General features: G+C 69.5%; 56 protein-coding genes and 1 pseudogene (1 of these 57 running past the window's edge). 41 read left to right on the top strand and 16 right to left on the bottom strand.

From position 1 onward, the window contains the following. Window positions 1-94, top strand: partial view of a CocE/NonD family hydrolase gene (locus GV790_RS03100; RefSeq protein WP_163810238.1) — the 3' portion only. Its footprint begins 1,958 nt before the window's first position; the window shows 94 of its 2,052 coding nt (coding positions 1,959-2,052); its start codon lies beyond the left edge, outside the window; it ends in the stop codon at window positions 92-94. A gap of 252 nt (window positions 95-346) precedes the next feature. Here GV790_RS03100 and GV790_RS03095 read toward each other — a convergent pair whose 3' ends face one another. Beyond that, complete coding sequence (locus GV790_RS03095; protein ID WP_163810236.1) at window positions 347-1,012, bottom strand: NADPH-dependent F420 reductase; 666 nt, start codon at window positions 1,010-1,012, stop codon at window positions 347-349. A 62-nt stretch (window positions 1,013-1,074) separates the two neighbouring features. Between GV790_RS03095 and GV790_RS03090 the strand changes: the two genes are divergently transcribed. The 3 genes from GV790_RS03090 (at window position 1,075) to GV790_RS03080 (ending at window position 3,531) form a co-directional block, all read left to right on the top strand. Then, window positions 1,075-1,467: a winged helix-turn-helix transcriptional regulator gene (locus GV790_RS03090; RefSeq protein ID WP_280213306.1), complete on the top strand. Its 393-nt coding sequence runs from the start codon at window positions 1,075-1,077 to the stop codon at window positions 1,465-1,467. Between the two features lie 142 nt (window positions 1,468-1,609). Then, window positions 1,610-2,845, top strand: coding sequence for a sensor histidine kinase (locus tag GV790_RS03085; RefSeq protein WP_163810234.1), 1,236 nt, complete (start codon window positions 1,610-1,612; stop codon window positions 2,843-2,845). Beyond that, window positions 2,842-3,531, top strand: a complete 690-nt coding sequence (locus tag GV790_RS03080; protein ID WP_014353185.1) for a response regulator transcription factor — start codon at window positions 2,842-2,844, stop codon at window positions 3,529-3,531. Before GV790_RS03085 ends, GV790_RS03080 begins: the two co-directional genes overlap by 4 nt. Before the next feature lie 185 nt (window positions 3,532-3,716). On the opposite strand, the gene GV790_RS03075 is transcribed toward GV790_RS03080, so the two are convergent. Further along, entirely contained in the window at window positions 3,717-4,544 is an 828-nt protein-coding gene (locus GV790_RS03075; RefSeq protein WP_163810537.1) for a hypothetical protein, read from the bottom strand. Window positions 4,545-4,698: 154 nt separating this feature from the next. On the opposite strand from GV790_RS03075, the gene GV790_RS03070 reads away from it, so the two are divergent. The 9 genes from GV790_RS03070 (at window position 4,699) to GV790_RS03030 (ending at window position 13,666) form a co-directional block, all read left to right on the top strand. Continuing rightward, entirely contained in the window at window positions 4,699-5,730 is a 1,032-nt protein-coding gene (locus GV790_RS03070) for a Ppx/GppA phosphatase family protein (protein WP_163810231.1), read from the top strand. After that, window positions 5,727-7,841 (top strand): hypothetical protein, encoded by a 2,115-nt coding sequence (locus tag GV790_RS31835; protein ID WP_175585788.1) that lies wholly within the window; start codon window positions 5,727-5,729, stop codon window positions 7,839-7,841. The genes GV790_RS03070 and GV790_RS31835 overlap by 4 nt, the downstream gene beginning before the upstream one ends. Window positions 7,842-7,947: 106 nt before the next feature. Continuing rightward, window positions 7,948-8,823 (top strand): sugar phosphate isomerase/epimerase family protein, encoded by an 876-nt coding sequence (locus tag GV790_RS03060; RefSeq protein ID WP_163810535.1) that lies wholly within the window; start codon window positions 7,948-7,950, stop codon window positions 8,821-8,823. Between the two features lie 92 nt (window positions 8,824-8,915). Beyond that, window positions 8,916-9,806, top strand: a complete 891-nt coding sequence (locus GV790_RS03055) for a thioesterase family protein (protein WP_163810228.1) — start codon at window positions 8,916-8,918, stop codon at window positions 9,804-9,806. Between the two features lie 74 nt (window positions 9,807-9,880). Further along, window positions 9,881-10,699 (top strand): pyrroline-5-carboxylate reductase, encoded by an 819-nt coding sequence (gene proC, locus GV790_RS03050; protein WP_163810226.1) that lies wholly within the window; start codon window positions 9,881-9,883, stop codon window positions 10,697-10,699. 145 nt (window positions 10,700-10,844) lie between these two features. Further along, window positions 10,845-11,090, top strand: coding sequence for a helix-turn-helix domain-containing protein (locus tag GV790_RS03045; protein WP_036540611.1), 246 nt, complete (start codon window positions 10,845-10,847; stop codon window positions 11,088-11,090). Between the two features lie 186 nt (window positions 11,091-11,276). Beyond that, window positions 11,277-11,378, top strand: a complete 102-nt coding sequence (locus tag GV790_RS03040; protein ID WP_003402602.1) for a 30S ribosomal protein bS22 — start codon at window positions 11,277-11,279, stop codon at window positions 11,376-11,378. Window positions 11,379-11,612: 234 nt separating this feature from the next. Beyond that, entirely contained in the window at window positions 11,613-12,659 is a 1,047-nt protein-coding gene (locus GV790_RS03035) for an NAD-dependent epimerase/dehydratase family protein (protein ID WP_081597492.1), read from the top strand. Beyond that, window positions 12,656-13,666 carry a lysophospholipid acyltransferase family protein gene (locus tag GV790_RS03030; RefSeq protein ID WP_163810224.1) on the top strand — a complete coding sequence of 337 codons (1,011 nt, stop codon included), beginning with the start codon at window positions 12,656-12,658 and terminating at the stop codon, window positions 13,664-13,666. Before GV790_RS03035 ends, GV790_RS03030 begins: the two co-directional genes overlap by 4 nt. A 52-nt stretch (window positions 13,667-13,718) precedes the next feature. On the opposite strand, the gene GV790_RS03025 is transcribed toward GV790_RS03030, so the two are convergent. Then, entirely contained in the window at window positions 13,719-14,678 is a 960-nt protein-coding gene (locus GV790_RS03025) for an HAD family hydrolase (protein ID WP_228807032.1), read from the bottom strand. 415 nt (window positions 14,679-15,093) lie between these two features. On the opposite strand from GV790_RS03025, the gene GV790_RS03020 reads away from it, so the two are divergent. The 5 genes from GV790_RS03020 to GV790_RS03000 all read left to right on the top strand — a co-directional run bounded on the left by GV790_RS03020 (window position 15,094) and on the right by GV790_RS03000 (window position 20,678). Continuing rightward, the gene (locus GV790_RS03020; RefSeq protein ID WP_163810220.1) at window positions 15,094-15,378 is read left to right on the top strand and encodes a glutaredoxin family protein; all 285 of its coding nucleotides are present in this window, start codon (window positions 15,094-15,096) and stop codon (window positions 15,376-15,378) included. Between the two features lie 261 nt (window positions 15,379-15,639). Then, the gene (locus GV790_RS03015) at window positions 15,640-16,608 is read left to right on the top strand and encodes a redox-sensing transcriptional repressor Rex (protein ID WP_163810218.1); all 969 of its coding nucleotides are present in this window, start codon (window positions 15,640-15,642) and stop codon (window positions 16,606-16,608) included. Beyond that, window positions 16,605-18,008 (top strand): glutamyl-tRNA reductase, encoded by a 1,404-nt coding sequence (locus tag GV790_RS03010; protein ID WP_163810216.1) that lies wholly within the window; start codon window positions 16,605-16,607, stop codon window positions 18,006-18,008. The genes GV790_RS03015 and GV790_RS03010 overlap by 4 nt, the downstream gene beginning before the upstream one ends. 73 nt (window positions 18,009-18,081) lie before the next feature. Then, entirely contained in the window at window positions 18,082-19,119 is a 1,038-nt protein-coding gene (gene hemC / locus GV790_RS03005; RefSeq protein ID WP_163810214.1) for a hydroxymethylbilane synthase, read from the top strand. After that, the gene (locus GV790_RS03000; protein ID WP_163810212.1) at window positions 19,116-20,678 is read left to right on the top strand and encodes a bifunctional uroporphyrinogen-III C-methyltransferase/uroporphyrinogen-III synthase; all 1,563 of its coding nucleotides are present in this window, start codon (window positions 19,116-19,118) and stop codon (window positions 20,676-20,678) included. Before hemC ends, GV790_RS03000 begins: the two co-directional genes overlap by 4 nt. Before the next feature lie 82 nt (window positions 20,679-20,760). Here GV790_RS03000 and GV790_RS02995 read toward each other — a convergent pair whose 3' ends face one another. Together GV790_RS02995 and GV790_RS02990 are read right to left on the bottom strand one after the other, a co-directional pair. Continuing rightward, window positions 20,761-23,508: a hypothetical protein gene (locus GV790_RS02995; RefSeq protein ID WP_163810210.1), complete on the bottom strand. Its 2,748-nt coding sequence runs from the start codon at window positions 23,506-23,508 to the stop codon at window positions 20,761-20,763. 190 nt (window positions 23,509-23,698) lie between these two features. Continuing rightward, on the bottom strand, window positions 23,699-23,968 hold the full coding sequence (locus GV790_RS02990) for a hypothetical protein (RefSeq protein ID WP_163810209.1): 270 nt from the start codon (window positions 23,966-23,968) through the stop codon (window positions 23,699-23,701). A gap of 198 nt (window positions 23,969-24,166) precedes the next feature. Between GV790_RS02990 and hemB the strand changes: the two genes are divergently transcribed. From hemB to GV790_RS02915, 15 genes are all read left to right on the top strand, one after another. Next, the gene (hemB, locus tag GV790_RS02985; RefSeq protein ID WP_163810207.1) at window positions 24,167-25,144 is read left to right on the top strand and encodes a porphobilinogen synthase; all 978 of its coding nucleotides are present in this window, start codon (window positions 24,167-24,169) and stop codon (window positions 25,142-25,144) included. A 2-nt stretch (window positions 25,145-25,146) separates the two neighbouring features. Then, entirely contained in the window at window positions 25,147-25,659 is a 513-nt protein-coding gene (locus GV790_RS02980; RefSeq protein WP_228806699.1) for a hypothetical protein, read from the top strand. A 313-nt stretch (window positions 25,660-25,972) separates the two neighbouring features. Further along, window positions 25,973-26,566: a hypothetical protein gene (locus tag GV790_RS02975; RefSeq protein ID WP_163810203.1), complete on the top strand. Its 594-nt coding sequence runs from the start codon at window positions 25,973-25,975 to the stop codon at window positions 26,564-26,566. Continuing rightward, entirely contained in the window at window positions 26,563-26,886 is a 324-nt protein-coding gene (locus GV790_RS02970) for a hypothetical protein (protein WP_163810200.1), read from the top strand. The genes GV790_RS02975 and GV790_RS02970 overlap by 4 nt, the downstream gene beginning before the upstream one ends. Window positions 26,887-26,890: 4 nt before the next feature. Next, a complete protein-coding gene (locus GV790_RS02965; protein WP_163810198.1) occupies window positions 26,891-27,106 on the top strand; it encodes a hypothetical protein in 216 nt (71 codons plus the stop codon). Window positions 27,107-27,191: 85 nt separating this feature from the next. Continuing rightward, a complete protein-coding gene (hemL, locus tag GV790_RS02960; protein WP_163810196.1) occupies window positions 27,192-28,529 on the top strand; it encodes a glutamate-1-semialdehyde 2,1-aminomutase in 1,338 nt (445 codons plus the stop codon). Window positions 28,530-28,759: 230 nt separating this feature from the next. After that, complete coding sequence (locus GV790_RS02955; protein ID WP_256672996.1) at window positions 28,760-29,539, top strand: histidine phosphatase family protein; 780 nt, start codon at window positions 28,760-28,762, stop codon at window positions 29,537-29,539. Beyond that, window positions 29,536-30,195, top strand: coding sequence for a TlpA disulfide reductase family protein (locus GV790_RS02950; protein WP_163810194.1), 660 nt, complete (start codon window positions 29,536-29,538; stop codon window positions 30,193-30,195). The genes GV790_RS02955 and GV790_RS02950 overlap by 4 nt, the downstream gene beginning before the upstream one ends. Before the next feature lie 31 nt (window positions 30,196-30,226). Next, complete coding sequence (locus GV790_RS02945; protein WP_163810192.1) at window positions 30,227-30,433, top strand: hypothetical protein; 207 nt, start codon at window positions 30,227-30,229, stop codon at window positions 30,431-30,433. Next, window positions 30,430-31,272, top strand: a complete 843-nt coding sequence (locus GV790_RS02940) for a cytochrome c biogenesis CcdA family protein (RefSeq protein ID WP_163810190.1) — start codon at window positions 30,430-30,432, stop codon at window positions 31,270-31,272. Before GV790_RS02945 ends, GV790_RS02940 begins: the two co-directional genes overlap by 4 nt. Then, the gene (gene resB, locus GV790_RS02935; RefSeq protein ID WP_163810187.1) at window positions 31,269-33,014 is read left to right on the top strand and encodes a cytochrome c biogenesis protein ResB; all 1,746 of its coding nucleotides are present in this window, start codon (window positions 31,269-31,271) and stop codon (window positions 33,012-33,014) included. Before GV790_RS02940 ends, resB begins: the two co-directional genes overlap by 4 nt. Then, window positions 33,014-33,988: a c-type cytochrome biogenesis protein CcsB gene (gene ccsB, locus GV790_RS02930; protein ID WP_163810185.1), complete on the top strand. Its 975-nt coding sequence runs from the start codon at window positions 33,014-33,016 to the stop codon at window positions 33,986-33,988. Before resB ends, ccsB begins: the two co-directional genes overlap by 1 nt. Window positions 33,989-34,003: 15 nt before the next feature. Beyond that, complete coding sequence (locus GV790_RS02925; protein ID WP_163810183.1) at window positions 34,004-34,645, top strand: TetR/AcrR family transcriptional regulator; 642 nt, start codon at window positions 34,004-34,006, stop codon at window positions 34,643-34,645. A gap of 83 nt (window positions 34,646-34,728) precedes the next feature. Next, window positions 34,729-36,123, top strand: a complete 1,395-nt coding sequence (locus GV790_RS02920) for a lipase family protein (protein WP_163810181.1) — start codon at window positions 34,729-34,731, stop codon at window positions 36,121-36,123. Between the two features lie 141 nt (window positions 36,124-36,264). Beyond that, complete coding sequence (locus GV790_RS02915) at window positions 36,265-36,519, top strand: hypothetical protein (protein ID WP_163810179.1); 255 nt, start codon at window positions 36,265-36,267, stop codon at window positions 36,517-36,519. An 8-nt stretch (window positions 36,520-36,527) separates the two neighbouring features. On the opposite strand, the gene GV790_RS02910 is transcribed toward GV790_RS02915, so the two are convergent. Then, window positions 36,528-36,734, bottom strand: a complete 207-nt coding sequence (locus GV790_RS02910; protein ID WP_163810177.1) for a hypothetical protein — start codon at window positions 36,732-36,734, stop codon at window positions 36,528-36,530. 118 nt (window positions 36,735-36,852) lie between these two features. Further along, window positions 36,853-37,062, bottom strand: coding sequence for a BldC family transcriptional regulator (locus GV790_RS02905; protein ID WP_036540564.1), 210 nt, complete (start codon window positions 37,060-37,062; stop codon window positions 36,853-36,855). A gap of 232 nt (window positions 37,063-37,294) precedes the next feature. Here GV790_RS02905 and GV790_RS02900 point away from each other — a divergent pair, with 232 nt between their 5' ends. Then, complete coding sequence (locus tag GV790_RS02900) at window positions 37,295-37,654, top strand: DUF4229 domain-containing protein (RefSeq protein WP_175585787.1); 360 nt, start codon at window positions 37,295-37,297, stop codon at window positions 37,652-37,654. Next, a complete protein-coding gene (locus GV790_RS02895; RefSeq protein WP_163810175.1) occupies window positions 37,651-38,736 on the top strand; it encodes a PLP-dependent cysteine synthase family protein in 1,086 nt (361 codons plus the stop codon). Before GV790_RS02900 ends, GV790_RS02895 begins: the two co-directional genes overlap by 4 nt. A gap of 27 nt (window positions 38,737-38,763) precedes the next feature. Here GV790_RS02895 and GV790_RS02890 read toward each other — a convergent pair whose 3' ends face one another. Continuing rightward, entirely contained in the window at window positions 38,764-39,453 is a 690-nt protein-coding gene (locus GV790_RS02890; protein WP_163810173.1) for a TetR/AcrR family transcriptional regulator, read from the bottom strand. Window positions 39,454-39,577: 124 nt separating this feature from the next. On the opposite strand from GV790_RS02890, the gene GV790_RS02885 reads away from it, so the two are divergent. The 4 genes from GV790_RS02885 to GV790_RS02870 all read left to right on the top strand — a co-directional run bounded on the left by GV790_RS02885 (window position 39,578) and on the right by GV790_RS02870 (window position 42,526). Continuing rightward, entirely contained in the window at window positions 39,578-41,119 is a 1,542-nt protein-coding gene (locus tag GV790_RS02885) for an acyl-CoA synthetase (RefSeq protein ID WP_163810171.1), read from the top strand. A gap of 164 nt (window positions 41,120-41,283) precedes the next feature. Continuing rightward, window positions 41,284-41,505 carry a helix-turn-helix domain-containing protein gene (locus GV790_RS02880; RefSeq protein ID WP_130917983.1) on the top strand — a complete coding sequence of 74 codons (222 nt, stop codon included), beginning with the start codon at window positions 41,284-41,286 and terminating at the stop codon, window positions 41,503-41,505. After that, window positions 41,505-42,083, top strand: coding sequence for a Clp protease N-terminal domain-containing protein (locus tag GV790_RS02875; protein ID WP_163810169.1), 579 nt, complete (start codon window positions 41,505-41,507; stop codon window positions 42,081-42,083). The genes GV790_RS02880 and GV790_RS02875 overlap by 1 nt, the downstream gene beginning before the upstream one ends. 59 nt (window positions 42,084-42,142) lie before the next feature. Further along, the gene (locus GV790_RS02870) at window positions 42,143-42,526 is read left to right on the top strand and encodes a phage holin family protein (RefSeq protein WP_163810167.1); all 384 of its coding nucleotides are present in this window, start codon (window positions 42,143-42,145) and stop codon (window positions 42,524-42,526) included. Between the two features lie 82 nt (window positions 42,527-42,608). Here GV790_RS02870 and GV790_RS02865 read toward each other — a convergent pair whose 3' ends face one another. The 4 genes from GV790_RS02865 to GV790_RS02850 form a co-directional block, all read right to left on the bottom strand. Beyond that, entirely contained in the window at window positions 42,609-43,256 is a 648-nt protein-coding gene (locus tag GV790_RS02865) for a hypothetical protein (RefSeq protein WP_163810165.1), read from the bottom strand. Then, complete coding sequence (locus tag GV790_RS02860) at window positions 43,253-45,208, bottom strand: hypothetical protein (RefSeq protein WP_163810163.1); 1,956 nt, start codon at window positions 45,206-45,208, stop codon at window positions 43,253-43,255. Before GV790_RS02860 ends, GV790_RS02865 begins: the two co-directional genes overlap by 4 nt. A gap of 1,388 nt (window positions 45,209-46,596) precedes the next feature. Further along, complete coding sequence (locus GV790_RS02855; RefSeq protein WP_163810161.1) at window positions 46,597-47,472, bottom strand: 1,4-dihydroxy-2-naphthoate polyprenyltransferase; 876 nt, start codon at window positions 47,470-47,472, stop codon at window positions 46,597-46,599. Between the two features lie 21 nt (window positions 47,473-47,493). Then, a complete protein-coding gene (locus GV790_RS02850) occupies window positions 47,494-47,961 on the bottom strand; it encodes an SRPBCC family protein (protein ID WP_163810158.1) in 468 nt (155 codons plus the stop codon). A gap of 85 nt (window positions 47,962-48,046) precedes the next feature. Here GV790_RS02850 and GV790_RS02845 point away from each other — a divergent pair, with 85 nt between their 5' ends. After that, the gene (locus tag GV790_RS02845) at window positions 48,047-51,703 is read left to right on the top strand and encodes an AfsR/SARP family transcriptional regulator (RefSeq protein WP_163810156.1); all 3,657 of its coding nucleotides are present in this window, start codon (window positions 48,047-48,049) and stop codon (window positions 51,701-51,703) included. A gap of 34 nt (window positions 51,704-51,737) precedes the next feature. Here GV790_RS02845 and GV790_RS02840 read toward each other — a convergent pair whose 3' ends face one another. Both GV790_RS02840 and GV790_RS02835 read right to left on the bottom strand, forming a co-directional pair. Next, window positions 51,738-52,556 carry an ABC transporter permease gene (locus GV790_RS02840; RefSeq protein WP_163810153.1) on the bottom strand — a complete coding sequence of 273 codons (819 nt, stop codon included), beginning with the start codon at window positions 52,554-52,556 and terminating at the stop codon, window positions 51,738-51,740. Beyond that, window positions 52,553-53,551 (bottom strand): ATP-binding cassette domain-containing protein, encoded by a 999-nt coding sequence (locus GV790_RS02835; RefSeq protein ID WP_163810151.1) that lies wholly within the window; start codon window positions 53,549-53,551, stop codon window positions 52,553-52,555. The genes GV790_RS02840 and GV790_RS02835 overlap by 4 nt, the downstream gene beginning before the upstream one ends. A 179-nt stretch (window positions 53,552-53,730) precedes the next feature. Here GV790_RS02835 and GV790_RS02830 point away from each other — a divergent pair. After that, window positions 53,731-54,302 (top strand): annotated as a pseudogene (locus GV790_RS02830) (NADPH-dependent FMN reductase). Window positions 54,303-54,387: 85 nt separating this feature from the next. On the opposite strand, the gene menE reads toward GV790_RS02830, so the two are convergent. Together menE and GV790_RS02820 are read right to left on the bottom strand one after the other, a co-directional pair. After that, complete coding sequence (gene menE, locus GV790_RS02825; RefSeq protein WP_163810149.1) at window positions 54,388-55,545, bottom strand: o-succinylbenzoate--CoA ligase; 1,158 nt, start codon at window positions 55,543-55,545, stop codon at window positions 54,388-54,390. Window positions 55,546-55,893: 348 nt separating this feature from the next. Further along, complete coding sequence (locus GV790_RS02820; RefSeq protein WP_163810147.1) at window positions 55,894-56,286, bottom strand: VOC family protein; 393 nt, start codon at window positions 56,284-56,286, stop codon at window positions 55,894-55,896. Window positions 56,287-56,386: the final 100 nt, after the last annotated feature.

Raw genomic sequence — 56,386 nt, 5'->3', positions numbered from 1 at the left:
GGTCGACACCGCGCTGAAGCCGCAGCACGTCCAGCTGGACCCGCAGCGCCCGAGCTTCGTCAACATCCCGCTGCGCGGCAACACGGGCTGGTGATGCCCGGCCCCGGCCGCCCCTGAACCAGGCGCGGCGATCACGGAGGGGAATCGCCGCGCCGAGCCGCCGGCCGAGCGGGGTCGCGTGAGTATTCGAACTCGCGCGGCCCCGCTCGCTCGTTGTCGCGGGTGAGCCGGCCGTCATCGCTTCGTCCGCCCGGTCCGGGCCGAGTCTCGCCCGACCGGCCCTGTGACGGCCGGGTCGGCCTGGCCTGTCGCTGACAGCGCGCCTGACGCCCGGTGTGGCGAGCGATCAGTCCGCGACCGCGAACGCCGCTTCGACGGGCGGGAATACGGCGCGCGCGTCATATCCGGCGAACCACAGCCCGACCGTGAAAACCGCGGTGGCTTCGAGGTAGCGCGCCCGGTGCAGACCGCCCGCCGGTGCCGGAACCAGTCCCAGATCCGCTACCAGGCCACCGACCAGGCTCACCGCGGACGGATCGTCACCGCAGATAGGCACGGCCAGTCGGCGATTCTCGAAAACCCTTGCCGGGCCGGCGAATACCTCGGCCGCACACACATTGAACGCCTTCACCACCCGCGCACCCGCGGCGGTGGCCGCGATCCGCTCGGCGACCGCATCCTCGGACAGCACGAAACCGCTGGCGCCCTTCGGGAGCGTGCTGTCCGGGGCGAAGGCGTTGGTGCAGTCGATGACCGTGCGGCCGATCAAGGCGTCCGAGGCCACCGTGAGGACGTCGTCCAGCGCGCTGACCGGGACGGCGAGCAGCACCGCCGCGCCGAAGCTCGCCGCATCGCGAATCTCGCCACTGCCCGCGCCATGGCCGATCGCGTCCGCGGCCGCGCGGGCCGCTGCGAGACTGCGAGCGCCGACGACGATCTCATGCCCGGCCGCGGCCCACCCGCCGCCGAGTGCGCGCGCCATCTGCCCGGCGCCGATGATCCCGATTCGCATGTGAACTCCTGTGCTCGAAGACCTGTCGCCCCGACGGTAGGTATTCCGATAGGCACCTCCGGGTGCCCGACGGCGGTGGCACTCTGGAGGACGTGCAGGTGGAGTTCGCCCCGTACGGCGATTTCGAATCGGACTGCCCGGCCCGCATGGGCGTGGACCTGTTCGGCAATTCGTGGCTTCCGGTCGTGGTGTACATGCTGCGCGACGGGCCGATGCGTCCGCGCGATCTGCGGGCGGCGATCGGCGGCATCAGCCAGAAGATGCTGACCCAGACCCTGCGCCGGATGGAGCGGATGACGCTGGTGGAGCGACGCAGTTATCCGACGGCGCCGCCCCGGGTCGACTATGTGCTCACCGAAGCGGGCCGAGATCTGCTCGTCCCGATCTACGCCCTGGGCGCGTGGGTCGAGACACACGGTGCCGCGGTCAACGCCGCCCTGCACGACACGCCGTAACCACGGCGTTGCCCGCTTACGCCACACTTTGGCCGAACAACAAGTGAACGCCTGGCTAACGTCGCCATAAGCACCTGTGACCTGCGTGAAACTTCGCGGACCTGGCGTCGCGGCCGCATCCGGCGACCGTACGATTCTAGATGTGAGTGTTCCCCAGGCCGTGTTGCTGGCAGTCGTCGCGGCTGTCGTCGGACTGGCGATCGGTGGACTGCTCATCCCGTATATGAACGCCAGGCAGGCCGCGCGCAGACAGGCCGAATCCGGGCTCACGATGTCGCAGGTGCTCGACCTGATCGTGCTGGCTTCGGAGAGCGGGATCGCGGTCGTCGACGAATACCGCGACGTCGTGCTGGTCAACCCGCGCGCCGAGGAACTCGGCCTGGTCCGCAACCGGCTGCTCGACGAACGCGCCTGGGCGGCCGTGGAGAAGGTGCTGGCCAGCGGCGAATCCGCGGAGTTCGACCTGACCGCCAAGAACCCGGTGCCCGGCCGCAGCCGCATCGCGGTGCGCGGCGTGGCCAGGCCGCTCTCACGCGAGGAAACCAACTTCACCGTCCTGTTCGCCGACGACGATTCCGAACAGGCGCGCATGGAAGCCACCCGCCGCGATTTCGTCGCCAACGTCAGCCACGAGCTCAAGACGCCGGTCGGCGCGATGAGCCTGCTGGCCGAGGCGCTGCTGGAATCGGCCGACGATCCCGACGCCGTGCGCCACTTCGGTGAACGCGTGCTCGGCGAATCGCGCAGGCTCGGCAAGATGGTCACCGAACTGATCGCCCTGTCCCGGCTGCAAGGCGCGGAGAAGCTGCCGCAACTGGAAGTGGTCGACGTCGACACCGTGGTGATGCAGGCGGTGGACCGCTCCCGCACCACCGCCGAAGCCGCGGGCATCACCGTCAGCACCGACCGGCCCAGCGGGCTAGAGGTGCTCGGCGACGAGACACTGCTGGTCACGGCGCTGTCGAATCTGGTGGAGAACGCCATCGCGTACTCGCCGGCCGGATCGCACGTCTCGGTGAGCCGGTCGCTGCGCGGGGATCACGTCGCCATGGCGGTCACCGATCGCGGTATCGGCATCGCCAAGGAAGATCAAGAGCGGGTGTTCGAACGCTTCTTCCGCTCGGACAAGGCGCGTTCGCGCTCGACCGGCGGCACCGGCCTCGGGCTGGCTATCGTCAAACACGTGGCCGCCAACCACAACGGTGAGATCACGCTGTGGAGCAAGTTGGGCACCGGCTCGACTTTCACCCTGCGTATACCGGCACATCACGAAACCGACGGCGAGGAAGAGGCCGGCGGCGTGGTGATGAGCAAGAAGGAAACCAGCCCGCGCCCGACGGTGCCGGGCCGAACCAATGGTGTGGAGGCACGCAGATGACGAGTGTGTTGATCGTCGAGGATGAGGAGTCGCTGGCCGACCCGCTCGCCTTCCTGCTGAAGAAGGAAGGTTTCGAGGTCACCGTCGTGGGTGACGGCCCGTCCGCGCTCGCCGAGTTCGACCGGTCCGGTGCCGACATCGTGCTGCTCGACCTGATGCTGCCCGGTATGAGCGGTACCGACGTGTGCAAGCAGCTGCGCACCCGCAGCGGCGTGCCGGTGATCATGGTGACCGCCCGCGACAGCGAAATCGACAAGGTCGTCGGCCTGGAACTGGGCGCCGACGACTACGTCACCAAGCCGTACTCGGCGCGCGAGCTCATCGCCCGCATCCGCGCCGTGCTGCGCCGCGGCGCGGGCGACGAACTCGACGGCGGCAGCGAGAACGGCGTGCTCGAGGCCGGACCGGTGCGCATGGACGTCGACCGGCACACCGTGCTGGTGAACGGCAAGCCGGTGACATTGCCGCTCAAGGAGTTCGACCTGCTCGAATACCTGCTGCGCAATTCCGGCCGGGTGCTCACCCGTGGCCAGCTCATCGACCGGGTCTGGGGCGCGGACTACGTCGGCGACACCAAAACCCTCGACGTGCACGTCAAGCGGTTGCGTTCGAAGATCGAAGCCGATCCGGCGCGGCCGGAGCACCTGGTGACCGTGCGCGGGCTCGGGTACAAGCTCGAGGCCTGATCTCGGCGGCAGCCGCGCGGACGCCCGCCTCGCACGATCGCCCGGCCCGGCTGCCCGAGGCCGGCCGGCAGGGATGAGCCGGACGTCGCCGAGTCGCGTCGTGCTGCCCTGTAGGAAAGTGCGGGCGGCAGTAAGCCGAGCGCGGTGGCGGGGCGTGCCGGGGCTCGTGACGGCGGCGGGTGGGCCTACGCGGACTGCTCGGCCGCTTCGGCCTGCTCACGTATGCGGTCGGCGTGCACCGTCGCCGGATGCACGGCGATCAGCCCGAGCCCCTCCCGGCGCTTGCAATGCCTGGCCAGCTCGTCGTAGGCCGGCTTGCCGAGCAGTTCGGTGAGCTCGGGGCCATACGACTGCCACACCGGGCGCGCGCCCACATGGGCGTCCGGTGATCCGGAGCAGTACCAGTGCAGATCGAGGCCGCCGGGACCCCAGCCGCGCCGGTCGTATTCGGTGATCACGGTGCGCAGGATCTGCACGCCGTCGGGGCGGTCCACCCAGTCCTGGGTGCGCCGGATCGGCAGTTGCCAGCACACGTCCGGCTTGACCTCGAGCGGTTCGATCCCGCGCCGCAATGCCATGGTGTGCAGCGCGCAGCCGACCCCGCCCGCGAAACCGGGACGGTTGAGGAAAATGCAGGCGCCGTCGTAGCGGCGGGTGCGCAGGGCGGGCTCGTCCTCGAGCTCGTCGAGCTCCAGATAACCCTTCTTGCTGACCTTGCCCTCGGCATTGCGGGCCTGGTCCATGAGCTGCCAATCCTCGGGTGTGAGCATTTTCACAGCCTTTTGCAGGCGTTTGCGGTCGTCGGTGTCGGCGAGGAAGGCGCCGTGCGAGCAGCAGCCGTCATCGGGGCGGTCGTCGAGGATGCCTTGACAGGCGGGCGTGCCGAAGACGCACGTCCAGCGCGACAGCAGCCAGGTGAGGTCGGCGACGATGAGATGCTCGTCGTTTGCCGGATCGACGAATTCGATCCATTCACGCGGGAAATCGAGGTCGACTTCCGGAGTCGGGTCCATCTTTCCCGCTGGTCGCGGCCGGGTCTGGCCGGATGCCGCTGCGCCTGCCGTCACACCTGTCGACGCTAACAGTTCGGTCGCCTGAGCTGAAGCTCGCATCCGTCGTCGTCGACCGCATCAGGTCCGCGCGCCCGGTCGCGAGTACCGTGTTCATGTGCGTCTCGGGGTACTCGATGTGGGAAGCAATACCGTTCACCTGTTGGTGGTGGACGCGCATCGGGGTGGCCATCCGATGCCGATGAGCTCGACGAAAGCGACGTTGCGGCTCTCGGAAAACATGGATGACGAGGGAAAACTCACCCCCGCCGGCGCGCAGCGGCTGATCGCGACGGTCAAGGAATTCGCCAGCATCGCCCAGACCTCGCGCTGCGTGGAGCTGATGCCGTTCGCCACCTCGGCCGTGCGCGATGCCACCAATTCCGACGAGGTGCTCGCGCGGGTACGCGCCGAGGCAGGCGTCGATCTGAAGGTGCTGTCCGGCGAGGACGAGGCCCGGCTGACGTTTCTCGCGGTGCGCCGCTGGTACGGCTGGAGCGCAGGCCGCATCCTGAATCTCGATATCGGTGGCGGCTCGCTGGAGATCACCAACGGCGCCGATGAAGACCCGGATGTGGCGCTGTCGCTGCAACTCGGCGCCGGCCGGCTGACCAGGGAATGGCTGCACGAGGATCCGCCGGGTAAGCGCCGGGTCGCGGTGCTGCGCGACTGGCTGGACGCGGAACTGGTGGCCCCCGCCAAACAGGTGATCGATGCGGGCGCACCGGATCTGGCCGTCGGCACCTCCAAGACCTTCCGTTCGCTGGCGCGGCTCACCGGAGCGGCGCCCTCGGGCGCGGGCCCCCGGGTTCGACGTACACTCACCAGCTCAGGTCTTCGTCAACTGATCGGTTTCATCTCCAGGATGACCGCCTCGGACCGGGCGGAGCTGGAGGGCGTGAGTGCGGACCGGTCCCAGCAACTGGTGGCCGGTGCATTGGTCGCGGAGGCGAGTATGCGGGCTCTATCGCTGGATAGCATCGAAATTTGTCCGTGGGCGCTGCGGGAGGGACTGATCCTGCGCAAACTGGATACCGATATGAACGGTGGACCCCTTGTCACAGGCACACCGGGCACGGCAGCCGGCGTCAGCGCTGCCCCGCCCGGCAGCGCCGCGTCGGCGGGCCCGATCGAAACGGTGCCTTCATGAGTGAGGAATCCAAACAGCTGTCGGTCGCCGAACTGCTGGCCCGCAACGGCCAGCAGGGAGCGGCCTCGTCGGGCGGGGGCCGGCGCCGTCGCTCCGGACGCGGGCTCTCGGTCGCCGAACTGACCGGCGATCTTCCGGTGATCGACGGCGGACGATCCGCGCACTCGGCGCCCGACGACGATGACGAGGCACCAGCGCCGGCTGCGGCCGACGGTGTCAACGGCTCGCACGGCGCCTACGGCGTGGGCACGAACGGTTCGGCCGGGTCGAACGGTGTGAACGGTTCGCACGGGGTGAACGGCTACGGGTCTGCTTCCTCGGCGACCCAATTCCTCGCTCCCACTTATGAACCGCCTGCTCCGCACGCCCCTGAGCCCGAGCCGGTGTACTCGCCGATGTCGGGCCCGATCACCCGCTTCGATCCGCTCGCCGGTGACGCCGATACCGAGCCGCGCGAACGTCGCCGCTCACGCCACAGTGCGCCGGGGTCGGAGGACGGCACCGGAGTCGAGACGCCATCGCCGGTCGTCGCCGAGGCTCTCGGTTCCGGGCGCACCGGACGTCGCCGTCGGCGCGCCGATCCCGACGACGAGTACGACGCCGAGCCCCAGGCACCCAACGGCCACGCCACCGATCCGGTGCGTCGTGGCTGGCAGCCCGCCCCCGAGGCCCCCGGTGGTCGCGACAGCTCCGTGAGTGGCCGGGCCGCCCGCCGCCGGGCCGCCGAGGCTGCCGAGGCCCAGGCCGCCGCCGAAGCGCAGGCCGCCGCCGAGGCCCAGGCCAGGGCGGCCGCCGAAGCCGAAGCCGCCGCGCAGGCCAAGGTCGCCGAAGCCAGAGCCGCCCGCGCCGACGCCAGCCCGGCCGCCGCGGCCTGGACCCCGCCGACCAACGGCTACGGCCCCACCCCGCGGGCGTCCTGGCAGCCCGTCGAGCAGGTCGGCCCGCCGGCCCCGCCCGGGCTCGCGGATCCGGGCCCGGCCACCGCCGCCTGGACGCCGCCGCCCGTCAACGGGTTCGCGCCCACGCGTACCGAGCCGGGACCGGCGATCCCGGCCTGGACCCCGCCCAAGGACAACGGCTACGCGCCGGGCCCGCAGCCCGCGCAGGACCAGGGCCCGGCGACCGCCGCCTGGTCACCCACCATCAAAGGTTTCGCACCCGGTCCCACCGCGGCGCCGGAGCCACCCGCCCGCGACACCCGCCCCGAACTGCCGCGTCGGCGCGAGGCGCAGGGCGAGAACGGCCTGCCCGCCTGGTCGGCGCGACGGCATCGTTCCGGTTCGGGCGGCCCCGAGACCGGCGGCATCCCGACGGCCGCGTGGTCGCTGGCCAACCAGGATCAGCAACTGCTCTCGGGCCAGACCGTGGCCGGCGATCTGCTGCGGGACGGCGCCGAGCGCGCCGAAGCCGGCCGCAAGGGCCGTGGCCGATCCGGGCGCGGCGCCTCCCGGCCGGAACCGGCGGAGATCGTCGAACCCGACGATCAGCGCACCGATGTCTATGCCCCGGTGGCGGCGGACGCCGATCTCGACGATGACGCCGAGGATTTCTACGACGAGGACGAACTGCTCGACGACGAACTCGATGACGAGTTCGACGACGACGAGCCAGGAGAATCATCCTGGGGGCGCCGCACCGCCGCGCTGAGCCGCACCTCGTCATTGCTGCGCCGCAAGGCCGGCGCGCTCGGCAAATCCGGTGCGCTCGGCAAGGTGACCTCGCTCGCCGGTGCCAAAGCGGCCGCACTGAGCAAGAAACCGGCCGCGGGCACCAGCGCCGCACTGGCGTCGGGCGCCGCCGCATCGGGCACGCGCGGCTCCCGTAGCGCCCGCAAGGCCGAATACGAGGCGAACAAGCGGCAGTGGATGATCCTCGGCGGTCAGAGCGCGGGCGCGGCGGTCGCGGGCATGTTGCTGTTCAAGGGTTTCGAGCGGATGTGGGAGATGCTGCCGTGGGTGGCGCTGGCGCTGGCCATGGTCGTCATCCTCGGTCTGGTGGCGCTGGTGCGCATCCTGCGTCGCACCGACGACATCCTCAGCACTGTGATCGCTGTCGTGGTCGGCATCTTTGTGACGCTCGGACCGCTAGCCTTTCTTCTCAGTACGAACTGAGTAGGGAGCGGCTGTGGGGAACATCGGGCAGGCGGACGAGACCAGGGTGGAGCCGGGCCACGCGAGCGCGGCGGGGGAGCCGGCTGCCTCGCCTGAGCGCGGCCGGATCTGTGTCGGCTTGTCCACGGCGTCGGTGTACCCGCAGAACACCGAGTCGGCGTTCCGGTATGCCGCCGAATTGGGTTATGACGGCATCGAATTGATGGTGTGGGCCGAGCCGGCCAGCCAGAGCATCGCGATCGTGCAGTCCTACGCCCGCAAGTACGCGGTCCCGGTGCTTGCGGTGCACGCACCATGCCTGCTCATCTCGCAACGGGTGTGGGGCTCCGATCCGGTCGCCAAACTCGAGCGCAGTGTCCGCACTGCCGAAGCGCTCGGTGCCGACACCGTTGTGGTGCATCCGCCGTTCCGCTGGCAGCGCCGCTACGCGGAGAACTTCGCCGCCCAGGTGGCCGAGCTGGAAGCCGACAGTTCCGTGGTGGTCGCGGTGGAGAACATGTTCCCGATGCGCGCCGATACGTTGTTCGGCCGTCGCGGTGGGGCCGCCAAGCGGCTGGAGCGCCGCGGCGGGCCGGGCTTGGCGCTGACGGCGTTCAGCCCCTCCTACGATCCGACCGATACCGGCTTCGCGCACTACACCCTCGATCTGTCGCATACCGCGACCGCAGGGGCCGATCCGCTGGCGCTGGCCGCGCGGATGGGTGCGGGCCTGGCGCATCTGCATCTGGCCGACGGACGCGGCGCGGCGCACGACGAGCATTTGGTCCCCGGCGACGGCTCCCAGCCGTGTGTGGAGGTGTGCGCGGCGCTGGTGCGGTCCGGGTTCTCCGGTCACGCCGTCGCCGAGATCAATACCCAGAACGCGCGCACCACCGCCGATCGCGCGGCCATGCTCTCCCGGACGCTCGCCTTCGCCCGTGAGCATCTCAACGGGCTCACCCCGGCGCCGGCGCCGCAGCCGCCGCGCAGCGGATCCGCCTGATCGGTCCGCGCGGTCACCCACCCGGGAATATCGACCCGCCCAGCCCGACTTGTACGCTGTACGAACGAGTTGGCCGAACGACAGGAGTGACGATGACGACGGAGCTGACCGCCGACCCCGATCAGGCCACCGCCGCCCCCTTCGGCCAGGTGTGCGCCCTCACCGAGCTCACCACCACCGACGCGGCCACCGGACGCTACGCGGGCACCATCGATCCGATCTGGACCATCGGCCCCAAGGTGCACGGCGGCACCATGGTCGCCGCCTCGGCGGCCGCCGCGACCACCTGGCTGCGCACCGTCGATCCCGAGCGCACCGCCATGGCGCCCATCGCCGCGAGCTCGGACTTCCTCGGCGCACCGGAACCCGGCGCGGTCGAGTACGAGGTGAGCGTGCGCAAGGTCGGCCGCCAGATCTGTCTGCTCGACGCCACGCTGAGCCAGGGCGGAAAGGCCATGGTGCGCACCGCCTTCACCTTCGGCCATCTCGACGACGCCGAGACCCCGCCCGCCTACGCACCGTCGCATACCGATATGCCCGTCGAACCCGGCGCCACCGCGCTCGCCTACGACCCCGACTCGCCGATGGGCCAGATCGTGCACGTCGCGCAGGGCGCCGATCTGTGCATCGACTCCGAGTGGGCGCGCTTCCTGGCCGGCGAAACGGGAGTTCCCCGGCTACGCCTGTGGATGCGCCCGCGTGCCGGTGACCAGAACGATCCGGACGTGTCGATGTACTTCGCCATGATGGCCGCCGATATGAGCCCGCCGGTGCCGGCGAACCTCGGCAGCTTCGGCTGGGCGCCGACCGTGCAGATGACCACCTACCTGCGGCGCAGGCCCGCCCCCGGCTGGCTGCGCATCATCGCCACCACGCACGAGGTGGGCGGGCGGATGTTCGACGAGGATCAGCTCGTCATCGACTCCACCGGCGCCGTCGTCGCACAGAGCCGTCAGCTGGCGTTGATGCCCGTCCCGCGCTGACAGCGGCCGCCCCCGGCCGGGCGAGTTCACGACTGTTGGCAGTGCGGACTGTCGGCCGTCTAGCCTTATGGCTCATGACCAGAATTGCTGTGATCGGTGGCGGGCGCATCGGCGAAGCGTTGATCGCGGGTTTGCTCGAATCCGGACGGGCCGTCAAGGATCTGGTGGTCGTGGAGACCCACCCGGATCGCGGCGAGATGCTCGCGGACCGGTTCGGCATCCGGATCACCGATTCGGTGACCGATGCCGCCGTCGGCGCCGACCTGCTGGTGATCGCGGTGAAACCCGGCGATGTCGACGCGGTTCTCACCGATCTGGGCAAGGCCGAACTCGGCGGCGATCGCGATCAGGTGCTGGTCTCGCTGGCCGCCGGAGTGCCGACGGCTCGGCTGGAGAACAAGTTGCCCGCCGGTTTCCCGGTGGTGCGAGTGATGCCGAATACGCCGATGCTGGTCGGGCAGGGCATGAGTGTGCTCGCGCCGGGTCGCTACGCCAAGGCCGATCAGCTCGAGCTGGTCTCCGAGGTGCTCGGCGCCGTCGGCAAGGTGGTGGTCGTGCCGGAATCTCAGATGGACGCGGTGACCGCCGTATCCGGTTCCGGGCCCGCGTACTTCTTCCTCGTGGTCGAGGCCATGGTCGACGCAGGCGTCGGGCTCGGCCTGACCCGCGATGTGGCCACCCAGCTGGTCGTGCAGACCATGATCGGTTCCGCCGCGCTGCTAGAGGAATCCGGCCAGCAGGCGGCGGATCTGCGCGCCGCGGTGACCTCGCCCGCGGGCACCACCGCGGCCGCCTTGCGCGAGCTGGAGCGCGGTGGCGTGCGTTCGGCGTTCCTGGAAGCGCTGCACGCGGCCAAGCAACGGTCGGTGGAACAGGGTGTGGCCGCCGAGTAGCCGCCGGTCGACGCGCAATATCGGCTGATTTCTCACACCCGTCGCAGCAATCCCACTGGTCCCGCTAAGCTTCAAGGAGCACGTGCGTGTCTGTTCCGCCGGTGGGGAAGCCAGCGGCGCGGACGTGCCGGAGGTCAGTGGTGCGATGATGTCTTCGAACAAGATGTCTCCAAGTGGTGGCGGTTCGCCACAGGGACAACCCGTGCTCGGCGGAGGAACCCAGTTCCTCACCGTCGCCGAGGTCGCGAATCTGATGCGGGTGTCGAAAATGACGGTGTATCGGCTGGTGCACTCGGGAGAGCTACCCGCGGTGCGCGTCGGCCGGTCGTTCCGGGTGCATGCGAAAGCGGTGCACGAATACCTCGAGACGTCCTACTTCGACGCGGGATGAGTCGATTACCGGCGCTTGTGCCCGGGCCGGTACGATGGACCCTCGGTTCGTGTTCACGCACCGGGGCTACCGCATGTTCGTTGGCCGAGGTGGCGCGAACATTGGGAGTGAGGCTTGCCGAGCGACCGGACAGTTGGCGTACGTGAGTGCGTGCGCGCCGAGTAGAGAGAACGCGAGGAACACCCTATGGGTTCTGTGATCAAGAAGCGCCGTAAGCGCATGTCGAAGAAGAAGCACCGCAAGCTGCTTCGTCGTACCCGCGTGCAGCGGCGCAAACTCGGCAAGTAAGCGCTGATGACAGCAGAAGGACCCGTCACCGATCAGGTGGCGGGTCTTTCATTTTGAAATACAAAGATTTGAAACCTGGCGTGTTTCCGGTGACTGAAGTCATCGTTAGAAGGCGGTTAAATCTCGCGGCGGAGGGTACGGCAGCAGTTAGTCTGGAACGGGAATAAATCCGAGGGGGCTCGAAGGTGGGACGGCCCGGTGCGTATGGACGTTGAGGCTAGTAGGGGCGCACGATTGCCCGACGTGGTGATGGTGACCGGCGCGGCCAGGTTCTTCGGCGGCAATGTGGTCTCCCGGCTGGCTCAGGACGAGCGGATCGCGCGCGTCATCGCCGTGGATTCGCTGACCCCGAGCCCCGAGCTGCGCCGCCGGATGGGGCGTGCCGAATTCATCCGCGCCGATATCCGTAATCCATTGATCCGCAAGGTGATCGCGGGCAACGACGTCGACACCGTCGTGCATGCCGCGGTGCTCTCGCATCCGCCGGCCGGTGGCAGTCGTGCGGCGATGAAAGACCTCAACGTGCTCGGCGCGATGCAGTTGTTCGCGGTGTGCCAGAAAGCGCCGGCGGTGCGGCGGGTGGTGCTGCGTTCGTCGTCGGCGGTCTATGGCGGAAGCGCCAAGGACCCGGCGAAGTTCACCGAGGAAATGGGTGCCCGCACCCCGCCCAGCGGCGCGTTCGCGCGCGACATGATCGAAATCGAAGGATTCGTGCGCGGGCTGGCGAGGCGTCGTCCCGATATCGCCGCGCCGATTCTGCGCTTCGCGCCCATCGTCGGGCCTAGACTGGCGGGGCGTGGCGCCCAGTTCCTGCGTTCGCCGCTGACACCGACGGTGCTCGGCCGCGACGCACGGATGCAGTTGTTGCACGAAGAAGACGCGGTCGCCGCCTTGGTGCACGCAGCGCTGGGTGCACCCGGAGGAACGTTCAACATCGCAGGCGATGGAGCCTTGGCTCTGTCACAAGCAGTTCGCCGTGCGGGCCGGGTCGCCATGCCGGTCCCGTGGGCGCTGTTCCGCACCATCGGCCGCTCCCTGATGGGTCCGGTGATGCGCGATTTCAGCGCCGAACAGCTCGACTACTTCCATTTCGGTTGTGGCCTGGACACCACTCGTATGCGCACCGAGCTCGGATTCGAGCCGCGGTGGACGACGGTACAGGCGTTCGACGACTTCATCGGGGGCGCAGCGCTGCGGCCCGTCGTCGATCCCTCGTGGATCGATGCCGCGGAACACAAACTGCTCGGCCTGGTAGGGGCCGGTACGGGAGCACATACATGAACGATGTAGCGAAAGTGATCCAGCTGCACGACCTCGCCGTGGAACCACGGCCACGGCCCACGCCACGGGAGTGGAGCACTCCGGTGCCCACCGTGACGTCGCTGACCGATCGGCTGGCCGCCGCCGCGCCGGCCGCACCGCAATCGCTGGCGGAGCTGATGCGCGGTGCGCTCGGCAAGCAGATCAGCAAGACCGCCGAATTCGCCCGCCGCAGGCTCACCGGCGACTATCAGGTCGACGAATTCGGTTTCGACGAGCATCTGCTCGAATCGGTGATCCTGCCCGCGCTGCGCCCGCTGTCGGACTTCTGGTTCCGGGTGCAGGTCAGCGGCATGGAGAACATCCCGGAGGTGGGCGGCGCGCTGATCGTGTCCAACCACGCCGGCACGGTGCCGCTGGACGGGCTGATGCTCCAGCTCGCCATCCACGACCACCACCCGAAGCAGCGCGCGCTACGCCTACTCGCGGCCGATCTGGTCTTCGAGACGCCGGTGCTCGGCGTGCTGGCCCGCAAGGCCGGGCACACCCTGGCCTGCCGTCCCGACGCCGAGCGGCTGCTGCGCACCGGTGAACTGACGGGCGTGTTCCCCGAAGGGTTCAAGGGCGTCGGCAAGAAATACGCCGACCGGTACAAGCTGCAACGCTTCGGCCGCGGCGGATTCGTGGCCGCCGCCGTGCGCACCGGTGTGCCGATCATTCCGTGCTCGATCGTCGGATCCGAGGAGATCTACCCCAAGCTGGCCGATATCAAGCCGCTGGCGCGTCTGCTCGGGCTGCCCTACTTCCCGGTGACGCCGCTGTTCCCGCACCTCGGCCTGCTCGGCGCGATGCCGCTGCCCTCGAAGTGGTACATCGAATTCGGCAAGCCCATCGCCACCACCGAATACGAGCCAGAGGCCGCCGACGATCCGATGACGATGTTCGAGGTCACCGACCAGGTTCGCGAAACCATCCAGCAGACCCTGTACAAGCTGCTCACCAAGCGGCGCAACCCGTTCACGGGGTAGCGCGGGCCGCCCTACCGGCGCTGCTGCCGGTGCGGTTCGGATCGCGACGGCGTCAGTGCAGCTCGCGCCGCCGGGTGATGGCCGCCGCCACCGCACCGCCGGCCGCCCCGAGCGCAAGCGCCGTTGGCACGCCGATCTTGGCGGCCTTGCGTCCGGTGCGGAAATCGCGGATCTCCCAGCCGCGGTTCTTGGCGACCTCACGCAGATCCGAATCCGGGTTGATCGCCACCGCGGTGCCGACCAGCGACAGCATCGGCACGTCGTTGTGGCTGTCGGAATAGGCGGTGCAGCGCTTGAGGTTGAGGCCCTCGCGGATGGCGAGGGTGCGCACCGCGTGCGCCTTGCCGAGCCCGTGCAGGATGTCGCCGACCAGGCGGCCGGTGAACTTGCCGTCCACACTCTCGGCCACCGTGCCGAGCGCGCCGGTGAGCCCGAGCCGCTTGGCGATCACCTGTGCCAGCTCCACCGGCGTCGCGGTGACCAGCCACACCTGCTGACCCGCGTCCAGATGCATCTGCGCCAGCGCCCTGGTGCCCGGCCAGATCTTGTCGGCGATGATCTCGTCGTAGATCTCCTCACCGAGTGCGGCCAGTTCGGCGGTGGAACGGCCGGCGATGAATTCGAGCGCTTTTTCCTTGCCCGAGGCCATATCGGTGCTGTTTTCTTTGCCGGTCACCCGGAATTTGACCTGTTTCCAGGCGATATCGACCAGATCCGAGGTCTTGAAGTATTTGCGAGCGGCCAGTCCGCGCGCGAAATGCACGATCGATGCGCCCTGCACCATGGTGTTGTCGACATCGAAAAACGCCGCCGCGGTGAGATCGCGCGGAACCTCCGGTCCACCGGTCTCCTCGTCGGCGGCCGAGGCCAATTCCGCGTCGTGCAGCGCCAGCGCGGCGTCGGCGCTGGCCTCACCCGCCAGGTTGGCCCGCAGTTCCTCTTCGCTCGGGCCGAACGGGCTGCGGGAGATGCGGGCGAGCTGATCGGTGAGGCCCTGGCCCAGCGGGCCCAGATTCCACCGCGCCGGAAACTCGCCGAACCGCCCCGCGATGAATCCGGTCCTCGCCACCCTCGATCGTTCCGGCACCAGTACCTCCGCCCGTCGCGCTGTGTCAGTCCGGCGGTCTCCCGGGGCCCCTACGTGGTTACGCAAGCTGCCGCCTCCGGGTCCGTCGCTCGACCGCTGTGTCGATCCGGCGGTCTCCCGGGGCCCTGCGCGTGGTGACGCAAGCTGCCGCCTCCGGGCCCGTCGCTCGACCGCTGTGTCGGTTCGCGCCTGACCGGGGCCTGCGTGGTGGCACATTCCACCGCCGCCCGGCCGTGACCTGCCAGGCGCAAGCCACGTCCAACAGTAACCGGATTCCGCCCTCATGACCCCAGGACCGTGCGCAGTCGCACTGGCGTGGCGAGGGGATTTAATAACCTTCATGACCAATCCCACAGAAAGTGCCGGATCCGGCGCGCCGCCATCGGTGACCCTGCTGACCAGGGCCGGCTGCGGAATGTGTGCCATCGCACTCGAACAGTTGCGGACCATCTGCGCCGATTACGGAGTGCAGGTCGGCACCATCGACGTCGACGAAGCCGCCGCCACCGACCCTGGCCTGCGCGCGGAATACGGCGACCGGCTTCCTGTGGTGCTGCTCAACGGTCGTGAGCACAGCTATTTCGACGTCGACGAACCGCGATTGCGAGCCGACCTGAGCCGATGATCGGCGCGCCGAGCGGCGCTGCGCTGGTCGCGGGGGAAAATGAGGCCAATTTCACCGACTTTGTGCAGGGCTTCACAAGCGGTTACGGTGGTGGCACGCGACCCGCGGGCCGAGGATTCTCGAGAGCGTTCTCGAGCAGCGTTCTCGAGTGTGCCGGCGCGCGGTGAATCAACCCGACATTCGATCCCGTCACCGGAGCAGCCCGGGACGGAGGTCACAGACGAACCGGCCTGACTTCAGGACGGGCGAGGAGCCGAGGACGTGACAGAGCACCATGAGGCGCCGGGTGGCGCCTCCAAAGCTCTGCGGTCGAGCGACGGGCCCGAAGGCGGCAGCTCGCGGAACCACGAGGCCGCCAATCGTACCCATAAGGACATTCCGCAGGCGACGGTGGCGCGGCTGGCCACCTACCTCCGAGTCCTCGCCATGTTGGCCGACGACGGTGTGCTCATCGTATCGAGTGAGGAACTCGCTGTCGCGGCGGGTGTCAATTCCGCGAAGCTGCGCAAGGACCTGTCCTTCCTCGGCCCCAACGGTGTTCGCGGCGTCGGCTACGACGTCGCCAAGCTGCGGACCAGGATCGAAGATGTGCTCGGCCTGTCCGAGGGGCACCGCGTCGTGCTGGTCGGCGCGGGAAACCTCGGTCGCGCCCTCGTCGGCTACGGCGGATTCCGGCGCCGCGGATTCACCGTTGTCGGCCTGTTCGACAACGATCCCGCGCTGATCGGGCGCACGGTGTCCGGGCTCCGGGTCCGTGACGCGGGCGAACTCGATGCGGTGATCGCCACGCTCGAGCCGACCATCGCGGTCATCGCCGTCCCCGACGATGCCGCCCAGCAGGTCTGTGATGCGCTGGTCGCGGCCGGTCTGCAGTCGATTCTGAGCTTCGCCCCCTGCGAGCTGGTGGTACCGGCCACGGTCGAGGTGCGCCGGGTCGATCTGGCCGTCGAGATGCAGATGCTGTCGTTCGAGCGGGTGCGCAATGCCGAGACCGACCGGTGGCCGGGCGACGGGCCCGCGGTCGGCGAGCGCGGCGACTCGATCCCGGTCGCCCATCCGCTCGGTTCCGGCCGCGTCGGCCGCCGGGCGGCGAATACCCATCCGCAGCCCGCGCATCCCGGCCGCGCCCATCCGGCGGCGGCCACCCAGCATCCGGCAACCCCACAGCATCCGGCAACCTCGCATTCGGCAACGGAGCCAACCAGCAAGGGATCGGTGGTCACACCATGAGTGTTCTTCTCGTCGGCATCTCCCATCGCAGTGCCCCGGTCTCGGTGCTGGAGAAGGTCGCCATCACCGACTCCGACCGGCCCAAGCTGATCGACCGGCTGCTCACCTCCAGCCACGTGTCCGAGGCGATGATCGTCTCCACCTGCAACCGCGTCGAGGTGTACGCGGTGGTCGACGCCTTCCACGGTGGTCTCGCCGAGGTGGGCGACCTGCTCACCAAGCACTCCGGGTTGCCGCTGCCGGATCTGACCAAGCACGCTTACGTCCGCTACAGCGAGGCGGCGGCCGAGCATCTGTTCGCCGTCTCCAGCGGACTCGATTCGATGGTGATCGGCGAGCAGCAGGTGCTCAGCCAGATCCGCAGCGCCTACGCCACCGCCGACGCCCAGCAGGCCGTCGGGCGCACCCTGCACGAACTGGCTCAGCATGCGCTGCGGGTCGGCAAGCGGGTGCATTCGGAGACCGGGATCGACCGGGCCGGCGCCTCGGTGGTGTCGGTCGCGCTCGACCGCGCGGGCGCCGTGCTCGGCCCGCTCACCGGACGGACCGCGGTCGTGGTCGGCGCCGGTGCGATGGGCGGGCTCGCGGTCGCGCATCTGTCGCGGGCGGGCATCGGACGCATCGTCGTCGTCAACCGCACCATGGAACGGGCACAGCGGCTCGCCGCCACCGCGGGCACGCACGGGGTCGAGGCCGAGGCGATGGAGCTGTCCCGGCTGCCCGAGGCCATGGCGGCCGCCGATGTGGTGATCACCTGCACCGGGGCGGTCGGCGCCGTGGTGAACCTGGCCGATACGCACACCGCGCTCGCCGCGCGCGACCGCGCGCATGAACGTCCGCTGGTGTTCTGCGATCTCGGCCTGCCCCGCGATGTGGAACACGCGGTGGCCGGGCTGCCTGGCGTCACCGTCATCGATATCGAGACCTTGCAGCGCGATCCCGCCGCGGGCGCGGCCGCCGACGACACGGTGGCAGCCCGCACGATCGTCGCCGACGAACTCGCCAAATACCTGGCCGGCCAGCGGATGGCCGAGGTCACCCCCACCGTTGCCGCACTGCGTCAGCGGGCCGCCGAAGTGGTGGAAGCCGAACTGATGCGGCTGGATTCGCGGCTGCCCGATCTGGCCGATCCGGAACGCGACGAGGTCGCGCGCACGGTGCGCCGGGTGGTGGACAAGCTGCTGCACGCGCCGACGGTGCGGGTCAAGCAGCTGGCCTCGACGCCGGGCGGCGACAGCTACGCCGAGGCGCTACGCGAGTTGTTCGAACTCAAACCCGGTGCGGCGCAGGCGGTTGCCGCGCCCATGGAGATCCACGCGGTCCCGGACGACAGCGAAGTCACCCTGGCCGACGATTTCACCGCCGGTCATCTCGGCGACGAAGAGGAGCAGACGGCGTGAACGGGTCGACGGCCGGAGGCGGCAGCCTGCGTGACCACGTAGGCCGTTTCGTCCACGCCCAAAAGGAGTCAGCATGAATGCATCGATGACGGCCACCACCCGGTCGGCTTCGGAGGTGCGCGCCCCGCTGCGGATCGGCACCAGAGGCAGCCTGCTCGCGCTGACCCAGGCGGGCACCGTGCGTGACGCGCTGATCGCCGCCGGTCGGCCCGCGGAACTGGTCGTGGTCAAGACACCCGGCGATCTGTCCTCGGATCCGGTGGAGAAGATCGGCGTCGGCGTCTTCACCTCGGCGTTGCGCGACGAACTCGCCGCGGGCACCGTCGATATCGCGGTGCACTCCTACAAAGACCTGCCCACCGCGCCGGACGACCGCTTCACCATCGCCGCCATCCCGCAGCGCGAGGACCCCCGCGACGCCCTCGTCGCCCGCGACGGCCTGGTGCTCGGTGAGCTGCCCGCCGGTTCGGTGGTCGGCACCTCGGCTCCGCGCCGCGGCGCGCAGCTGCGCGCGCTCGGCCTCGGCTTGCAGATCGTGCCGCTGCGCGGCAATCTCGACTCCCGGTTGCGCAAGGTCAGCGAGGGCGAACTCGACGCGATCGTCGTGGCCCGCGCCGGGCTCGCGCGCATCGGCCGCCTCGACGCGGTGACCGAGGCCCTCGAACCCGTGCAGATGCTGTCCGCACCCGCTCAGGGCGCCCTCGCCGTGGAATGCCGCAGCGACGACGCCGAACTGATCGAGCTGCTCAGCACGCTCGACGATGCCGCCACCCGGGCCGCCGTGATCGCCGAACGGGCGTTGCTGGCCGAGCTGGAGGCCGGATGTACCGCGCCGGTCGGCGCCATCGCCGAGGTGGTCGAATCCCTCGACGACGACGGTCGCATCGTCGAGGAACTCTCGCTGCGCGGCTGCGCGGCTGCCATCGACGGCTCCGACGTGCTGCGCGCGTCGGTGGTGGGTGCGCCCGCTGATGCCGCCGAATTGGGGCGGGCGCTGGCCCGCGAGCTGCTGGAGCTCGGTGCGCGCGAATTGCTCGCCGCCGAACCCGCCCCGGCAGCGGCCGCCCCCACAGACGTCACCGATCCCAGTCCAATGGAGAACAACCGATGAGTCGAGCCGCTAAGAAGCATCCCGGTCGAATCCTGTTCGTCGGGTCGGGTCCAGGAGATCCGGCGCTGCTCACCGTGCGGGCGCGCGAGGTGCTCGGCCGGGCAACGCTCGCCTTCACCGACCCCGACGTCGACAAGGGTGTGCTGGCCCTGATCGGCACCGCCGTCGAGCCGGGCCCCGACGGTGAGTCCGCCGTCGACGTGCGGCCCGCTCTCGGTGAGCCGGCCGAGGTCGCCAAGACGCTGATCGCCGAGGCGCGCGCCGGACACGACGTGGTGCGCGTGGTCGCGGGCGATCCGCTGACCACCGACGCGGTGATCGCCGAGGTCACCACCGTGACCCGCTCGCACATGGTGTTCGAGGTGCTGCCCGGTCTGCCCGGCGGGTCGGCGGTGCCGAGCTACGCCGGTATCGCACTGGGATCGGGCCACACCGAGGCCGATGTGCGCGGCGAGGTCGATTGGGCGGCGCTGGCCGCCGCGCCCGGGCCGCTGGTGCTGCACGCCACCTCCGGCCACCTGGCCGAGACCGCGAGCGCGCTGGTCGAACACGGTATGGCGCCGCAGACGCCGGTCGCGGTGACCGTACGCGGCACCACCCGCCAGCAGCGCACCATCGAAGCCACCCTGGCCACGCTCAACAGCGCCGCCTCCGAGCTGGTCGGCCCGCTGGTGGTGACCATCGGCAAGGTCGTCGCGCAGCGGTCGAAGATGTCGTGGTGGGAATCGCGGGCGCTGTACGGCTGGACCGTCCTGGTGCCGCGCACCAAGGATCAGGCCGCCGAGATGAGCGAGCGCCTGGTGACCCATGGCGCCATCCCCATGGAAGTGCCGACCATCGCCGTCGAGCCGCCGCGCAGCCCCGCGCAGATGGAACGCGCGGTCAAGGGCCTGGTCGACGGCCGCTACCAGTGGGTGGTGTTCACCTCCACCAACGCGGTGCGCGCGGTATGGGAGAAGTTCTCCGAATTCGGACTGGACGCGCGGGCGTTCTCCGGGGTGAAGATCGCCTGCGTCGGCGAGGCCACCGCGGAGAAGGTGCGCTCCTTCGGCATCAATCCGGAGCTGCTGCCCAGCGGTGAACAGTCCTCCGAGGGGCTGCTCGCCGACTTCCCGCCCTATGACGACGTGTTCGACCCGGTGAACCGGGTGCTGCTGCCGCGCGCCGATATCGCCACCGAAACCCTCGCCGAGGGCCTGCGTGACCGCGGCTGGGAAATCGACGACGTCACCGCCTACCGCACGGTGCGCGCCTCGCCGCCGCCCGCCGAAACCCGCGAGATGATCAAGACCGGCGGTTTCGACGCGGTCCTGTTCACCTCGTCCTCCACCGTCCGCAACCTGGTCGGTATCGCAGGCAAGCCGCATGCCCGCACCATCGTCGCGTGCATCGGCCCCAAGACCGCCGAGACCGCCATCGAGTTCGGCCTGCGCGTGGACGTGCAGCCCGAAACCGCCCAGGTCGGCCCGCTGGTGGAGGCGCTGGCCGAGCACGCCGCCCGGCTGCGCGCCGAGGGCCTGCTGCCCCCGCCGCGCAAGAAGAGCCGCCGCAGCCGCTAGTCCGGCCGCCGCACGGCACACCACCGTTCGACCCAGCAGCGCGATCATCGATCGCGCTGCTGGTGTGTTCGGGGTGTCCGAGTTAACCACTCCCACCACCGCAGCCCCCTCCGCCGCCGCCACCACTGGAATCGCCGCCGCTCCACCCGCCGGAACTCCCACCGCTCCAGCTGTCGCCGCCCGCACCCCAGTCGATCGGTCCCGGGACGCTGTTCGAGCGATACCAGCTGCTGTCGGCGGACGAACCGCCTCCCTCGCGCGAACGGCCCGTCCGTGAAACGCTCTGTCCCGCAGTGCCAGAGCGTGATCTATTCCGCGCCGCGTCGGTACCGCGCGAACCTCCGCGCTGCGAATCCTTCCCGAACCGGCCACCGCCCGAACTGATTCCGTGGGCGCCACTGCCGCGCGACCCGCTGCTTCGCCGTCCGGTCTCGCCGCGTGCTCGGCCGCCGCGCTGGTCGGGGGTTTTCGCGCCGCTGCCCTGCGGATCGCCGCCGCTGGCGCGCGATGTGTTCCCGGCGCTGGGTGCATCGCCGCGAGGCACGGAGCCGGCGCGTGCGTCGTCGGCGCGCCGCCAACCGCCGCCGCCAACGGTGCGTGAACTGCCGGCGAGCGGACCGCTGCTGCGAGCAGTACGGAATGTGGCCCCCTCGCCCGGGCCGCCGTCGCGCGAACTCTGCCGGCGGCCACCGCTGTTCTCGCCGCCGACGAGATCACTTGCGGCGGATGCGTCCTCGGTGGCGCGGTCGAGGGAGCCGAGGGTGCGTTCGGTGCGGCGCAGCTCGGTATACACATCGGCGAGCGAGCCCGGCAGTTCGATCATCGAACCAGTCGCCGCGCGTTGCCATTTCTCCAGGCGCTGGGCGCGTTCGGCATCGGCGCGTCTGCGCACCCGGGCGGCCGCCTCCTGCGGACGGCGGTGCAGGTGCGAGCCGACCTCCAACAGGAGCAGCCCGAGTATCAGCGTTGCGACGAACCAGCCGCCCATCCCGTAGAGGTACCAGCGCGCGGCGTCCGGATGATCCGCGAGCAGCACCCATCCCAGGATGGCCAGGGGAAGGGCGAAGAGGGTGCGCAGCACGAATCTTCCGAGCGTGCGGGCGATATCGCCGGGCGCACGCCGGGCGGATCCCTGTGGCGGGTCGACGTCGGTCGGCTCGGGTTCCACAGGGACATCAGCGATGGCCGCGCGGTTGCGACGCAGCTCCGCCCAGTAGGCCGCGGTCGGCGTGTGCCGCTCCTGCGCCGCGATGTCCGCGCGGAATCGCAGCACCCCGTCTTGCAGATCGGTCGGTGTGACGAAAGCGCGCACCCGGGTGACCGTGCGCGACTCCGGCCGCGTGCGGGCCCACAGCAGTGCACTCTTGCCCGAGACCCGGGTCTGGCCGGTGCTGCGGGGAGCACCGGTGGCCAGTACCTCGATGGTGGCCGGCCGTCCGTCGGATCGGCCCGCCGCCCGCGAGATCCGTTCGATCCAGTGCGGGCCGGCGGCGCGATGGAAGGCGTTCATCGAACTCACTTCCACCAGGTAGTGCCGGTGCCCGCGGCGCGGCGGTTCGTGCGCGGGGAAGCGCCAGGCCCGCCAGAGGCCGACGGCCACCCCGAGCTCGCGGACCGCACCGATCACGGCTCGGTCGCCGCGGTCCATCAGCAGCTCGGCCAGGTCGTCGTTTCCGGAGAGGTCGGTCAGATCGAGTCGATCCGGCATTCGCGACCAGGCCACCCGCAGCACGGCGGCAGGCACCGGCGCATACCGATGACGATGCGGGGCAGGCGCTTCCGCGCTCACCAGGCTGCGCGGCCCCGGCACCTGCCGCCCGATGATTCCGGCTCGGAACAGGGCGACACCGTCGACGAAAAGCGGTGGCGGCCCAGCGGTCCGCAGATGCTCGGTCAGTGCGGGATCCGGTGCCAATCCGTACTCGTCGAGATAGTGCGCGACCGCTTCCGGCCACACCCAGCGCCCGTCGGTGCGGATCGTCATCGGTACCGGCACGGCGGATTCCGGCTCGACCGTATCCGCCACTCCGGTCGCCCGGCAGACCGCGGGCGCGGTGCGCAGGTAACGCACCGCTGCCCTGGTGTCGGTCAGCCGCGGGTGGTTCGCGGGGAAGCGGACGGGGTGCTCGGTGAACGGGGCGGGGATGCGCGGTGCCGTATCGTCCGCGGCCCACAGCAGGCACGAGCGCGCACGGGCGCCGAGTTGATAGCGCGGGAGATCGTCACCGGTGGTGTAGACCTCGACCTGCCCGTCCGTCTGGCCCGCCGTGTGCAGCGCCGAGGCCACATCGGCGGCGACGATCCACGGCAGGCCCGCACCGCCCACCTCGACCAGGTAAACCCGCCGCGGTGTGCGCGGCCACCCCTCCGGATACGGTTGCGCGGGCCTGCGCCAGGACCGCCATACGCCGATCACCGAGCTGTGCTCGCGGGCCGCTTCGATGGCAGCGGTATCGATCTCGTCAGGCGCGTGATCGGCGCTGCCGGTGGCACCGGTCAGATCGAGCGCGCGCGGCATCGGCGCCACCGACAGTTCGGCGGAATCCGGTAGCAGCGGGGTGAATTCGAACGGGACCCGCGCGCCCGGCGCGGGTGCCACGACATCGCGCATGCCCCAGCGAGTGAACCGCGTTCCCAGGATCTCGGCCAGGGTCGTGAGTTCGGCAGGGCGTAGCGCGATCTTGCGGCGGCGCGCGATCGCCTCGACGGCGTAGGCGACCTCGCGCTGATCACCGAGGCTCAGGCTGTAGCGAAGATCGGTCAGGTACCGGTCCGGGATACGGCCGGCGAATCCGAGCAGCATGGCGTGCACGGCATCTGCGGATGTCATCGTTGATCCGAATTCGTCTGTGGGCGAGCGGTGGTGGTACCGCGCTCGTGGGCGGTGACCGATGGTAGTCAGCGCGCGGGCGCGCCGACAGGTGTTGTCCGCCGAAAACTCCGACCGGTGAGCGTAATTCGGCGCGGTGCGCCAACGGAGGCGAGCCTGCGCGGCCGATGCGGTGCAGGCCCACCGCCGCTCAGCGGTGCTGACGTAGCAGAGTGCGCACCAGCTCGCAGGTGGCATCCGAGGGTGGCCGCACGCCCGCGATCTCCGCGGCGGCCCGGATCTTGCGGTCGGTGGCATAGCCCGGCGCGTACACGCCCGAATCGAGCAGGGCGATGGCCAGCCGCATCGCCTTGCGGCGCCGGTTGTGCAGGATGTACCAGGAGCGCGGGCGCCCGGCCGGTAGCGGACGCCGTGCGGGCGCGGTGTGGACGTGGTCGATGTGAGCTGCCTTCGAAGCCATCTGACATCCCTCCCGTGGTGATCCGGGGCACGCGCGCCCCTTCGAACATGTCTTCGATTCTACCCGCGACCACCGACAAACTTCGTTGTGCGCAATGGTTTTCGGCCGCCCTACCGGCCGTTTCGGCCCATCTCGCCGGGATCGGAGTGCGTCGACGCGGCTGAACGCGGCCGGCGCCGCAGGCGTATCGTGCGGGCTATGACGGGAACGGAACGTCCGCGACGATTGCGGCGTACCCCTGCGATCCGGCGGCTGGTGGCGGAGACCTCACTCGAGCCGCGGCATCTGGTGCTGCCGATGTTCGTCGCCGACGGCATCGATGAGCCGCGCGAGATCGGATCCATGCCGGGCGTGCAGCAGCATTCGCTGGATTCGCTGCGCAAGGCCGCGGTCGAGGCCGTCTCGGCCGGTGTCGGCGGGCTGATGTTGTTCGGTGTGCCGCGTCCGGAGGACAAGGACGCCGCGGGCAGCGGGGCCACCGACCCGGACGGCATCCTCAACCGCGGCCTGCGCGCCCTGGCCGAGGAGGTCGGCTCGTCGACGGTGATCATGGCCGACACCTGCCTGGACGAATTCACCGATCACGGCCACTGCGGTGTGCTCGCCGCCGACGGCTCCGTCGACAACGACGCCACCCTCGACCGCTATGTGGAAATGGCCATCGCGCAGGCCGAGGCTGGTGCGGATCTGCTCGGTACCAGCGGCATGATGGACGGCCAGGTCGCCGCGATCCGGGGCGGTCTCGACGCCACCGGCCATCTCGATACCGGCATCCTCGCCTACGCGGCGAAATACGCCTCTGCCTTCTACGGCCCCTTCCGTGAGGCCGTCGGCTCCTCGCTCCAGGGCGATCGGCGCACCTACCAGCAGGATCCGGCCAATCGCCGCGAGTCGCTGCGCGAGGTCGAGCTGGATCTGGCCGAAGGCGCCGATCTGGTCATGGTGAAACCGGCCATGTCCTACCTGGACATCCTGCGCGAGGTGGCCGACCGCTCGACGGTGCCGGTGGCCGCCTATCAGATCTCTGGTGAATACGCGATGATCACCGCCGCCGCCGAACGCGGCTGGATCGACCGTCGCGGCGCCATCATCGAATCGCTGATCGGTATCCGCCGGGCGGGCGCGGACATCGTGCTCACCTACTGGGCGACCGAGGCGGCGCACTGGCTGTCGTGAACATGCCGAAACCGCCGGGCGCCGACCCGGCGCCCGTCATGCCCGAAGACGTCGGCACCGCGCGTCAGCTGTGGTGGGCCGCCATCGCGGTGGGCCTGGTGCAGTTGATCGCCTCGGTGATCACCGCCATCGGTCAGCGCGACAGCTTCACCGCGGACATGCTCGAACAGGCCCGGACGACCGACCCGCAGTTCAGCGAGGCGACCGCCGACCTCATGGTGACGATCGCGTTCGCGCTCGTCGTGGTGTTCGGCCTGGTGATCGCCGGGATCGGGCTGCTCGTGGTGCATCAGCTGGCTCGCGGCAAGGCCTGGGCGCGCGCGGTGCTCACCTTCGCCGGTGTGTGGCTGGTCTTCATGGCCATCGGGTCGTTGTTCGCGCTGGACGCGGTGAGCGGAATCGCCTCGCTGGTGGCCGGCGGCGCGGCCATCGTGCAGGGCGTGCTCGCGGCCGGCGCGATCTATCTGAGTCACCGTCCGGACTCGACCCGGTACTTCCAGATGAACCGGCGGTGAACGGTCGTCGGGGCCGGGGCTGAGTTTGTCGGGGCCGCGCCGACATGTATCGTGAGGGTTGTCACAGTAGGAGTGGGAACCCGAAGTGGTCGCCCCGACGTTCGGATATGGACGTCGCGACTGCTCCGGGAGATCGGAGGCAGTAATGCGAGTGGTGATCCAACAGCCACAGAGCGTTCGGCGGGATCTGCTCGTGTTGAGCCTGCTGGTGCTGTTCGGTCTGGTCACCGTCGCCGTCCTGCTGATCCCCGGCCTCCTCGGCTGATCTCCGCGCTGTCGCTGTCCCGGTCCCAGCCGTCATGAGCGGTGCTGCATGAACGATTCCGGGACCGTCCTGTTCGCCGAACCAGGCGGACGATGGCGCGCGGTCGCCTACGGGCCCGCGCTGTGCCTGCTCATCCTCATCCTGGAACTCGCCACCGGAAGTACGCCGCACTGGTTCGCCCTCGTCTTCTGCAGCGTGTTGATCGCCGGCTTCGTCGCGCTGCAAGTGGTCGCCGCGCGCAGGCACGTCAGCGTCGAACTCACTTCCGAAACCCTGCGTAACGGCACCGAGACGCTGCCGCTCGACGCCATCGACGCCGTCCTCGGCGAATCCGATGAGCAGAACTGGGACGATGAACACTGGGAGTCCGCGCGTGCGCTCGGCGAACTGTCGGGAGTGCCGCGCCGCCGCACCGGGATCGGGCTGCGGCGCACCGACGGTGACGTGGTGCAGGCGTGGGCTCGCGATCATCGCGGCCTGCGCGCCGCGTTGACGACCGCACTGGACGAGCGCAGGCCCGATCCGCGACCGCGGGCCGGCGACGGGCCCGTCGAAAACGGCGCGCAGCCCGACGCGGGACCACGCGCGGTCGCCGACCCGACGCCCGAGCGGCGTCCCGACGAGAACGGAGCCGAGCGATGAACCGACGAATCGTGCCGATGGCCGTCGATGCGCTGATCGCGGTGGTGTGTGTCGTTGCGGCCGTGCTCAGTTGGCGTCAAGGCGTGCAGACCACGGAGTTCGCGCCGATGGGTGAGGTACCCGGGTTCAGCGCCACCCGCTATTCGGGCCCGTGGCTGGTGCTGGCTTCGCTGCTGATCGCGGCGGCGGGCCTGGCGCTGATCGATGTCGTCACCCGGATCGTGCGTACCCGCCGGGCAAACGATTCCGACCGGAATGTTTTTGCGGCCCAATCCGATTCGGCTACCGTCTGGGCCCGGGGGACCACTAGCGAAGGATGACGCCATGAATCGGCTGGTAACAAGGACCTGTGCGGCCGCAGCGGTGATCGCCGCGATCGGGTTCGCCGCCGCGCCCGCGAGCGCGGCCCCCGGGCTGCCGCTCGAGCCCGCACCACCGGCGGCGGTGTTTGCGCCGGAGACCGGTTCGGCGGGCGTCTACAACAACCTCATGTGCTGGCTGCACACCATCTCCGCCTCCGTGCCCTGCATGTACACCTGAGCGCGGCCCGATCGGGCTGCGGTGTGGGTCACTCCACTACACCCTGTCGTCGACGCGATCGGGTAGGGCTGCCAGACTGGAACGCGTGAGTTCTTCTCCGCGCGTGACCAGGGCAACGGTGCCGGTTTCCGCTCAGCTCTTCGAACGGGCCACCGAGGTGATTCCCGGTGGTGTCAACTCGCCGGTGCGGGCCTTCCACTCGGTCGGCGGCACACCCCGCTTCATCGCCTCCGCCAACGGCTGCACACTCACCGACGCCGACGGCAACGACTACGTCGATCTGGTGTGCTCCTGGGGCCCGATGATTCTCGGGCACGCCCATCCCGCCGTCGTCGAGGCGGTGCAGAAGGCGGCGACCGGCGGCCTGTCCTTCGGTGCGCCGACCGAGGCCGAGATCGAACTCGCCGAACACATCGCCGGGCGGGTCGCGCCGGTGGACCGGGTCCGGCTGGTGAACTCCGGCACCGAGGCCACCATGAGCGCGGTCCGGCTGGCCCGCGGCTACACCGGCCGCACCAAGATCATCAAGTTCGCCGGCTGCTACCACGGCCACGTGGACGCGCTGCTGGCCGACGCGGGCTCGGGTGTCGCCACCCTGGGCCTGCCCACTTCGCCAGGGGTGACCGGCGCTCAGGCCGCCGACACCATCGTGCTGCCCTACAACGACCTCGAGGCCGTCGCCGCCGCGTTCGCCGCGAACCCCGGCGAGATCGCCTGCGTGATCACCGAGGCGGCGGCCGGCAACATGGGTGCGGTCGCCCCGCTGCCCGGTTTCAACGCGGGCCTGCGCAAGCTGACCATCGAGCACGGCGCGCTGCTGATCATGGACGAGGTGATGACCGGTTTCCGGGTGAGCCCCTCCGGCTGGTTCGGGCTCGACGGCGTCGCGGGGGATCTATACACCTTCGGCAAGGTGATGAGTGGTGGCCTGCCCGCGGCGGCGTTCGGCGGCCGCGCCGAGATCATGAATCATCTGGCCCCGCTCGGTCCCGTCTATCAGGCCGGCACCCTGTCCGGTAACCCGGTGGCGGTCGCCGCCGGCCTGGCGACGCTGCGGGCCGCCGACGACGAGGTGTACGCCACGCTCGATCGCAACTCCGAACGTCTCGGCATCCTGTTCGCCGAGGCACTGGGTGAGGCAGGGGTCGAGCACCAGGTTCAGTTCGCAGGCAATATGGTGAGCGTGTTCTTCGCCGACTCCCCGGTCATCGACTACGCCACCGCCAAGGCGAGCCAGACCTGGCGTTATCCCGCCTTTTTCCACGCCCTGCTGGAGGGCGGGGTCTACGCGCCGCCGAGCGCGTTCGAAGCGTGGTTCGTGTCCGCGGCGCTCGACGAGGACGCTTTCGCCCGTATCGCCGCCGCCCTGCCCGCCGCCGCACACGCGGCCGCGGCCGCCACACCCGAAGGAACCCGCGCGTGAGCCAGCCCGATTCCGAGCGCGAACCCACCGACAACACCGCTGACGCGGCGTCGGCCGTCGAAGCCGCCACGGCCAAGGCCGCCGCGGCCAAGGCGGTCGCCGAGACCGCAGCCGCCGATGCCGTGGTCGCGAAGGCGGTCGCCGAGACCGCCGCTGCCGTCGCCGCCGCGGAATCCGATCCCGCTGTCATCGCCGAGGCCGTCGCCCAGACCACCGCCGCCGAGACCGCGATGGCCGAGGCCGTGGTCGCCGAGGCCGCTGCCGAGACCGCCGCGGCCGAAGCCGCGGCCGCGGCGGCCGCCGCCGAATCCGCCGTCGACGACCAGGACGATGCCGCGCCGGTGGCCGCCACCCAGCCGCGCATCCACGACGGCGGCGCCGCCGTCGAGACCATCGTGCATGTGCTGCGCCACGGCGAAGTGCACAACCCGAAGGGCATCCTCTACGGCAGGCTGCCCGGATTCGGGCTGTCGGTGTCGGGCCGGGCGCAGGCCGGTGCGGTGGCACGGGCGCTGGCCGATCACGACATCGCCGCCGTCATCGCCTCGCCGCTGCAGCGTGCCCAGGAGACCGCCGAGCCGATCGCGGCGCAGCACGGGCTGATCGTGCGCACCGACGAGAACCTGATCGAGGCCGGCAACACCTTCGAGGGCCTGCGCGTATCCGTCGGTGACGGCGCGCTGCGCAAGCCGCGGCACTGGTGGAAGTTGCGCGACCCGTTCACCCCGTCCTGGGGTGAGCCCTACCTGCAGATCGCGCACCGCATGCTGGCCGCGGTGAACAAGGCTCGCGCCGAGGCCACCGGCCGGGAAGCGGTGCTGGTCTCGCATCAGCTGCCGGTGTGGACGCTGCGTCGTTTCCTCCAGGGGCAGCGGCTCTGGCACGATCCGCGCCAGCGCCAGTGCTCGCTGGCGTCGCTGACCTCGCTGGTCTATCAGGGCGACACCCTCGTCGACATCGTCTACTCCGAGCCCGCGGGCGGTTCGGATCCCACGGTGCACGGGGCATGAGAAGGAAGGTGTCGTCACGGCGGGCCCGGCTGATGCCGGTCCTGCTGGCCTGCGTGGCGCTGGTCGCCGCGGCGGTGACCGGCTGCGCGACCGGTGACGACGCGGTGGCTTCCGGCGGCACCTTCGAATTCGTCTCGCCCGGCGGTAAGACCGAGATCTTCTACAACCCGCCCAGCTCACGCGGCACCATCGGGAAGCTGTCCGGCCCCGACCTGATGAACGAGGGCGCCGATATCGCGCTCTCCGATTTCACCGGGCAGGTCGTCGTGCTGAATCTGTGGGGCCAGTGGTGCGGGCCCTGCCGCGCGGAGGCACCCGCGTTGGAGCAGGTCTACGAGCAGACCAAGGATTCCGGGGTCGCCTTCCTCGGCATCAATGTCCGCGATCCACAGCGCGACAAGGCGCAGGATTTCGTCGTCGACAACAAGATCGGCTATCCGTCGATCTACGACCCGTCCATGCGCACCCTGCTCGCGCTCGGCGGGAACTTCCCCACCAGCGTCATCCCGACGACGCTGGTCCTCGATCGTCAGCACCGGGTCGCCGCCATCTTCCTGCGCGCGGTGCTGGCCGAAGATCTACAACCTGTCGTCGAGAGCATCGCTCGCGAGGAACCTGCCGGGGGGACCGTCAGTCAAGCGCCGGAGGGGCGATGAACACCCTCCGGGAAGCCACACAGGAGAGACGATGAAACCGGTCCGCAGCCGGACGGCGGTGCGCCGCCGCTACCCGTCGACCCGTCCGCCCCGCGGTGTGCGCGCGGAGGTGATGGTTCGCTCCTCGCTCGGCCACTGGGTGCTCGAATATCGCACCGCCCCCGCCTCCGCGGCGCTCACCCGTCCCGATGACGACCACGAGGCCGCCGACACGGCGGCCGATCCGGAGCAGCAGTGACGGTTCTGGCCGGGGTGGGTGATTCGTTCCAGCAGACAGCGGCCACCGGGCCGCTGCTGCTGGCACTCGGCGCCTGCCTGCTCGCCGGACTGGTCTCGTTCGCCTCGCCGTGCGTGGTGCCGCTGGTGCCGGGGTATCTGTCGTACCTGGCCGGGCTGGTCGGGGCGGAGGCGCCCCCCGCGACGGTGGCCGAGGCGAAGGGCGCGTCCGGGTCGTCGGTCGCGCTGGCGCAGCGCGCCCCTGTCCGGGCGGCTCGGATGCGGGTCGCGGGCGCGGCCGGATTGTTCGTCGCCGGATTCACCGTGGTGTTCGTCTTGGCGACGGCCACCGTGTTCGGCGTCATCCAGACCTTGAACGTCAATCGCGAGTTGCTGATGCGGCTCGGCGGTGTCGTCACCATCCTGATGGGCCTGGTGTTCATCGGCCTGGTTCCCGCTTTGCAGCGCGACACCAGGATGGAACCGCGCAGACTGACCAGCATCGCCGGCGCCCCGCTGCTCGGCGGTGTGTTCGCCCTCGGCTGGACCCCGTGTCTCGGTCCGACGCTGTCGGGCGTGATGGCCGTGGCGGCGGGCACCGAGGGCACCACCGCGGCCCGTGGCGTCGCGTTGATCGTGGCGTACTGCCTGGGGCTCGGGCTGCCGTTCGTGATCCTGGCGTTCGGGTCGGCCAGCGCGTTGCGCGGCGTCGGCTGGCTGCGGCGCAACTCCAGGACCATCCAGGTGATCGGCGGATTGCTGCTGGTCGCCGTCGGCATCGCGCTGGTCACCGGCGCCTGGGATCAGTTCGTGGCATGGGTGCGCGACGGGTTCGTTTCCGAGGTGACCCTGCCGATATGACCGTGATCGACCGTCCCGACGCTCCGGCGCGACCGCCGCGCCAATCGCTACCAGGTCGGGTACTGGCCTTCGTGCGCAATACCTGGCGCGGACTCACCAGCATGCGCACCGCGCTGGTGCTGCTGTTCCTGCTGGCGCTGGCCGCCATCCCCGGCGCGCTACTGCCGCAACGGGAACTCAACGAGTCGAAGGTCGCCCAGTACATCGCCGACCGGCCGACGCTCGGCCCCTGGATGGACCGCTTCCAACTGTTCGATGTGTTCTCCAGTTCGTGGTTCACCGCGATCTACGTGCTGCTGTTCATCTCGCTGGTCGGGTGCATCCTGCCCCGCGCGGTCGACCACTACCGCGCGCTGCGCACCCCGCCGGTCCGGGTGCCCCGCAACCTGAAGCGGTTGCCGCACCACTACTCCGCGACGGTCGACGGCACCCCCGACGACGTGATCGCCACCGCGACCGGCCAACTGCGCCGCTGGCGCACCGTAGTCCGGCGCCCGGGCGCGAGCGACGGGCCCGAAGGCGGCAGCTCGCGTAACCACGAAGGGCACCGGGAGCGCCGAGCCGAACACGGTGACCGCGACGGCGAGGTGACGCTCTCGGCGGAGAAGGGGTACTCGCGCGAGCTCGGCAACCTGGTCTTCCATCTGGCGCTGGTCGGGCTGCTGGTGTCGATCGCGGTGGGCAAGCTGTTCGGCTACGAGGGCAGCGTCATCGTCATCGCGAACAACGGTCCCGGTTTCTGCAGTACGTCACCCGCGGCGTTCGACTCGTTCCGGACCGGTTCGGCCAACGACGGCACCGGCATGACGCCGATCTGCGTGCGGGTCAAGGATTTCCACGCCGACTACCTCGACAACGGCCAGGCCGAGATGTTCCGCTCCAACATCGCCTATCAGGCCGGCGAGGACTTCGCGACCGATACCTGGCGGGAGACCGAGATCCGGGTGAATCACCCGCTGCGTGTCGCCGGCGACCGCATCTACCTGCAGGGCCACGGTTACGCGCCGACGTTCACGGTGAAGTTCCCGAACGGCGAGACCCGCACCGAAACCGTGCAGTGGCGCCCCGACGACGCCACCACCTTCCTGTCCAGTGGTGTCCTGCGCTTCGATCCGCCCGGCGGGCTGTACCCGACCGAGCAGGAGCGCCGCGACAACCAGATCGCGATCGAGGGCCTGTTCGCGCCGACCGCCAACCTGCACGGCACGCTGCTCACCTCGTCGTATCCGGAGATGAACGATCCGGCCGTCGCCGTCGACATCTACCGCGGTGACACCGGCCTGGACACCGGGCGCCCGCAGTCGCTGTTCGCGCTCGATCAGGAACTGATCCGGCAGGAACGGCTCACCAAGGAAGCCAGGGTCAACCTGCGTCCCGGCGAGTCCACGACACTGTCGAACGGCACCGTGGTGACCTTCGACGGCGCGCAGGAGTTCGTCAACCTGCAGGTCTCGCATGATCCGGCGCAGCAGTGGGTGCTGGTGAGCGCGGTGACGATGATGGCAGGGCTGTTGGTGTCGCTGCTGGTCTCGCGCCGGCGAATCTGGCTGCGCGTGTACCCGGCCGAGGCCGAAGCGGGTACCGTTGACCAACGACGCGTCGTAGTAGAGATGGGTGGACTCGCCAGGTCCGATCAGGCCGGGTGGGGCGGGGAGTTCGATCGGTTGCGCGCACGCCTGCTCGGTGCGGGCGCGCCCGACGACGCGGCGCCGCCGACCGGGAAGACCACGGGAGATAGATGATGCAGATCGACGAAACCCTCGCGCGCTACAGCGACTTCGCGTACATGTCCGCGATCTTCGTGTACGCGCTGGTGCTCGTACTGCTGATCGTGCAGTACGCGTCGGTGCGCACCCGCAAGGTGGTCGAGCGCGAGCTGGTGGCCGCGGGCGGTGGTTCGGTCGCCGTCGATCCGGCGGTCCCCGGCAAGATCGTCGAAGCGCCGCGGCTGCCGCTGTCGGAGCGCCTGGGCAATATGGCGTTCTCGGTGCTCTTCGTCGCGGTCGCACTGCATGTGCTCTCGATCGTGCTGCGCGGCTTCGCCACCCATCGGTTCCCGCTGGGCAACATGTACGAGTTCGTCACCATGGCGACGGCGGCAACGGCCGTGGTGGGGCTGATCTTCCTGCGCGATCAGAAGTACCGGGCCATGTGGGTGTTCCTGCTGGTTCCGCTGCTGATCCTGATGTTCCTGGCCGGCACCGTGCTCTACGCCGACGCAGCGCCCGTCGTGCCCGCGCTCAAATCGTTCTGGCTGCCGATCCACGTGACGATCGTCAGCGTCGGCAGCGGTGTGTTCATGGTGTCGGGTGTGGCGAGTCTGCTGTTCCTGTACCGCATCCGGCAGCCGCAGGGCCAGGAGTCGGACAACGTCTTCGGCACCATCGCCCGCCGCCTGCCCGACGCGCGCACGCTGGACCGGATCGCCTACAAGACCACCATCATCGGTTTCCCGCTGTTCGGTGCGGGCGTCATCCTCGGCGCCATCTGGGCCGAAGCCGCCTGGGGCCGGTTCTGGGGCTGGGACCCCAAGGAGACCTGCTCGTTCATCGCCTGGGTCCTCTACGCCGCCTACCTGCACGCCCGCGCCACCTCGGGCTGGCGCGACACCAAGGCCGCCTGGATCAACGTCGCCGCCTTCGTGGCGATGCTGTTCAACCTGTTCATCATCAACATGGTGGTCTCCGGCCTGCACTCCTACGCCGGCCTGAACTGAGGCCGGGCGCTGGCGGTGAGTACGGCGCGGACCAGGCACAACTATGCCGGGCGGTCGGTGGCGGAGCGGCGGGCCGAGCGCCGGGCGCTGTTTCTCGAGGCGGGCCTGACGGTCTTCGCGGAGAAGACCTACGCCGCGAGTTCGATCTCGGATGTGTGCGCCGTGGCGGGGCTGTCGCGGCGGCAGTTCTATGAGCAGTACACGGGGCGGGAAGAGTTGCTGGTCGATGTGTACGACCACGTGCAGCAGCGGGCGCGGGCGGCATTCCGGGAAGGGCTGTCGAGCGCGGGCGTCGCCGAACCGCGGGCACTGATCGAGGCGGGTCTGCGCGCGTACGTGCATGCGATCACCGATGATCCGCGCTGCGTGCAGGTCGCGTTCGTGGAGATCGTGGGCGTCAGCGACGCCGTGGAACGGCATCGGGCGCAGGTGCGTGACGAATGGGGCGAGGTGATCGCGGAAACGGCGTCGGCGGTGCCCGCGGTGAGTACCCCGCCGGGCGGCTGGCAGCTGGCCATGGCGGGTTTCATCGGGGCGGTGAACGGCGCGGTGCATCGGTGGAGTCAGCAGCGGCCGCGGCCGCCGGTGGACGAACTGCTCGCGGTGCTGTCGACGGTGCTGCTCGCACTGGTCCTGCCTGGTACCGCGACCGATTGATTGCGATCTGGGACACATCCGTGCCATAGTGGGCGCCGAAGTTGAGACGTTGGCGTCTCAAATTGAAGTGAGGATGTGGGTCGATGAAGACCAAACCGGGGTGGGTTCGCCGGATCTGCACGTTGTCCCTCAGCGCCGTCGCCGTATTCGCCGTGGTCGGCACCCCGGCGGCTGCCGAGCCCGCGCCGCAGGCGATCGAACCGGCTCGGGTGCTGCCGTTGCCGCCGGAACTGGATCCGGGCTTCTACCATCCGCCCGCCGAGGTGTTCGGCGCCAAGGCGCCCGGTGAGATCATCGCGGTGCGACAGGTGAACCTCGCCAACTTCGGGCTCATCCCGCTCAACGTCGACGCCTGGCAGGTGTCCTACCGGTCCAACAACAGTCGCGACGAGCCCATCCCGGCCGTGGCCACCCTGATCAAGCCGCGCGGCACCGCGCCGGCACCGCGCAAGCTGCTGTCGGTGCAGATCGCCGAGGATTCCACCGCCGGCTACTGCACGCCATCCTATGCGCTGCAACATCTTTCGGTCGCGCCGTTCGTCGGCCAGATCGTCGCACCCGCGGAGTTCCTCTTCGCCCAGGCCGCACTGCAACAGGGCTGGGCGGTCGTGATCCCCGACCATCAGGGCCCGAATTCGGCGTACGCGGCCGGACCGCTGGCCGGGCGCATCACCCTCGACGGGATCCGCGCGGCCACCTCGTTCGCGCCGCTGGAGGTCGGGCCGGACGCACCGGTCGGCATGTACGGCTACTCCGGCGGTTCCATCGCCACCGGTCACGCCGCCGAACTGCACCGGACCTATGCGCCCGAACTGAACATCGCAGCGACCGCGATGGGCGGCGTCGGCGCCGATCTCGGTGCGGCGCTGGAGATGTCGAACAACCAGGCCACCTCGGGCCTCGTCTTCGCCGCGGTGATGGGGCTCTCCCGCGAATACCCCGAGTTCGCCGCGTTTCTCGACCGCAACCTCGACCCCTTGGGCATGACCTTGATGACGCTCAAAGCCCCACTGTGCGTGCAGTATCAGTCGAGCCTGTTCCCGTTCCTGAACATGAAGGGCATGATGCGCACCCAGGGTGACCCGATGCGCGATCCGGCCGTCGCGGCGATGCTCGACGACACCCGCATGGGCCGCTCGGTCCCCGCAATGCCCATGTTCATCTGGCATTCCGCCTGGGATGAGATTTTGCCGCTGCACGCGACCGACCAGCTGGTCGACACCTACTGCACGGACCCGAACGCCCAGGTCACCTACACCCGCGACCATGCGAGCGAACACATCGTCGCCGAGGTCACCGGCGGCCCCGCCGCGCTGATGTGGATGCGCGACCGCCTCAACGGCGTCCCCGCCACCCGCGGCTGCACAACCACCGACGTCCCCTCGATGCTCGGCACCCCGGGCCAGCTGGATTTCATGGGCTCCATGCTCGGCGAAACCTTCGCCTCGTTCTTCGGTAAGCCGATCGGGGCGCGGTAACCCGGCGATCCCCGCGCGGAGATTAACGCGACTGCGAGTGACATGTATCACAGATCATCTGCCGTGCCGTTGCCCGGGTGAGCGTGTCGTTCGAGGTAGCGCGCTGTGCCGGTGCGTGCGGGAGCTCGAGGAGGGTTGCGCGTGGATGTTGCGGACTTCGCGGGGGAATCGTTCGGACAGAGACCGGGCGATAGCGCCCTGGCGCGGTTGGTGCGGGTGGCGAGCGGGTTGTCGGAGGAGGCGCAGCGGTATCTGGTGATGATCGCCGATCGGCTGCGCGTCAGTGAGGGATTACCGCTCTTGGATGACGCGGGTGAGCTGCGGGAGGACGGTGACGGGCCCGCACCGAGAATCGACCGGGACGGCCACGTCGACTCGTCACACGCGCGCGACTGATCCGAGCGTCAGTGCTCGGCGGGCCCGGGGTCGCCGTCCGGGTGCTGCTGACGCGAGATGCGCCAGAGGAATTCGGGGTCGTCATCCGGGCCGAGGACACGCTTGGGGGCGCGTCGCGGTGGCGCGGACATGCCCGCACCTCGGTCGGGGCCGAACGCCTTCCAGCACAGCACCGCGATCGCCACGACCGCGATGAGTGCCAACAGGTACGTCACGTCGCTCACCTCCTGCTACCGAGGGTAGACCCGCGCCGGGCCCGCGCGCATCGAGACGTGCGATACCCGCCACGACAGCCGCGGACGGACCGTGTCGTGGCGGGCGGATCGAGACCGATCAGCGCGTGGTGGCCTCGGTGGTGAGCGACTTCAGCAGCTGCATGACCTCGGACTCACGGAACCGGCGGTGCCCACCCGGGGTGCGCAGCGACCCGAGCCGACCGGCGTGCGCCCACCGGGTGACGGTTTTCGGATCGACATGGAACAGGGCGGCAACCTGGCCGGGCGTCAGCAGGGTGTCCTGGCCGCCGACGGTGATCGCGGTCATAGCAAACTCTCCGTTCTCGACAGTAACTATCCCTCATCAAGATGCCGCCATAGTCGCACCGCGACCCCCAGGTACTCGAATGACCTACTGTTGGTAAAGGGGAGGTAATAGACAAATCGGATATTGTGCGCATCGGACCGCGCGATGATCGCCGCAGCGGACCCCGTAGGCCAACGAGGTCGGGGGAGCGCCGGGTCGAGTGCCCGAACGACCTCCGCTTACTCTGGACATCGTGAGTGACGCATCGCGACCGGAAGGGGCATCCGCCCGGCAAACCAGTGGTTCGACGGGTGGGCGGCTGGCCCGCAACCTGGCCCTGTACACCGTGGCCCGGCTCGGCCTGGTCGCGCTGATCACCGCGGTGATCGTGGTCGCGGCGAAGCTCATCGACGTGCAGATCCCGCTGGTGGTGGCCGCGCTGTTCGCGCTCATCATCGCGATGCCGCTGTCGCTGATCCTGTTCAAGGGCCTGCGCACCAAGGTCAACGAGGACATCGCCGTGGTCGACGAGCGTCGCAGGCAGGACAAGGCGCAGTTGCGGGCTCGGCTGCGCGGTGACGAGCCGGGCGATCAGGGCGGGTCGAAGGCGTGAAGTACGTCGACCGGAGCGCCCCGCGTGCCTGGGTCGACAATGCCGTCCGGCTCATCGACGCCGACACCCAGCGCAGCGCCGACACCCATCTGCTGCGGTATCCGCTGCCGGTCGAGTGGGATATCCAGCTCTATCTGAAGGACGAGTCCACTCACATCACCGGCAGCCTCAAGCACCGGCTGGCACGTTCGCTGTTCCTGTACGCCCTGTGCAATGGCTGGATCACCGAGAACACCACCGTGGTCGAGGCGTCGTCCGGGTCGACGGCGGTGAGCGAGGCCTACTTCGCGAAACTGCTCGGCCTGGATTTCGTCGCCGTGATGCCCGCCAGTACCTCGCCGCAGAAGATCGCGTTGATCGAGGCGCAGGGCGGACGCTGCCATTTCGTGCAACGCCCACCGGAGATGTACACCGAGGCCGCGCGGCTGGCCGCCGAGTGCGGTGGTCACTACATGGACCAGTTCACCCATGCCGAGCGGGCGACGGACTGGCGCGGCAACAACAACATCGCCGAATCCATCTTCGAGCAGCTGAAACTGGAGAATCACTCGGTGCCGGAGTGGATCGTCACCGGCGCGGGCACCGGCGGTACCGGCGCCACCATCGGGCGCTACATCCGCTACCGCAGGCACGCCACGAAACTGGCGATCGTGGACCCGGAGAACTCGGCGTTCTACGGCGGCTACGAAACCGGTGATCCCGGCTACCAGACGGGCATGTCGTCGCGGATCGAGGGCATCGGGCGCCCGCGAGTGGAGCCGTCGTTCATCGCGCAGGTGGTGGACCGGATGATCGAGGTGCCCGACGCCGCCTCCATCGCCACCGCGCGTCATGCGAGCCGGGTGCTCGGCCGGCGCGTCGGTGGTTCCACCGGCACCAATCTGTGGGGCGCGTTCGCGCTGATCGCCGAGATGCTGGCGCAGGGTCGCACCGGCAGCGTGGTCACCCTGCTCTGCGACGGCGGCGACCGGTACGCGGGCACGTATTTCGACGACGACTGGGTTGCCCGACAGGGCCTGGACCTGGACGAACCCGCCGCCGTACTGGCCGATTTCACCGCGACGGGAATCTGGCGCGGCTGATCGCCTGCCCTCCTCACGTGTCCCGGCCTAGCCGGATCGCGCCGCGCTCTGCCGATCGCGCGCGGACCTGCCCGCCTTCGATGTCGACCGGCCGGTCGACTCGGGCCCTGTGCCGGCGGTCGCGCGGACGCCGGCGAGGATCGTGTCCACCAAAGCCGCGATATAGGCGGCGGATTCGGCTTTCGCCCGTTCCCGCAGATGCGGCGGCGTCGCGGTGACGTGATTGGACACCGCTCCGGCGATCAGATCGGCGACCAGGGCGACCGAAGTCTGCGGTGGCAGCTCCCCGCGTTCGATGCCGCGCCGGATGATCGCGCGGGTGGCGCGCAGATGCTCCGGGTAGGGATCGCCGGCGAGAGTGTCGGCGAGTTTCGCGACCCGATGCGCGTCGGCCGACAACTGGCGTGCCAGTGATCCGTCATCGGTGCTTTCGTGCGCCAGCCAGCTGGTGGCGAACTCGATCAGGTCTGTCCGCAGATCGCCGGTGTCGATGTGGGCGATGAACCGGATCCGCGAACGCACCGCGTCCACCAGTAGCGCCTCTTTCGACGGCCACCGCAGGTAGAGCGACCCTTTGCCGATGCCGGAGCGCCGTGCCACCTCGTCCAGTGTGAACCCGCTCCAGCCGCGTTCGGCATAGACCGTGCGGGCGGCCTGGTGGGCGCGGTGTTCCAGCTCCGGATCGCGCGGACGCCCGGCTCGTCGCGTGTCAACCACCGACACATTGTGGCACCGGTCTCATTTTCCTATTTACGACGGTTCACGTCCGTAATAGGCTGGCGCGACATTGCTGCGATGTCCGTCACAGTGGCCGCGCCGCTCACGACGGTGACCTGGAGGTATGCCGATGATCACCCCGCCGACCGACCTCGGTTCCTGGATTGCCCGCAGGGCCGCTTCCGGGCCGGCCCGCCCGGCCATCACCTTCGACGGGCAGACGCTGACCTACGGCGCGCTCCTCGAACGCGTCGACCGGCTGGCCGCGGAACTGGTCGCGGGCGGGGTGCGGCCCGGCGACCGGGTCGGCTACCTCGGACTGAACCATCCCGATTTCCTGGTCACATTGTTCGCGGCGTCGCGGGCGGGCGCGGTGTTCGTCCCGCTCAACTTCCGGCTGACGGCCGCCGAGCTGGGTTACATCCTCGGCGACGCCGGCGTGCACACGTTGATCGCCGATACGGACCGGGCCGAGATCGTCGACCCGGTGCTCGCCGAATCCGGGGTGAACCGGTCGATTTCGCTGACCGCGCGCCCCGGGTGGGAGGTCCTCGACGAGCTGCTGACGGCCCGGGAACCGATCGCCGAGCCGAAGCATCCAGACGCCGACGACGTAGCGGTGATCATGTACACCTCCGGCACCACCGGCAAGCCCAAGGGCGCGATGCTGACCCACGGAAACCTGTTCTGGAACAACGTCAACGCGCTGCTTTCCTTCGACACCCTCCACGACGACGTCTCGCTGGTCTGCGCACCGCTGTTCCATATCGGCGGGCTGAATGTGACGACGCTGGTGTCGTTGCAGAAGGGCGCGCACCTGGTGCTGATGGCCGCGTTCGACCCGGCGCAGGCGCTGGCGCTGATCGCCGAGCACAAGGTCACCACCATGTTCGGGGTGCCGGCGATGTATCTGTTCATGACCCAGGTGCCACAGTTCGCGATCACGGATCTGTCGAGTGTGCGGACCTTCATCTGTGGTGGCGCGCCGGTACCGGAGGCGCTCATCACCCGCTACGGCGAGCGCGGGGTGCCCTTCGCCCAGGGCTACGGCCTGACCGAAACCGCGCCGCTGGCGCTGGTGCTGTCCACCGACGATGTGGCCACCCGGATCGGCGCCGCCGGGCACAAGGTGTTGCCGCTGTCGGATGTGCGCCTGGTCGATCTGGACAACAACCCGGTGCCCGACGGCGAGCGCGGCGAGATCTGTGTGCGCGGGCCGCAGGTCATGAAGGGCTATTGGAACAACAAGGCGGCTACCGACGCGGTCATCGATGCCGAGGGCTGGTTCCACACCGGTGATATCGGGCAGGCCGACCAAGACGGCTTCGTCTACGTGGTCGACCGGGTCAAGGACATGGTGATCACCGGCGGCGAGAACGTCTACCCGGCCGAGGTGGAGAACGTGCTGTACCGGCATCCGGCGGTGGCCGAGGTGGCGGTGCTCGGACTGCCGCACGAGAAGTGGGGTGAGGCGGTGACGGCCGTCGTCGCCACCCAGCCCGGCGCCTCGCTCACGCTGGACGAGTTGCGCGAATTCGCGCGCGGCGATCTGGCCGGATACAAGGTGCCGTTGCGGCTGGAGTTCGTCGACGCGCTACCGCGCAATGCGTCGGGCAAGGTGCTGAAGTACCGCTTGCGCGAGCAGTTCGGCGCGGCGACAGGCTGATCGCGGCCGGCTGCGATCGGCAGCGCCCCGGTATTCGGCTCTCGGACTCGCCTTCCCGTCGGGTGGAAGCGAGTGAACGTCGAGATTCGGCCGGGGCGCTTTCTTTTCGCCGGTGATGTCAATTTTTGTTGACAAGGGCCGTGTCGTCAATCAAAATTGACGTCATGACGGAAGCAACCACGCTGGCAGCGGCGGCCGGCAGCCCCGATCCAGAGGTCGGGCTGCGGGCGGTGCTGGCATTGCGCAGGCTGCTCGAACGGCTCGAAGCGATCCAGGTGGCCAACGCCAGGGATCAGGGCTGGTCGTGGCAGGCCATCGCGGATGCCCTCGAGGTCAGCAAGCAGGCGGTACATCAGAAATACAACCGGAGAGGCAGGGGCCGCTGATGTTCGAACGGTTCAGCAAACACGCGCGCATGGCCGTCGTCGTGGCGCAAGAGGAGGCCAGGCAGCTGCGTGCGCCCGAAATTCGCGTCGAACACGTACTGCTCGGTGTGCTGTCGCAGGCCGAGCCCGTGATGAAGGACGCGCTGGCCTCGGCCGGACTCACCCACGAGCGAGTGACGGCGGCGCTGGCGGAGGACGGAGAGAACGCACCGCTGGGCGACCGCGACGCCGAAGCCCTGCGCTCCATCGGCATCGACCTCGACGCGGTACGCGACAGTCTCGAGGCCACCTTCGGCGAGGACGCGCTCGACCGTGCCGAACCACCGCAGCCGCGTGGACGGTTCGGGCGCGGCGGGATGGCCTTCGGCCATATCCGGTTCTCCCGCGAGGCGAAGAAGACGCTCGAGCTCGCGCTGCGGGAGGCGTTGGCACGTAAGGACAAGGGCATCGAATCCGGGCATATCCTGCTGGCGATTCTGCGGGCGCCGAACGCCACGACGGCGGCGTTGATCGGCGGCGACGAGCAGGCGGACGCGCTGCGCACGCGGGTGCACGCGCTACTGGACCGGGCCGCCTGAACACCGAAGATTCGGCTCGGTGCCGCCCGGATCCGAGATTCGGGCTCTAGCATGGCTCCATGCAGCTTGTGCTTCGGTTGGTCATCAACGCCTTCGCCATCTGGCTGGCCGCGACGTGGATCGACAAGATCGACATCATCAGCCCGGAGGATCAGGGCAACGGCGCCAAGATCATCACACTGCTGGCGGTCGCGGCCGTGTTCACCGCGGTGAACGCCCTCGTCAAGCCGATCGTGCAGCTGCTGTCGCTGCCACTGGTGATCGTGACCCTCGGGCTGTTCCTGCTGGTGGTCAATGCCCTGATGCTGTGGCTGACGGCCTGGATCACCGAATTCACCGATTACGGCCTGCGCATCGACGGCTTCTGGGCCGCGTTCTGGGGCGCGATCATCGTCACGGTGGTGAACTGGCTGCTGGGGGTGCTCGTGCCCGATCGGGACTGAGAGTCCCGCTACCCGGCGGTGCGGTGCGGGCGCCCAGGTCTATTCGCCCTGGCCGGTATTCGCGCGTGACCGTGCCCGCGGTTCACAACCACTCGGTGACGTCCATGGCCGCACCGTCATCGTCGAGCGGCGGCTCGATGCCGCGCGATCGCGGGGTTCCGAAATTCGAGGGCGGTCCGGGTTCGACGGCGACATCCAGCAACGCGTCGAAGTCGGCGAGGGTAGCGGCCAGCCGGGGCGCATTGCCGCGGTGGATCTCCGGTTGCGCCCGGCCACGGAAGTCGTGGGTCAGCCAGATGTCATGGTGGACCTCGAGATCGACGACAGGTTCCGTGCCGGTCAGATCCACCCCCACGCGCACCAGATCGTCCTCGGTGTGCGGAGATCCGGCGGCGTCGAATCGGGTGCCCGGCCCGGTGACGGTGAGCGCACCGATCGTCGCATGGCCGGGAACGTCGGCCGGGCGGGCGGCATCGAGCAGCGCGGGCACGGTGGGATCGGCGAGACCGGCGGCCAGCGCAACCGCGGATTGCGCTCCCGGCACGATCCGCCCCTCGACCAGCCAGCGGCAACTCACCCGCGACGCCGTCAACAGACCGTGCCTGCCTGCGCAACTCGTAAGCCGGTCCGCCAGCTCGAACTGCGCGGCCACGCCTCGTCCGACACCGGTCGGCCACCAGGTCCAGACGAACGAGAACGCCGGCGCCCGAAGCGGTTCGGCCGCGGTCATTCCGGGAAGACTTTCGCGCCGTCGGGAATGATCAGCTCCTTGTCGTCGGAAAAGCGCAGCACGAACGCGATACCGCTGGAGGCGGAGCGGTCGTGCAGCGAACGCAGCGTATCGGTATCCAGGGCCGTCGACGGCGCGGCGACCTCGAGCACGCCCACCTTCCGCTCGGCGGGCGCGTCCACCAATTGTTTGACCACCGAGGCCGTCGCCGACCGCAAGCCCTTGATCGAGGCGACCTCTTTCGCTTGGTAGGCGAAGGTCACCCGACCGTCGGGCCCCTTGATGCCGACGTCGATATCGAAGCGCCCCTGGCCCTCCTTCGTCCGGCCGAACACCAGATCGTGATGGCCGCGCCGGTACAACTCGTCACCGAGGCGCAGTTCCTGCATGGCCGCCGGCCGGGCCGCGGACGGCCCGCGGAACTTCGACACCAGATCTTTGAAGCCCTCCGACCCGGCGAGATGCCCCTTGCCGATGATATCGGCGGCCTCGGCGCCCATCGGGCTGCTGTTCGCATTGCGCAGAGCCTGAATCGTTTTCTGTTTATCGGGCCCGGAAACACCGAGGCGATCCATGACGCTCGACACCGCCGCGACCTGATCCTCGCGCATCGGCTTCCCCGCACCGCCACGCTCCTGGGCCGAACTGCTCGTCCGGTCATAGCGCTGGGTCCACTTCGGCTGGGGCAGCGTGCCACCGGTCTCGGTGTAGCGGCGGTAGCTGTTCGGGGCGTCCTGGGAGATGTCCTTGACCTGGCGGCCCCGGTCGACGGTCTTGTCCTGGAGTTCGGTGACCTGCTGCGGATCGAGGGCACGCACGGTGACCTGGATGGTGGCCGTGATCGGCCGGGTCTGACCGGCCGGGATCAGCTGTGGATCGTAGGTCGCGCTGCACGACAGCGTCGTCGAGCCATTGGCGGGCATGGTGCCGCTACCGTTGCAGCCGGCCCCGAGCGCCACCGGCACCGACGACTGCATGGTGACGCTGTAGTCGAACCTGACGGTGGTGACCCGGATATCCCGCGAGGTGTTCACCGTATTGGTGATGACGAACTGGATCGTGCAGACGCCGAGGCAGGGGTTCTGTAAGAACTGGCCGTTGATATTGCCACCCACCGAGATCCGCGAATCCACCGCGTTGCCGAGGTCGTTCACCCGGCCCGGCAGTTCCTCGTAGATGCCGAGGGCGTCGTCGGCCTCGCCGGATTCCGGTTCGAGGGTGAACTCGGGTAGTTCAGGGTCCCCGTCGCCGGAGTCGGCGGAATCGCCGGACGAGGACGCGCTGACGATCCGGTCGATGACCGGCGGTTCGGACGCGTCGCTCGATTCGCCTGCCGCATCGAAATTGCGCACATAGGTGGTGATGGAGCCGCTGGTGATCGGCGTCGATGGGTGCCCGTCGATCTCGATCGGGTCACCCACGGTGACGTCGGCGCTGCGCTCGGCCTCGGGATCGAGCGCCAGCGCCAGCCGTGCCGGTGCCAGGGTGCTCGCGAGATCGAACCCGAAGCGCTCCGGCCCGATCAGCACCGGCACGTCCTTGTATCGCGCGGCGTCCTCGGCGGATTCGCCGAGCGCGAGCCACGCCTGCTCGCTGCCCCGCAGGAAGGATTTCCCGCCGACCCCGAGGTAGTCCAAATCGATGCCCTCACGCACCGACACTGTGCCCGTCGCATCACCGACGTTGGTGACCGTGAGATCCACCCGAAGCCGCCCGGCCGACGCCCCTGTCGGTTTCACCGTCCCGGTGAAATGCGTGGCGGGCGTATCCAGCAACCGCAACTGCGCGGACGCCAACGCCGACCGGCCGCGCTGCTCGACGGTGGGCCCATCGCCGGTGCGCAGCAAGAACACCGCACTGCCCACCCCGATCGCCGCCACGACCAGGATCACCAGCGACGCGATGATCCAAGGCCGCCGCCGCGCCCGCACCGGCGTGCCCGCGCCGAGCATCGGCGCACCACGCTGCGGATCGAACCCGAATCCCGGATCAGGATGCGAGCCGAACGGTCCGCCCTGACCAGGCGGGCCAGGATGCTGTGGATAGGGACCGCCAGGCCCCGGTCCTCTGGTGTGCGGGGAATAGAGGCCGCCCGGACTCTGCCCGCCGGGCTGCGGGGGAAGGGGACCGCCCGGACTCTGGCCACCGGGTTGCGGTGGCGGCGGTGCGCCGATGGGTGCGTGGCCGCCTGGCTGTGGGGGATTCGGGCCGCTGGGGCTCTGGCCGCCGGGCTGTGGGGGATAGGGGACGCCCGGGTTCTGGCTGCCGGGTTGCGGTGGCGGCGGTGCGCCGATGGGTGCGTGGCCGCCGGGCTGCGGAGGATTTGGCCCGCTGACCGGCATCCATCCGCCGGATTGTGGTGGGTACGGCGCAGCGTGCTGCGCCTGCGGTCCGGGGTGCGGCGGGAAGGGCGCGCTGGGCGGCGTGTGTTCGCCGGGTTGCGCTGGGCGTGGTCCGCTGCCTGGTGGCTGTTCGCTGGGTCGCGGGGGGAACGGCTCACCGCCCGGCCAATATTCGCCGGACGGCGGGATCGACGCGGGAGTCGGCGCCGAATGTCCTTGCACCGGAGCCTGGTACGAGCCCGGTCCCGCCGGGCCGGGCGGGTAGGAGCCCGGCGGCACGGGCGGAGGGGGCTGGTTGGGCTCGGGCGGCTGGTGGTCAGGAGGCGGGCCGGAAGCCGGCGACGGTGATCCCATCGGCGGACGCTGCCCGGGCGGTGGAGTCGGTGGCTGCGGTATCGCAGGCCGGTTCTGATCGGCGATATCCGGGTTAGCGGGCAGCCCCGGGCCGTGGGGCGAGTCGGCCGGTTCCGGCGGCATCGCACTGGTGCCCGACGGTCCGATCGACGTGGCCGAGCTCGAACCGGCGGTCGCCGGCGAATCCGGCGGCCTCGACTCCGGCGGCGGAGGCGGCGAATCGGGTTGCTGCGCGCGTTTTTCGCGGTCGTCGGCCTCCGACATGGTCCCTCCTCGTGATGACGGGACCGTTGAGCGCCATACCGTCGAGCCCCTCGCCCCTGCTTCAACAGTACGGCGCTGCCACGCTTTTCGTGCGCGATCGATTCGCCTGCACCGGGAATTCGGGACTGCCTTCGGTCGTGCCCCGGCCGCGACGGGTGCGGCAGATTCAGGCTCGCAGCGGCCGTCGCCACCTCGGTCCGGACATGTCGCGGAACCGGACCGTCGCCCAGGCTGCGCCGATCCCGCGCCGGCCCATCGCCGCAACCCGGGTGGCCCGCGTTCGTTCGTCACATAGGTGTCGGTACTTCACACAAGTTATGGGTTCAGCAGGCGTCGATAACCTGTGTGCAGTAGTCACAACCTGTGCGAGGTCGACAACGTCAGAGCGCCGCCAGCCCGAGCGCACCTGCCGTCAGCACCGACCACGCGAGCAACGCCAATCCGGAATCACGCAGCGCCGGAATCAGTTCGAGGCCACCGCGTCCGCCACGTACCGGGGCGTTGGCGCGGACGGCGAGCGGGATCGCGAGCAGGCCGACGAGGGCGAACGGTGAGCGCGCGACCAGCAGCAGCGTCGCCACGAACGGCACGGCCAGCAGCACTAGGTGCAATGTGCGGGTGCGCGGGTCGCCGAGCTTCACGGCGAGGGTGACCTTGCCGGATTCGGTGTCGGTGCGGATATCGCGCAGGTTGTTCGCCACCAGGACCGCGCTGGAGAAGGCGCCGACGGCGACGGCAAGCACCGCACCGACCCAGTCGATGCGTTCGGCCTGAACGAACTGGGTGCCGAGCACGCCGATCAGGCCGAAGAAGACGAAGACGGCGATCTCGCCGAAACCGCTGTAACCGTAGGGCTTGCTGCCGCCGGTGTAGAACCAGGCGCCGGCCAGGCAGGCGGCGCCGATGAGGACGAGCCACCACGCGGTCAGCACTACCAGGATCAGGCCGAAGACGGCGCCGACGCCAAGGCTGACGATGGCCGCGGTGCGGACCGCGGCGGGCGAGGCCAGGCCCGAGCCGACCAGCCGGAGCGGGCCGACGCGTTCGTCATCGGTGCCGCGGATCCCGTCGGAGTAGTCGTTGGCGTAGTTCACGCCGATGATGAGCGCCAGCGAGACGAGCAGCGCGAGAATCGCTTTCCACCACACCAGGCCGTCGATGGACGCGGCGGCTCCGGTGCCGGCGATGACCGGGGCGATAGCGTTCGGCAGAGTGCGGGGCCGGGCGCCCTCGATCCATTGCGCTGCGGTAGCCATGTCCGCAGCCTAATCGGCGCGCTACCGGGACGCGGCTTCGGCGGCCAGCCGCAGCCGGCCGAGACCCTTCTCGAAATCCTTGCCGATCAGGCTGTCCATCGAGATGACCTTGCCCATCAGCGCCATCAGTCCGCGCTGTTCACCGTTCATCCGCCACACCACCTGGGTGCCGCCCCCTTCGGCGGGGGTGAGCGAGAACACGACATTGTTGCTGGCTTTGAACGGTTTCTCGAAGTCGAGCTTGACGCGGATCTCCTGCTCGGTGCTCGAGGTGATCTCCATCGTCCCGCGCCCGGCCTTGCGGTTGCCCTCCCAGGCGTAGCGCGCTCCGACTCCGGCGTCGGGGCCGCTGTACATGCGGCGCAACTCCGGGTCGAGATCTTCCCATGGCGACCACTCGACCCAGTTGTGGAAGTCGTTGATCAACTCGTGCACGCGTGCCGGTTCGGCCGCGATGACGATCTGGCGCACCACCTCGAATTCGGCCATTGGCCCAGCGTAGGCGACCGACCGGTCGGACCGCAGGTAATTCGCTGCGCTTCATGGCCGGACCAGCGCATACGATGACCACGGCATGGTTTCCGAGTTGAACGGTCCGAGCGGCCGAAGACCAGTGGTGACGCCCGTAGAATCGGTGGTGGTCGGACTGCTGGGCGAGGTTTCGCTGCGCCGCGACGGTGCGCTCACGGCGGTGCCGGGTGTCCGGGCCCGGATGCTGCTCGCCGCACTGGCGGTGACGCCGGGCCGCAGCCGCAGCGCACCGGCGCTGATCGATGAGGTGTGGGGTGAGCAGCCGCCGCGCGCGCCCATGAACGCGCTGCACACGCAGGTGTCCCGGCTGCGCACCGCACTTCCCGACGGTGCCGTGGAGATCGGCCCGGCAGGCTATCGACTGCGGCTCACCGCCGAACAGGTCGATCTCACTGCCGTGTCGATGTTGCTCGAGCAGGCTCGCGAGGCTCGTGCCGGGAACGATCACGCCCGCTGTCTCGGCGTGGTGGCCGAGGCAAGGGCGCTGTGGCGCGGCGAACCGGGAGCCGATCTCACTGCCGGCCCGCTGGCCGACGAACTCGCCGGCGCAGCGGCCGATCTCCGGGCCGAGCTGGACGCGCTGGAACTCAGCGCCCGTGAAGCGATCGGCGACCTGGACGGCGCCATCGCCCTCGCGCGTGAAGCATTCGCTGCGGACCCGCTCAGCGAACCGAACGCCCGCACCCTGATGCGCCTGCTGGCCGCCGCCGGCCACCCCAACGAGGCCCTCGATGTCTTCGCCACCATCCGCGCCACGCTCGCCGACCACCTCGGCACCGATCCCGGTCCGGCGCTGGCCGAGCTGAACACCGCGATCCTGCGCGGCGATTTTCCGCCGGCCGGCGATGACGCCGCTCGATCGATCACCGCGATCGGTCCCGCCGAACGAAACGGGGTCACCGAGCATCCCGAGTCCCCGCGGCCCTCGCAGTGGACGGTGCATCGCCCCGACGAGCGCGCGCCCGGTGGGCACGCCGATTGGCCGCGCCGAGCCGAGCAATCGAAGTCGCTCGGCCTGCCGGACCGGTACAGCGCGCGGGTGGACGATTCATCGGGATCCGCCGTTCATCGCGCGGACTCAGAAACCGCACGGGTGCCCGCTGCCGAGCCGCCACATTCCCGTTCCGCGCAGCGTCCGAGCGCGATCGGGGTGCGTGCGGCGCCGAACGCCCTGCTGGGCCGAGCGGACGACCTGACGGCGCTCGAGGACCTGCTGCGCAACTCGCGCGTCACCACCGTGCTCGGCCCGGGCGGCACGGGTAAGACCAGAATCGCCAATGAACTCGGTGCGCGGATGGCCCGTGAACAGCCGGTCGTGCTGGTCGAACTCGCCTCGGTGCGGGCCGAGGGCGGTGCTGATGCGTGCGGCGAGGTCGAGGCGGCGATCGGGGCGATCCTCGGGCTCGGTGATTTCGCCCGTGACCCGGTGCTGATCCGGGCGGGCATCCGGATCGAACTGCGCGAGCGGCTGCGGGACGCGCTCTCGGAGCGGCCGATGCTGCTCATCCTGGACAACTGCGAACATCTGGTCGACGCCGTGGCCGAAGTGGTGGCCGATCTGGTGGGCAGCTGTGCGCAGCTGACGGTGCTCACCACCAGCCGCGCGCCGCTGGCCATCACCGCCGAGACCGTGTATCCGCTGGCCCCGTTGACGATCGACGCGGCGGGCTCACCGGCCACTGAACTGTTCATCGCCCGCGCCAAGGCGGTGCGCCCGACCGCGCGGCTGAACCCCGAGGTGGTGGCGCGGCTGTGCCATCGGCTCGACGGTTTGCCGCTGGCTATCGAGCTGGCCGCGGCGCGGGTCCGCTCGATGAGCGTCGAGGAGATCGACACCAGGCTCGAACACCGCTTCGCTCTATTGCGCAGCGGCGACCGGTCCTCGCCGGAACGCCACCGCACCCTGCACGCGGTGATCGCCTGGAGCTGGAACCTGCTCGACGAGCCGCAGCAGATCGCGTTGCGCCGGCTGTGCCGATTCCCGGCCGGGTTCACGTTGGAGGCGGCGGAGTTCGTGGCCGGTGGCCCGGAGGTCGGCGATGTGGTCGCCGCGGTGGAGGGGCTGGTCGGGCAGTCGTTGCTCACCGTGCTCGAGGACGATCGGCCCGACCCCGATGTGAGCCTGCCGCTGCGGTATCGGATGCTGGAGACCGTTCGCGAGTTCGGCGAGGAGCAACTCGCCGCGTCGCCCGGTGCCGGCCCCGCCGAACCGAGTGATCCGCGGGCCGAGGCGGATCTGGTGGCCACCCGAATGTGCGGCTGGGCGCGCGAATTCGCCTTGACCGCCGTCCGCCGCTACCACGACCACGACGACGGCCAGGTGGCGCTGGTGCTCACCGTCGCCGCCGAAATGGACAACCTCACCGCCGTGCTGCGGCTGGCCGACGAGCGCCGCGACGCGCGCACCATGTACACCGTCTTCCCGGTGTGCGCGATGCTGTGGGTGATGCGCGGCGCGCATATGGAACTCGTCGGCTGGGTGCACCGGATGCTCGCCATGGACCCGCCGGAGAGCCGGGGCATCGATGCCGATCTGGAAATGCTCGGATACGTCTACAGCGGCCTGCATCTGATGTACATGGAGAGCGAACTGCGCGACGGGGCGACGGTGCGCACCCGCGCGCGGCGGTTGCTGCGTCGTGACGGCGAACTCAGCGAATTGGCCCGGTTCTTAGGCAGATTCATCACCTGCCCGATCGACGGCTGGGCCGTCTCGCGCCTGCTCGCGGACGCCACTCGCTCGGCCGACCGGGATACCGCGCTGGCCGCGCTGATCGTGCGCGCCAACTCCTGGGAGAACTCGGGTCAACTGCGTGGCTCGACGCGGGACGCGATGATCGCGGCATCGATGATCTCCGACAACGACGTGTGGTCCGGCGCCATGATCAACCAGCATCTCGGCGGGCTGGCCGGGCAGAACGGGAGCTATGCCGAGTCCGTCGGATATTACGAGCTGGCCGCCGAGCAGTTGCGGCGGCTGGGCGCCTACGAGGAGAGCCTGGAGATGCGCAGTTTCCTGGCCGCCTCGCTCACCGCGTCCGGGCAGACGGTGCGGGCGCGGGCCGAACTGGAGATCGCGCTCGGGCTCACCGATTCCGGCGGCTCCCGGCTGGCCGCCCTCGACGATCCCGGCGTCCGGCGCAATCACCGGCTCTCGACCGTCGCGGCGAGCCTGGCCGAGATCGAGCTGGCGGAGGGCAACAGCGGGCGTGGCCTGGAACTGTTCCGTCGTGCGCTCGAACTGGTCGGCTGGCCCGGCCGCGAGTTCGTGCCGGGTCCCGGCGTGATGATGTTGTGCAGCGCCACGCTGGACGCGCACACCCTCTACGGGCAGGCCGCCGACATGACGGCGATGACCGCGCAACTGGCCGATATCGCGGTGGAACGGCTCATCCAGTTCTGGGATGTGCCGCAGATCGGCGCGGTGGCCTGCGCGGTGGGATCACAGCGGCTCAGCCTGGATCCGGCCTGCGCGATCGGGCTCGAGCTGCTCGCGCTGGCCCCCGCCGCGAAGGCCAGGCAGGACTACCCGGTGATGGCGCTGGCGCGGCATCGCGAACTTCACCGCGACACCGTCGGCTGCGACCGCATCGATCGGGCGACGGCGGAGGTGGCCGGATTGCGCAGGCTGGTCGCGGCGGATCGGATCATGACCCTGCTGAAGGTGGTCGCACGCGCGCCGGGCCCGCTCGCACGATGACGCGCGAACGGGCCCGGTCGGGTAGGGCACGGGCTCAGACCCGCCGCATGTAGGCGCGCACGGTCAGCGGCGCGAAGATCACCATGATCACCGCGGCGCCCACCAGCGACCACACGACATGCGAGCCGACATGACCGTCGTTCATCAGGTCACGGCACGCCCACACCAGATGCGAGATCGGGTTGACGTCGATGAACGCCTGCAACCAGCCCGGCATGGTCTCCTTCGGCACGAACGCCGGGGAGGCGAAGGTCAGCGGGAACATCACCAGCATCGAATAGCCCTGGACGGCCGAGGCCTTGTTGGCGATGACGCCGAAGAACGCCCAGATCCAGCTGGTCGCGAACGAGCACACGATCACCAGCGCGATACCGGCGATCGCACCGAGCGGATCGGGCCGGAAGCCCATGATCAGGCCCATGACCAGGGTCAGCACCGAGGCGATGGCGTAACGGACCATATCGGCGGTCAGCGCACCGGACAGCGCCGAGATGCGGGCGATGGGCAGGGATTTGAAGCGATCGAAGACGCCCTTCTCCATGTCCTCCTTGAGCTGCACGCCGGTGACGATGGAGGTCATGATGACCGTCTGCACCAGGATGCCCGGGATGATGACCGGCAGGTAGCTGCGCACGTCACCGGAGATGGCGCCGCCGAAGATGTAGGTGAACATCAGCGTGAAGATGATCGGCTGGATCACCACATCGAACAGCTGCTCCGGGTTGTGCTTGATCTTCAGCAGGCCCCGGTAGGCCATGGTGAGGGTGTTGTCGAAGGTCTGTTTCAGGGTGATGGGACCGGCGGGCTGCGGGACCGGTGTGGTCCGCGCCGGCGCCGTGAGGGTAGTGGTCATGCCACACTCCGTTCGAGTTCGATGTCGTCGGTGTTGTCTTCGGCCGGATGGCCGGTGATGGTGAGGAAGACCTCGTCCAGGCTCGGCTTGCTGACCGAGATCTCCTCGACGCCGATCTCCCATTCGCGCAGCCGGATCAGCAGATCCGCGGTGACACCGGGATCGGGCAGGGCGGCGGTGAGACGCCCGGCTTCCGGCGAGACGGCGGCATCGGTGCCGAGGAAATCGCCGATGATCCGGCGGGCCTCGGCGATCTGATCGCTGTCGGTCAGGGTCAGGTGCAGCGAGGACTGGCCGACCGAGGATTTGAGTTCGTCGGCGGTGCCATCGGCGATCACCCGGCCGCGGTCGATCACCGCGATCCGGTCGGCCAGCTGATCGGCCTCGTCCAGGTACTGGGTGGTGAGCAGCACCGTCGCGCCCTCGCGGACCAGCCGGCGGATGGTCTCCCACATCTGGGCGCGGGTGCGCGGATCCAGGCCGGTGGTCGGTTCGTCCAGGAACAGCAGCGGCGGGGTGGAGATCAGGCTCGCGGCCAGATCCAGCCGCCTGCGCATACCGCCGGAGAAGTTCTTCAACGCCTTGTCGGCGGCCTCGGTCAGGTCGAATTCGTCGAGCAGGTCCGCGGTCTTGCGGCGCGCTTCGGCGCGGGAGAGCCCGAGCAGCCTGGAGAAGATCATCAGATTCTCCGAGGCGGTCAGATCCTCGTCGACAGAGGCGTACTGCCCGGTGACGCCGATCAGCGAACGCACCGCGTCCGGTTCGGCGAGCACGTCGTGGCCGAAGACGCGGGCGCTGCCGCCGTCGGGGCGCAGCAGGGTCGCGAGCATGCGGATGGTGGTGGTCTTGCCGGCGCCGTTCGGGCCGAGCACCCCGTACACCGCGCCCTGCGGCACGGCCAGACTCACCCCGTCGACGGCGCGCTGGGCGCCGAACATCTTGACCAGGCCGTCGGCCTCGATGGCGAGGGGGCCGGTCGATGCGTAATCAGTCATGCCGACGACTGTGCGCGGGGCTGCTTGCACCGGGCTTGCACCGCGATTGCGTGGGCGCCGCAAGTCCGACGCAAGCGGAGCAAGCACCAGCGACTTGACCTCAACAATTGTTGAGCTTCTACCGTTGCCGGTGACGGTCGAACGCCGTCGAACAACCCTCCGACCAGCGAAGGTATCTGATGAATCCTGAGACCGCAGTGCACGATCTGCGAGTGGCCGCACTAATCGGCAGCGTCCGCGACGGCCGCTTCGGCGCCCGGATCGGCGCGTGGGTGCACGATCGGCTGACCGGCGCGGGCCTCGATGTCGACCTCCTCGATCTGGCCGCGACGACGATCCCGCACTCGATGGGCGCCGACGAGGATTTCGCGTCCCTCACCGAACGCATCGGCCGCGCGGACGCCCTCATCGTGATCACGCCCGAGTACAACCACAGCTATCCGGGCCGCTCAAGACCGCCATCGACATGCTCGGGCCCGAATTGCGCGCGAAACCGGTCGGATTCGTCTCCTACGGCGGGATGTCCGGCGGCTTGCGTGCGGTCGAGGCCCTGCGTCCGGTGCTCGCGGAACTGCACGCGGTGACCGTCCGGGAGACGGTCAGCCTGCACAATCCGTGGTCGTCCCTGGACCCGGCCGACGGATATCCGGACCAGGCGGCCACCGATGCCCTGCACGTGATGGCGCGGCAGCTGCTGTGGTGGGCGGATGCGTTGCGCACGGCCAAGGAGCGCGTGCCCTACCCGGTGTGATCGGCGTACCGGGGGCACGCCGACATCGCGCGGCGCGTATGCACGGGTGGCCGTCGTGCAGCGCGGGCGGAGTGCGGTGGCATCTCTACCGCGCCGACTCCGATATCAGGATCTCCCGCAGTTTGGCGCGGTCCGGTTTGCCCGGCCCGTGCAGCGGCAGCTCGTCCAGCACCGCGAGTTCGCGGGGTGCGGCGATGGGGTCGAGCTCGCGCAGCACGTGGTCGCGCAGGTCGTCGAGGGTGGGGTCGGCGCCGGGGACGGGTACCACCGCCACCGCCACGCGCTGGCCCAGCCGCTCGTCGGGCAGGCCGAGCACCACGACCTCGCTGATCGCCGGATGGGTGACCAGCACGGCCTCCACGACCTGCGGGATGACGAGCAGCCCGCCGGTCATGATGGCTTCGTCGAGGCGGCCGCTGATGCTGAGCACGCCGTTGTCGAAGGTGCCCGCGTCCTCGGTGCGGAACCAGCCGGGTTCGGCGAACGCCGGGTGGTCGGGCAGGCCGCGGTAGCCGGAGGCCAGCATGGCGCCGCCGAGCAGCACCCGGCCGTCCTCGATGCGCACCTCGGCGCCGTCCAGCGGGACGCCGTCGTAGACGCACCCGCCGCAGGTCTCGCTCATGCCGTAGGTGCGAACCACATTGATCCCCGCGGCTTTCGCGCGCTCGTACACCGGGATCGGTGTGGCCGCACCGCCGACCAGCACGGCGTCGAGCTCGGCCAAGGCGGCGGCGCCGGCGGGGGCGTCGAGTGCCTTGATCAGCTGGGTCGGCACCAGGGAGGTGTAGCGGCGCGGGCCCGGCATGCTCGCGACGGCGCCGGCCAGTGCTTCGGGTAGGAAACCGCCGGAGACGTCGAGCACGGTCGGTTCGGTGCCGGCCAGAATGCTGCGCAGCAGCACCTGGATCCCGGCGATGTGGTGGGTGGGCAGTGCCAGCAGCCAGCTGCCCGGACCGCCGAGCCGGTCGTGGGTGGCATTGCCGCTGGCCCGCAGGGCCGCCGCGCTCAACATCGCGCCCTTGGGCACACCGGTGGTGCCGGAGGTGGTGACCACCAGCGCGACATCGTCTTCGATCGGCTCGCCGGGGGAGAGCGCACTGCTCAACCGGCGGGCCTCACGGCGATCACTGGTCGGAATCGGCAGCCACGCCGGGCCATTGCCCTCGAGGGCCTCGCGCAGGTGCGGCAGCACATCACGCATGCCCGAACCGGTGGGCATCGGCAAGGTTCGCAGGGTACTCATGACTCCACCTCGCTGGCACTCGGCTCCGTCGAGGACGCGGTGGAGGTGCCGAGAGTTCGCTCGCTCACGGCTCCACCTCGTTGCGCTCGCTCACGACAGGGATCGTGTCATGCGCGCGAGTCCGGGTGCGGAACGGGTTGCCGTGCCGGTACGAACCAGCTGCGACCGGCGCGGGAAAATGAGGCTCGGATAGGCCAAACATCGAAACTGCGATTCGTTCGTCGGATGTACGCGGGCTACGGTCACCCGGGCATCGACGGTCGGGCGGCCATCCGAGCGCTATCGTTCCCCTCCGTTGTCCGGATAGCAACTCGATGGCCTGCCGACAGTCACCGGGCGTGGCCGTGGTCATTCCGGCTTCCTGCGGCTATCGCGACGAATCGGGTGATCGTCGGGCACCTCCACGAGCACGATCGCCACCCCATCGGGATCGCGGACCCACATCTCGATCAGGCCCCACGGCTCCTGCACCGGCGCCCGCTCGATCGACACACCCTTGAGCGTCAGCTCCACCGCGGCGGCCGACACGTCGCGCACCTGCAGCCAGATAGCTCCATCGAAGCTCGACGAGCCGTCCGAACCACCGTGCCCGGCGATCTCGATCAGCGACTGTCCGGCGAAGAACACCGTGCCGCCCGGGTATTCCCTGGCGATGGCCAGCCCCAGATCGTCGCGATAGAACGCGAGCGTCCGGTCGTAATCGGCCGGTCGCAGCAGAATTCGACTACTCAGGATGTCCATAGTGTCTGGCCGCTCCTTCGTCGCGGCGGGTTCGCGGCCCGGCTCGCGTTTCCGCTGTCGCTGCTTGCCCGCGGCGTGCGCAGCGACAGCGGAAACGCTG

It is taken from the genome of Nocardia cyriacigeorgica, from assembly GCF_010858045.1.
In the GTDB taxonomy this organism is placed as follows: Bacteria; Actinomycetota; Actinomycetes; order Mycobacteriales; family Mycobacteriaceae; genus Nocardia; species Nocardia cyriacigeorgica_E.
This window is presented reverse-complemented; position numbering and strand designations above follow the sequence as displayed.

Coding starts and splice junctions, on each gene's coding strand:
- GV790_RS03095 (WP_163810236.1), bottom strand. CDS start 1,012: ATGCGAATCGGGATCATCGGCGCCGGGCAGATGGCGCGCGCACTCGGC.
- GV790_RS03080 (WP_014353185.1), top strand. CDS start 2,842: ATGACGAGTGTGTTGATCGTCGAGGATGAGGAGTCGCTGGCCGACCCG.
- GV790_RS03075 (WP_163810537.1), bottom strand. CDS start 4,544: ATGGACCCGACTCCGGAAGTCGACCTCGATTTCCCGCGTGAATGGATC.
- GV790_RS31835 (WP_175585788.1), top strand. CDS start 5,727: ATGAGTGAGGAATCCAAACAGCTGTCGGTCGCCGAACTGCTGGCCCGC.
- GV790_RS03055 (WP_163810228.1), top strand. CDS start 8,916: ATGACGACGGAGCTGACCGCCGACCCCGATCAGGCCACCGCCGCCCCC.
- proC (WP_163810226.1), top strand. CDS start 9,881: ATGACCAGAATTGCTGTGATCGGTGGCGGGCGCATCGGCGAAGCGTTG.
- GV790_RS03045 (WP_036540611.1), top strand. CDS start 10,845: ATGATGTCTTCGAACAAGATGTCTCCAAGTGGTGGCGGTTCGCCACAG.
- GV790_RS03040 (WP_003402602.1), top strand. CDS start 11,277: ATGGGTTCTGTGATCAAGAAGCGCCGTAAGCGCATGTCGAAGAAGAAG.
- GV790_RS03030 (WP_163810224.1), top strand. CDS start 12,656: ATGAACGATGTAGCGAAAGTGATCCAGCTGCACGACCTCGCCGTGGAA.
- GV790_RS03020 (WP_163810220.1), top strand. CDS start 15,094: ATGACCAATCCCACAGAAAGTGCCGGATCCGGCGCGCCGCCATCGGTG.
- GV790_RS03010 (WP_163810216.1), top strand. CDS start 16,605: ATGAGTGTTCTTCTCGTCGGCATCTCCCATCGCAGTGCCCCGGTCTCG.
- hemC (WP_163810214.1), top strand. CDS start 18,082: ATGAATGCATCGATGACGGCCACCACCCGGTCGGCTTCGGAGGTGCGC.
- GV790_RS03000 (WP_163810212.1), top strand. CDS start 19,116: ATGAGTCGAGCCGCTAAGAAGCATCCCGGTCGAATCCTGTTCGTCGGG.
- GV790_RS02995 (WP_163810210.1), bottom strand. CDS start 23,508: ATGACATCCGCAGATGCCGTGCACGCCATGCTGCTCGGATTCGCCGGC.
- GV790_RS02990 (WP_163810209.1), bottom strand. CDS start 23,968: ATGGCTTCGAAGGCAGCTCACATCGACCACGTCCACACCGCGCCCGCA.
- hemB (WP_163810207.1), top strand. CDS start 24,167: ATGACGGGAACGGAACGTCCGCGACGATTGCGGCGTACCCCTGCGATC.
- GV790_RS02980 (WP_228806699.1), top strand. CDS start 25,147: ATGCCGAAACCGCCGGGCGCCGACCCGGCGCCCGTCATGCCCGAAGAC.
- GV790_RS02975 (WP_163810203.1), top strand. CDS start 25,973: ATGAACGATTCCGGGACCGTCCTGTTCGCCGAACCAGGCGGACGATGG.
- GV790_RS02970 (WP_163810200.1), top strand. CDS start 26,563: ATGAACCGACGAATCGTGCCGATGGCCGTCGATGCGCTGATCGCGGTG.
- GV790_RS02965 (WP_163810198.1), top strand. CDS start 26,891: ATGAATCGGCTGGTAACAAGGACCTGTGCGGCCGCAGCGGTGATCGCC.
- GV790_RS02955 (WP_256672996.1), top strand. CDS start 28,760: ATGGCCGAGGCCGTGGTCGCCGAGGCCGCTGCCGAGACCGCCGCGGCC.
- GV790_RS02950 (WP_163810194.1), top strand. CDS start 29,536: ATGAGAAGGAAGGTGTCGTCACGGCGGGCCCGGCTGATGCCGGTCCTG.
- GV790_RS02945 (WP_163810192.1), top strand. CDS start 30,227: ATGAAACCGGTCCGCAGCCGGACGGCGGTGCGCCGCCGCTACCCGTCG.
- resB (WP_163810187.1), top strand. CDS start 31,269: ATGACCGTGATCGACCGTCCCGACGCTCCGGCGCGACCGCCGCGCCAA.
- ccsB (WP_163810185.1), top strand. CDS start 33,014: ATGCAGATCGACGAAACCCTCGCGCGCTACAGCGACTTCGCGTACATG.
- GV790_RS02920 (WP_163810181.1), top strand. CDS start 34,729: ATGAAGACCAAACCGGGGTGGGTTCGCCGGATCTGCACGTTGTCCCTC.
- GV790_RS02905 (WP_036540564.1), bottom strand. CDS start 37,062: ATGACCGCGATCACCGTCGGCGGCCAGGACACCCTGCTGACGCCCGGC.
- GV790_RS02885 (WP_163810171.1), top strand. CDS start 39,578: ATGCCGATGATCACCCCGCCGACCGACCTCGGTTCCTGGATTGCCCGC.
- GV790_RS02880 (WP_130917983.1), top strand. CDS start 41,284: ATGACGGAAGCAACCACGCTGGCAGCGGCGGCCGGCAGCCCCGATCCA.
- GV790_RS02875 (WP_163810169.1), top strand. CDS start 41,505: ATGTTCGAACGGTTCAGCAAACACGCGCGCATGGCCGTCGTCGTGGCG.
- GV790_RS02870 (WP_163810167.1), top strand. CDS start 42,143: ATGCAGCTTGTGCTTCGGTTGGTCATCAACGCCTTCGCCATCTGGCTG.
- GV790_RS02865 (WP_163810165.1), bottom strand. CDS start 43,256: ATGACCGCGGCCGAACCGCTTCGGGCGCCGGCGTTCTCGTTCGTCTGG.
- GV790_RS02860 (WP_163810163.1), bottom strand. CDS start 45,208: ATGCTCGGCGCGGGCACGCCGGTGCGGGCGCGGCGGCGGCCTTGGATC.
- GV790_RS02855 (WP_163810161.1), bottom strand. CDS start 47,472: ATGGCTACCGCAGCGCAATGGATCGAGGGCGCCCGGCCCCGCACTCTG.
- GV790_RS02850 (WP_163810158.1), bottom strand. CDS start 47,961: ATGGCCGAATTCGAGGTGGTGCGCCAGATCGTCATCGCGGCCGAACCG.
- GV790_RS02845 (WP_163810156.1), top strand. CDS start 48,047: ATGGTTTCCGAGTTGAACGGTCCGAGCGGCCGAAGACCAGTGGTGACG.
- GV790_RS02840 (WP_163810153.1), bottom strand. CDS start 52,556: ATGACCACTACCCTCACGGCGCCGGCGCGGACCACACCGGTCCCGCAG.
- GV790_RS02835 (WP_163810151.1), bottom strand. CDS start 53,551: ATGACTGATTACGCATCGACCGGCCCCCTCGCCATCGAGGCCGACGGC.
- menE (WP_163810149.1), bottom strand. CDS start 55,545: ATGAGTACCCTGCGAACCTTGCCGATGCCCACCGGTTCGGGCATGCGT.
- GV790_RS02820 (WP_163810147.1), bottom strand. CDS start 56,286: ATGGACATCCTGAGTAGTCGAATTCTGCTGCGACCGGCCGATTACGAC.